Source organism: Achromobacter sp. 413638 (genome assembly GCF_043119405.1).
Classification (GTDB): domain Bacteria; phylum Pseudomonadota; class Gammaproteobacteria; order Burkholderiales; family Burkholderiaceae_B; genus Achromobacter.
The window spans coordinates 1-41,872 of record NZ_JBICCO010000062.1; the positions used below are offsets into that span (position 1 = coordinate 1).

Annotated in this window: 44 protein-coding genes and 1 pseudogene; 15 read left to right on the plus strand and 30 right to left on the minus strand. The window is 67.8% G+C overall.

Features of this window, described 5'->3' with window-relative positions:
• Positions 1 to 336, plus strand: a 336-nt coding sequence (locus ACEU5R_RS21925; RefSeq protein ID WP_392411609.1) for a methyl-accepting chemotaxis protein, incomplete at its 5' end; no start/stop codon positions are given.
• 400 nt (positions 337 to 736) lie between these two features.
• Positions 737 to 2,332, plus strand: coding sequence for a methyl-accepting chemotaxis protein (locus ACEU5R_RS21930; protein ID WP_392411612.1), 1,596 nt, complete (start codon positions 737 to 739; stop codon positions 2,330 to 2,332).
• Positions 2,333 to 2,490: 158 nt separating this feature from the next.
• Here the strand turns inward: ACEU5R_RS21930 and fliR are convergent, their stop codons facing one another.
• From fliR to fliF, 13 genes are all read right to left on the minus strand, one after another.
• The gene (fliR, locus tag ACEU5R_RS21935; protein WP_103274035.1) at positions 2,491 to 3,279 is read right to left on the minus strand and encodes a flagellar biosynthetic protein FliR; all 789 of its coding nucleotides are present in this window, start codon (positions 3,277 to 3,279) and stop codon (positions 2,491 to 2,493) included.
• Positions 3,280 to 3,302: 23 nt separating this feature from the next.
• A complete protein-coding gene (fliQ, locus tag ACEU5R_RS21940) occupies positions 3,303 to 3,572 on the minus strand; it encodes a flagellar biosynthesis protein FliQ (protein ID WP_103274036.1) in 270 nt (89 codons plus the stop codon).
• A gap of 15 nt (positions 3,573 to 3,587) precedes the next feature.
• A complete protein-coding gene (gene fliP / locus ACEU5R_RS21945; RefSeq protein WP_199771043.1) occupies positions 3,588 to 4,334 on the minus strand; it encodes a flagellar type III secretion system pore protein FliP in 747 nt (248 codons plus the stop codon).
• A 57-nt stretch (positions 4,335 to 4,391) separates the two neighbouring features.
• Positions 4,392 to 4,715 (minus strand): flagellar biosynthetic protein FliO, encoded by a 324-nt coding sequence (fliO, locus tag ACEU5R_RS21950; RefSeq protein ID WP_103276438.1) that lies wholly within the window; start codon positions 4,713 to 4,715, stop codon positions 4,392 to 4,394.
• Between the two features lie 17 nt (positions 4,716 to 4,732).
• Positions 4,733 to 5,284, minus strand: a complete 552-nt coding sequence (gene fliN / locus ACEU5R_RS21955) for a flagellar motor switch protein FliN (RefSeq protein WP_392411615.1) — start codon at positions 5,282 to 5,284, stop codon at positions 4,733 to 4,735.
• A complete protein-coding gene (gene fliM / locus ACEU5R_RS21960) occupies positions 5,277 to 6,284 on the minus strand; it encodes a flagellar motor switch protein FliM (RefSeq protein ID WP_392411618.1) in 1,008 nt (335 codons plus the stop codon). Before fliM ends, fliN begins: the two co-directional genes overlap by 8 nt.
• A 2-nt stretch (positions 6,285 to 6,286) precedes the next feature.
• The gene (fliL, locus tag ACEU5R_RS21965; RefSeq protein WP_392411621.1) at positions 6,287 to 6,916 is read right to left on the minus strand and encodes a flagellar basal body-associated protein FliL; all 630 of its coding nucleotides are present in this window, start codon (positions 6,914 to 6,916) and stop codon (positions 6,287 to 6,289) included.
• 169 nt (positions 6,917 to 7,085) lie between these two features.
• Complete coding sequence (locus tag ACEU5R_RS21970) at positions 7,086 to 8,447, minus strand: flagellar hook-length control protein FliK (RefSeq protein WP_392411624.1); 1,362 nt, start codon at positions 8,445 to 8,447, stop codon at positions 7,086 to 7,088.
• Between the two features lie 24 nt (positions 8,448 to 8,471).
• Positions 8,472 to 8,921: a flagellar export protein FliJ gene (gene fliJ / locus ACEU5R_RS21975; RefSeq protein WP_103274041.1), complete on the minus strand. Its 450-nt coding sequence runs from the start codon at positions 8,919 to 8,921 to the stop codon at positions 8,472 to 8,474.
• Positions 8,914 to 10,365, minus strand: coding sequence for a flagellar protein export ATPase FliI (gene fliI, locus ACEU5R_RS21980; RefSeq protein ID WP_103274042.1), 1,452 nt, complete (start codon positions 10,363 to 10,365; stop codon positions 8,914 to 8,916). Before fliI ends, fliJ begins: the two co-directional genes overlap by 8 nt.
• Positions 10,362 to 11,126, minus strand: coding sequence for a flagellar assembly protein FliH (fliH, locus tag ACEU5R_RS21985; protein WP_103274043.1), 765 nt, complete (start codon positions 11,124 to 11,126; stop codon positions 10,362 to 10,364). The genes fliI and fliH overlap by 4 nt, the downstream gene beginning before the upstream one ends.
• The gene (gene fliG, locus ACEU5R_RS21990) at positions 11,119 to 12,132 is read right to left on the minus strand and encodes a flagellar motor switch protein FliG (RefSeq protein ID WP_103274044.1); all 1,014 of its coding nucleotides are present in this window, start codon (positions 12,130 to 12,132) and stop codon (positions 11,119 to 11,121) included. The genes fliH and fliG overlap by 8 nt, the downstream gene beginning before the upstream one ends.
• On the minus strand, positions 12,122 to 13,780 hold the full coding sequence (fliF, locus tag ACEU5R_RS21995) for a flagellar basal-body MS-ring/collar protein FliF (protein ID WP_392411629.1): 1,659 nt from the start codon (positions 13,778 to 13,780) through the stop codon (positions 12,122 to 12,124). The genes fliG and fliF overlap by 11 nt, the downstream gene beginning before the upstream one ends.
• A gap of 344 nt (positions 13,781 to 14,124) precedes the next feature.
• Between fliF and fliE the strand changes: the two genes are divergently transcribed.
• The gene (fliE, locus tag ACEU5R_RS22000) at positions 14,125 to 14,457 is read left to right on the plus strand and encodes a flagellar hook-basal body complex protein FliE (RefSeq protein WP_103274046.1); all 333 of its coding nucleotides are present in this window, start codon (positions 14,125 to 14,127) and stop codon (positions 14,455 to 14,457) included.
• Between the two features lie 211 nt (positions 14,458 to 14,668).
• On the opposite strand, the gene ACEU5R_RS22005 is transcribed toward fliE, so the two are convergent.
• The 7 genes from ACEU5R_RS22005 to ACEU5R_RS22035 all read right to left on the minus strand — a co-directional run bounded on the left by ACEU5R_RS22005 (position 14,669) and on the right by ACEU5R_RS22035 (position 19,942).
• A complete protein-coding gene (locus ACEU5R_RS22005) occupies positions 14,669 to 15,472 on the minus strand; it encodes a flagellar brake protein (protein WP_392411631.1) in 804 nt (267 codons plus the stop codon).
• Between the two features lie 12 nt (positions 15,473 to 15,484).
• Entirely contained in the window at positions 15,485 to 15,823 is a 339-nt protein-coding gene (locus tag ACEU5R_RS22010) for an EscU/YscU/HrcU family type III secretion system export apparatus switch protein (protein ID WP_103274048.1), read from the minus strand.
• Complete coding sequence (locus tag ACEU5R_RS22015; protein WP_392411634.1) at positions 15,823 to 17,181, minus strand: flagellar hook-length control protein FliK; 1,359 nt, start codon at positions 17,179 to 17,181, stop codon at positions 15,823 to 15,825. The genes ACEU5R_RS22010 and ACEU5R_RS22015 overlap by 1 nt, the downstream gene beginning before the upstream one ends.
• The gene (locus ACEU5R_RS22020) at positions 17,178 to 17,531 is read right to left on the minus strand and encodes a flagellar protein FliT (protein ID WP_103276439.1); all 354 of its coding nucleotides are present in this window, start codon (positions 17,529 to 17,531) and stop codon (positions 17,178 to 17,180) included. Before ACEU5R_RS22020 ends, ACEU5R_RS22015 begins: the two co-directional genes overlap by 4 nt.
• 47 nt (positions 17,532 to 17,578) lie before the next feature.
• Complete coding sequence (gene fliS, locus ACEU5R_RS22025; protein ID WP_103274050.1) at positions 17,579 to 18,007, minus strand: flagellar export chaperone FliS; 429 nt, start codon at positions 18,005 to 18,007, stop codon at positions 17,579 to 17,581.
• An 18-nt stretch (positions 18,008 to 18,025) separates the two neighbouring features.
• The gene (fliD, locus tag ACEU5R_RS22030) at positions 18,026 to 19,420 is read right to left on the minus strand and encodes a flagellar filament capping protein FliD (RefSeq protein WP_103274051.1); all 1,395 of its coding nucleotides are present in this window, start codon (positions 19,418 to 19,420) and stop codon (positions 18,026 to 18,028) included.
• A gap of 144 nt (positions 19,421 to 19,564) precedes the next feature.
• Positions 19,565 to 19,942, minus strand: a complete 378-nt coding sequence (locus ACEU5R_RS22035) for a flagellar protein FlaG (protein WP_392411636.1) — start codon at positions 19,940 to 19,942, stop codon at positions 19,565 to 19,567.
• A 145-nt stretch (positions 19,943 to 20,087) separates the two neighbouring features.
• Between ACEU5R_RS22035 and ACEU5R_RS22040 the strand changes: the two genes are divergently transcribed.
• On the plus strand, positions 20,088 to 20,825 hold the full coding sequence (locus tag ACEU5R_RS22040) for an IclR family transcriptional regulator (protein ID WP_392411638.1): 738 nt from the start codon (positions 20,088 to 20,090) through the stop codon (positions 20,823 to 20,825).
• A 56-nt stretch (positions 20,826 to 20,881) separates the two neighbouring features.
• On the opposite strand, the gene ACEU5R_RS22045 is transcribed toward ACEU5R_RS22040, so the two are convergent.
• The 4 genes from ACEU5R_RS22045 to ACEU5R_RS22060 form a co-directional block, all read right to left on the minus strand.
• Positions 20,882 to 22,048, minus strand: a complete 1,167-nt coding sequence (locus ACEU5R_RS22045) for an acyl-CoA dehydrogenase family protein (RefSeq protein WP_103274054.1) — start codon at positions 22,046 to 22,048, stop codon at positions 20,882 to 20,884.
• Complete coding sequence (locus ACEU5R_RS22050) at positions 22,038 to 23,294, minus strand: CaiB/BaiF CoA transferase family protein (protein WP_392411639.1); 1,257 nt, start codon at positions 23,292 to 23,294, stop codon at positions 22,038 to 22,040. Before ACEU5R_RS22050 ends, ACEU5R_RS22045 begins: the two co-directional genes overlap by 11 nt.
• Positions 23,291 to 24,262: a Bug family tripartite tricarboxylate transporter substrate binding protein gene (locus ACEU5R_RS22055; RefSeq protein ID WP_392411640.1), complete on the minus strand. Its 972-nt coding sequence runs from the start codon at positions 24,260 to 24,262 to the stop codon at positions 23,291 to 23,293. Before ACEU5R_RS22055 ends, ACEU5R_RS22050 begins: the two co-directional genes overlap by 4 nt.
• A gap of 66 nt (positions 24,263 to 24,328) precedes the next feature.
• Entirely contained in the window at positions 24,329 to 24,754 is a 426-nt protein-coding gene (locus tag ACEU5R_RS22060; protein WP_392411642.1) for a cupin domain-containing protein, read from the minus strand.
• A gap of 163 nt (positions 24,755 to 24,917) precedes the next feature.
• Between ACEU5R_RS22060 and folC the strand changes: the two genes are divergently transcribed.
• The 4 genes from folC to purF all read left to right on the plus strand — a co-directional run bounded on the left by folC (position 24,918) and on the right by purF (position 29,200).
• Positions 24,918 to 26,228 carry a bifunctional tetrahydrofolate synthase/dihydrofolate synthase gene (folC, locus tag ACEU5R_RS22065; RefSeq protein ID WP_392411644.1) on the plus strand — a complete coding sequence of 437 codons (1,311 nt, stop codon included), beginning with the start codon at positions 24,918 to 24,920 and terminating at the stop codon, positions 26,226 to 26,228.
• A 99-nt stretch (positions 26,229 to 26,327) separates the two neighbouring features.
• Positions 26,328 to 27,161, plus strand: a complete 834-nt coding sequence (locus ACEU5R_RS22070; protein ID WP_392411646.1) for an SPOR domain-containing protein — start codon at positions 26,328 to 26,330, stop codon at positions 27,159 to 27,161.
• On the plus strand, positions 27,161 to 27,649 hold the full coding sequence (locus ACEU5R_RS22075) for a CvpA family protein (protein WP_103274060.1): 489 nt from the start codon (positions 27,161 to 27,163) through the stop codon (positions 27,647 to 27,649). Before ACEU5R_RS22070 ends, ACEU5R_RS22075 begins: the two co-directional genes overlap by 1 nt.
• A gap of 30 nt (positions 27,650 to 27,679) precedes the next feature.
• Positions 27,680 to 29,200 carry an amidophosphoribosyltransferase gene (purF, locus tag ACEU5R_RS22080; protein WP_392411648.1) on the plus strand — a complete coding sequence of 507 codons (1,521 nt, stop codon included), beginning with the start codon at positions 27,680 to 27,682 and terminating at the stop codon, positions 29,198 to 29,200.
• An 89-nt stretch (positions 29,201 to 29,289) separates the two neighbouring features.
• On the opposite strand, the gene ACEU5R_RS22085 is transcribed toward purF, so the two are convergent.
• From ACEU5R_RS22085 to map, 6 genes are all read right to left on the minus strand, one after another.
• A complete protein-coding gene (locus ACEU5R_RS22085; protein ID WP_103274062.1) occupies positions 29,290 to 29,811 on the minus strand; it encodes a M48 family metallopeptidase in 522 nt (173 codons plus the stop codon).
• Positions 29,799 to 30,404, minus strand: coding sequence for a nucleotidyltransferase family protein (locus ACEU5R_RS22090; protein WP_392411651.1), 606 nt, complete (start codon positions 30,402 to 30,404; stop codon positions 29,799 to 29,801). Before ACEU5R_RS22090 ends, ACEU5R_RS22085 begins: the two co-directional genes overlap by 13 nt.
• A 6-nt stretch (positions 30,405 to 30,410) precedes the next feature.
• Positions 30,411 to 30,893: a disulfide bond formation protein B gene (locus ACEU5R_RS22095; RefSeq protein ID WP_392411654.1), complete on the minus strand. Its 483-nt coding sequence runs from the start codon at positions 30,891 to 30,893 to the stop codon at positions 30,411 to 30,413.
• 95 nt (positions 30,894 to 30,988) lie between these two features.
• Positions 30,989 to 31,702: a MarC family protein gene (locus ACEU5R_RS22100; RefSeq protein WP_103274064.1), complete on the minus strand. Its 714-nt coding sequence runs from the start codon at positions 31,700 to 31,702 to the stop codon at positions 30,989 to 30,991.
• Between the two features lie 99 nt (positions 31,703 to 31,801).
• A complete protein-coding gene (locus ACEU5R_RS22105; RefSeq protein ID WP_392411656.1) occupies positions 31,802 to 34,408 on the minus strand; it encodes a [protein-PII] uridylyltransferase in 2,607 nt (868 codons plus the stop codon).
• A 13-nt stretch (positions 34,409 to 34,421) separates the two neighbouring features.
• On the minus strand, positions 34,422 to 35,243 hold the full coding sequence (gene map, locus ACEU5R_RS22110; protein ID WP_103274066.1) for a type I methionyl aminopeptidase: 822 nt from the start codon (positions 35,241 to 35,243) through the stop codon (positions 34,422 to 34,424).
• An 853-nt stretch (positions 35,244 to 36,096) separates the two neighbouring features.
• Between map and rpsB the strand changes: the two genes are divergently transcribed.
• The 7 genes and pseudogenes from rpsB to ACEU5R_RS22145 form a co-directional block, all read left to right on the plus strand.
• The gene (rpsB, locus tag ACEU5R_RS22115; protein WP_103274067.1) at positions 36,097 to 36,846 is read left to right on the plus strand and encodes a 30S ribosomal protein S2; all 750 of its coding nucleotides are present in this window, start codon (positions 36,097 to 36,099) and stop codon (positions 36,844 to 36,846) included.
• 172 nt (positions 36,847 to 37,018) lie between these two features.
• Positions 37,019 to 37,897 (plus strand): translation elongation factor Ts, encoded by an 879-nt coding sequence (gene tsf, locus ACEU5R_RS22120; protein WP_103274068.1) that lies wholly within the window; start codon positions 37,019 to 37,021, stop codon positions 37,895 to 37,897.
• A gap of 170 nt (positions 37,898 to 38,067) precedes the next feature.
• Positions 38,068 to 38,784 carry a UMP kinase gene (gene pyrH, locus ACEU5R_RS22125; RefSeq protein ID WP_103274069.1) on the plus strand — a complete coding sequence of 239 codons (717 nt, stop codon included), beginning with the start codon at positions 38,068 to 38,070 and terminating at the stop codon, positions 38,782 to 38,784.
• A gap of 15 nt (positions 38,785 to 38,799) precedes the next feature.
• Positions 38,800 to 39,360 (plus strand): ribosome recycling factor, encoded by a 561-nt coding sequence (frr, locus tag ACEU5R_RS22130; protein ID WP_103274070.1) that lies wholly within the window; start codon positions 38,800 to 38,802, stop codon positions 39,358 to 39,360.
• Positions 39,361 to 39,530: 170 nt separating this feature from the next.
• On the plus strand, positions 39,531 to 40,295 hold the full coding sequence (gene uppS, locus ACEU5R_RS22135; RefSeq protein ID WP_212316554.1) for a polyprenyl diphosphate synthase: 765 nt from the start codon (positions 39,531 to 39,533) through the stop codon (positions 40,293 to 40,295).
• 47 nt (positions 40,296 to 40,342) lie between these two features.
• Positions 40,343 to 41,200 (plus strand): phosphatidate cytidylyltransferase, encoded by an 858-nt coding sequence (locus tag ACEU5R_RS22140; protein ID WP_392411661.1) that lies wholly within the window; start codon positions 40,343 to 40,345, stop codon positions 41,198 to 41,200.
• Positions 41,197 to 41,853, plus strand: a pseudogene (locus ACEU5R_RS22145) (1-deoxy-D-xylulose-5-phosphate reductoisomerase); the annotation flags it as partial. The gene ACEU5R_RS22140 and the pseudogene ACEU5R_RS22145, both read left to right, overlap by 4 nt.
• Positions 41,854 to 41,872 lie beyond the last annotated feature (19 nt).

The window sequence follows — 41,872 nt, forward strand, 5'->3', positions numbered from 1 at the left end:
GGTTCGCAGCAGGTGGAGCGCGCGGGCGCGACGATGCAGGAGATCGTGGCGTCGGTCAAGCGCGTGACGGACATCATGGGCGAGATCTCGGCGGCGTCGGAAGAGCAGTCCAGCGGCATCGACCAGGTGAACCGCGCGGTGTCGCAGATGGACGAGGTGACGCAGCAGAACGCGGCGCTGGTGGAAGAGGCCGCGGCGGCCGCGGGCTCGCTGCAGGAACAGGCGCAGCGCCTGGCCGAGGCGGTGGCGGTGTTCAAGATCAACGCCGGCGAGGTCATCGAGGTGCCGGCGCACCAGCTCGGCGGCCGTGCCGCCCCGACCCTGGCGCAGCACTGAGGCAACAGCAACACCAGCGTGTTCCCGCGTCCGTGGCAACGGGCGCGGACAACGGCGGCACGTCCAGGGTCCGGGGCGCGCCGCCGTTGTCGCATTGGCGGCCCGAGTGGTTCCGCGCATGGGCAGGAACGGCATGTCGGGCGCGGGATCGCCGGGTTTCCTCAGCACAGGAAAATGACAGTAGTTTGATTCCGCGCACGTTAAGTTTTCGAAAAAGTAGCCGTTAATTGCGATAACGCCTGGAGATAGGCGGTGAAACAGGTTTCGACGTCTGAAAGCGGTGCAAGATGGCATTTCGGATTCACGGACCAGACGGGGACAGGCCTGCGCATCGCGCGGGCCCGGCGTGCTTGCCGTCATGGAATCGCTCTTCTCCGTATGAAGCAACAGGAGACTGGCTGTGCGAGTGAACCTTCCCGTCCACAATGTGGAAACCAAGCTGCGCGAGGATCAATACCTCATCTCGCGCACGGACACCAAAGGCCGGATTCTCTATGCCAATCCCGCCTTCATCGAGGTCAGCGGCTTCTCCCGCGAAGAGCTGATCGGCAAGGCGCATAACATCGTCCGTCACCCGGACATGCCGCCGCAGGCCTACGAGGATTTGTGGCGCACCTTGCAGGCGGGCGAGTCCTGGCTGGGGCTGGTCAAGAACCGCCGCAAGGACGGTGGCTTCTACTGGGTGTTGGCCAACGCCACGCCCATCGTCGAGAATGGCGAGGTGGTGGCGTATTCCTCGGTGCGGGTGCGGCCCACCGACGAGCAGATCGAGATGGCGGAGGCGCTCTATGCTCGTATCCGCGAGGGGCGCGCGCGCGGCGTGCGCATCCGACGGGGCCGGCCCGTGCGCGCCGGCTGGCGTCGCATCATCGACGTGCTGGCGTATCCGTTCCGCCCTGGCGTGCGCAGCCGCATGCTGCGTCACGCGCTGCTGTCGGCGGGCTTCGTGGCGGGCGCGGGGGTCTATGGCCTGCGGGCGAACTGGGATGCGCTGAGCACGACCGGCGCCAGCTTCGGCTGCGCACTGGTGAGCCTGGGCGTGGCGGCCGTTTTCCTGCTGGGCTGGCGCCTGTCGCGTTCGGTGACGGGCCCGGTGGTGGACGCCGCCAACATGGCGCGCCAGGTGGCCGCGGGCAATCTCACCACGCAGATCGTGGCCGAGTCCGACGACGAGATCGGCAGCCTGATGTTCTCGCTGGAAGTCATGCGCAAGAGCCTTATCGGCATCGCGCAGGACGTATATCGCGGCATCGAGGGCACCACCCAGGCGGCGGTGCACATCGCGCGCGGCAACCAGGAACTGGCCGGCCGCACCGAGGGCCAGGCGGCCTCCTTGCAGCAGACCGCGGCGAGCATGGAGCAGCTGACCTCCACCGTGCGCCAGAATGCCGACAATGCGCGTCAGGCCAATCAGCTGGCCGCCAGCAGCATGGACGTGGCCCGCCGGGGCGGCGTGGCCGTCGGCCAGGTGGTCAACACCATGCATGGCATCTCGGACAGCTCGCGCAAGATCGCCGACATCGTCAGCATCATCGAGGGCATTGCGTTCCAGACCAACATCCTGGCGCTGAACGCGGCGGTCGAGGCGGCACGCGCCGGCGAATCCGGCAAGGGCTTCGCGGTCGTGGCCGGCGAAGTGCGCAATCTGGCGCAGAAGAGCGCGCAGGCGGCCAAGGAGATCAAGGGCTTGATCGAGGACTCTGTCGACCGGGTCAACGAGGGTTCGGCCCAGGCCGAGCAGGCGGGCGCGACGATGGAGGAGATCGTGACGGCGGTGCGCCGGGTCACGGACATCATCGGCGAGATCTCGCAGGCCTCGCAGGAACAGTCCAGCGGCATTGAACAGGTCGACACGGCCGTGTCGCAGATGGATGTCATGACGGTGCAGAACACCTCGCTGGTGCAGGAGCTGGGTGGTGCGGTCATGCAGCTGGGCGAACAGTCTGGCTCGCTGCGCGAAACGATCCGCGTCTTCCGCCTGACCGGCCAGCCTTGAGTCTGAGTGATGAGCATGGCCACGCCGGCATGGCCGAGGCGGCCATGGCAGTGCAGTCCCACACTCTGCTCCAGTCTTCCCGGATCGGGGCCGCACGGATCCGGCTCCGCCGGTCCGTAGCGGCGCCCCTGGGGGAAGCGCGCCAGCGCTCGGGGGGGCTACCCTCCAGCCAGTCCGTCTACCACTCGGCTCATGGCCGAGAGGCCGGATTCGAACAGCGATTCCAGGAAGGGCCCTGCATGGGGCAGCACCACGGTGAGCACGGTGACGCCCACGATCAGGGTCACGGGAAAACCCACCGAGAACACCGACAGCTGCTGCGCGGCGCGGTTGAGGATGCCCATGGCCAGGTTGATGGTCAGCAGCGCGCAGATCAGCGGCAGCGCCAGCAGCAGGCCGGACACGAAGATGGTCTTGCCCCATTCGACCACCACGCCCCAGCCGTTCTGGTGCAGCTGGATCTGCGCGATGGGCAGGGTGTCGAAGGAGCGCACCAGCGCCGCCAGCACCAGCAGGTGTCCGTCAAGCGCCAGGAAGGTCAGCATGGCGATGACGTTGAGCATGCGCGACAGCACCGCCGTATTGGCGCCGGTGCCGGGATCGAAGAAAGACGCGAAGGACAGACCCATCTGCAGGCCGATGAACTCGCCGGCCGTCTGCACCGAGGCGAACACGATGCGCATGGTGAAGCCCAGCGCGATGCCGGTCAGCACCTGCTGCATCACCATCCAGAGTCCGGCGTAGGAGCCGGGAGCCACGGGCGGCATGGGGTCCAGCGTCGGGCCGATGGCGGCCGCCAGCACGAAGGACAAGCCGACCTTGACCTTCACCGGCACTGCGGATTCGGCGAACAGCGGCGCGGTGGCCACCAGCGCCAGGATGCGCACGAACGGCCAGATGAACTGGCCGATCCAGCCGTTGAGCTGTTCGAGGGTGAACGCGATCATGGGTGCGCCGGCGGCCGCGCCGGTCAGGACACCAGGCCGGGGATCTGCCCGATGAGCTGGCGGATGTAGTCCACCATGAGGCCGATCAGCCACGGACCCAGCAGCACCAGCACGCCGCACATGGCCAGCAGCTTGGGGATGAAGGACAGCGTCATCTCGTTGATCTGCGTGGCGGCCTGGAAAATGCTGATGACCAGGCCCACGACCAGCGTGACGAGCAGCAGCGGGCCGGCCATCGCCAACGCGATCTTCATCGCCTGGTAGGTCATGGTCATGACGGTTTCAGCGGTCATGGCGGTCCTCCGGGCTTATTGGTAGAAGCTCTGGGCCAGCGAGCCCATGAGCAGGTGCCAGCCGTCGGCCAGCACGAACAGCATCAGCTTGAACGGCAGCGACACCGTCACCGGCGGCACCATCATCATGCCCAGCGCCATCAGCACGCTGGCCACGACCAGGTCGATGATGAGGAAGGGAATGAAGATGGTGAAGCCGATCTGGAACGCGGTCTTGAGTTCGCTGGTGATGAAGGCCGGCACCAGGATCTTCAACGGCACCTGCGAGGGATCCTCCAGCGCCGGCTGCTTGGCCAGGTTGGCGAACAGCGCCAGGTCGTTCTCGCGGGTCTGGTGCAGCATGAAGGTGCGCAGCGGCCCGGCGGCGCGCTCCACGGCGGTCTCGAACTGGATCGAGCCCTCGGACAGCGGCTTGTAGGCGTCGGCGTAGATTTTGTCGAACACCGGCGACATGGTGTAGAAGGTCAGGAACAGCGCCAGCCCGATCAGCACGTGGTTGGGCGGCGACATCGCCGTGCCCATGGCGCTGCGCAGCAGGCCCAGCACGATGATGATGCGGGTGAAGCCCGTCATCATCAGCAGCGCCGCCGGCAGGAACGACAACGAGGTCATCAGCAGCATGGTCTGCATGCTGAGCGAGTACGTCTCGGAGCCGTTCGGGCCTGGCGTGGCGGTCAGGGCGGGCAGGGTGGCCTGGGCCACGACGCCGGCCGGGAACAGCGCCAGCCCCAGCAGCGCCGCGGCGCCGAGCATGGGCAGCATGCCGCGCCCGGCTCGGGAGGAGGTCATGCGTCTGAGGAAATTCATGAGGGTCGCGGGCTAGCGGCGCTTGAGCGCCTGGCCCAGCTTGGCCGCGAAGGCCGAGGCGGGCAGGGAAGCGCCTTCGGGCAGCTCGCCGGCAGGCATGGTGTGCAGGGTGGTGAGCTGGTTCGGGCTCACGCCCACCACCAGCCAGGTCTTGTCCACTTCGATGACCACGACGCTCTGGCGGGCGCCCAGCGGCAGGGCGGCGACCTGCTTGAGCAGGTTGCCGCCGCCGCGCTGCACCAGCCCGGCGCGCCGGGCCAGCCAGGCCGAGGCCAGGATGGCCGCCACCACCAGCACCAGGCCGATGATGACGCGCAGCAGGGCGGATTCGGTCATGATGGCCTGCCCGCTGGTCAACGGCGGTTGTTCAGGCGGTTGATGCGCTCGGACGGCGTGATGATGTCGGTCAGGCGGATGCCGTACTTGTCTTCCACCACCACGACTTCGCCCTGGGCGATCAGATAGCCGTTGACGAAGATGTCCATGGGCTCGCCGGCCAGGCCGTCGAGTTCCACCACCGAGCCCTGGCCCAGCTGCAGCAGGTTCTTGATGGTCAGTCGGGTGCGTCCCAGTTCGACGGTGAGCTGGACGGGCACGTCCATGATCAGGTCGATGTCGGTGCCTGCGCCCGTGGTGGTGCCGGACAGCGGCTTGAACACCGATTGGGCGGCCGGCTGCGCGGCGGGCTGGGCCGGAGCGGGGGCTGGCGCCGGCGCCGGGGCGGCAGCGGCGGCGGGCGCCGCGGCGGTCTGTTCGGCCATGGCGGCGGCCCAATCGTCCTGCGGTTCCTGCGGCTTCAGGCCGTCGGCCTGGGTGGGCGGATTGGCGCGGGATTGTTCGGCGAGCGCGTCGGCCCAGTCGTCGGCCGGGGACGAGCCAGTGCCGGGCTCGTTCTTGTCAGTCATGGTCGGGGGCCTCGTTTGAATCGGAATCGTGAGTAAACATGTTGTGCACGCGCAGGGCGTACTGGCCGTTGAAGACGCCGTAGCCGCATTCCATCAGCGGCACGCCGTCGACGCTGGCGATGATGGTCTGGGGCACATCCACCGGAAGCACGTCGCCCACCTTCAGGCGCATCAGCTCGCGGATGCTGGACGGAATGCGGGCGAATTCGGCAACCACGTCGATGTCGGCGCTGCGCACCTGGCGCGACAGCTGCTGGGCCCAGCGCTGGTCCACTTCCTCCAGCGCGGTCTCCTGCAGCGGGCGCGTCAACAGGTCGCGCACCGGCTCGATCATGGAATAGGGCAGGCAGATGTTCAGATCGCCGCCGGTGGCGCCGAACTCGATATGGAACGAGCTCACGACCACGACTTCGTTGCTGCCGGTGATGCTGGCGAACTTGGTGTGCATCTCCGAGCGCACGTACTCGAATTCGATCGGATAGACCGGATCCCAGGACTTGCCGTAGCTTTCCAGCGTCAGGTTGAGCAGGCGCTGGATGATGCGCTGTTCGGTGGTGGTGAAGTCACGGCCCTCGACGCGCGTGTGGTAGCGGCCATCGCCGCCGAACAGGCTGTCGATGACCAGGAACACCAGGTTCGGGTCATAGGTGAAGAGCGCGGTGCCACGCAGCGGCTTCATCTGAATCATGTTCAGATTGCTGGGCACGGGCAGGTTGCGCTCGAAGTCCGCGTACTTCTGGATCCTGATCGAGCCGACGGTGATGTCCGCGCTGCGACGCATGAAGTTCAGCAGCACATGGCGCATCTGGCGAGCGAAACGCTCGTTGATCAGCTCCAGCGTCTGCATGCGACGACGCACGACCCGGTCCGGGGAACTCAGGTCGTAGGCCCGAGCGCCGTCGCTGGCGCCCGCGGTTTCCTTTTTGCTGTCGCTCTCGCCGGTTACGCCGGCCAGCAGCGCATCGACTTCGTCCTGCGAAAGAAACGCCTCGTAGGCCATGCTTATTGCACCACGAACGCCGTGAACAGCACGTCGGTGACGTACTGGCCGTCAGGCAGCGGCGAGAACGGACGGTTGACGGCCTGCTTGATCGCGTTGGCCATGTCGGTCTTGCCTTGCGAGGTCTGCACGGCGGTCGGCGACTGCGACGACAGCACCATGAGGATGCGGCTGCGGACCTCGGGCATGTACTTTTCCAGGCGGGTGCGGGTCTGCTCGTCGTTGACGCGCAGCGTCAGGCCCACGTGCATGATGCGCTCGGTATCGGCGTTCTGCAGCGTGACCGTGAACGCCTCGATGGGCACGAAGATCGGCGCGGGCACTGCGACTGGCGTGGTCGGCGGGGCGACGAAGGTGGTCGGCTGCGGGGTCTGGCCCGGCGCGCCAGGCGCGCCCGGCGTGCCGGGTGCGCCAACCTGGCCCGGATTCTGGCCGACGGCGAGCGACACGTTGGCGCCATTGGGCGGCGGCTGCATGCGTTGCGTGATGAACCAGGTCGCGCCGGCGCTGGCCGCCGCGACCAGCAGCAGGACCAGGACCGCGAGCACGGGACGGAGGATGCGGCCCAGGCCGCCGGAGCGGGTGGGAAGCGTGCCGCGCGCCGGCATGGTGGAAGGTTTTGAAGTCGCCATCTTGGTGTCGATGCGTGTTTGCCGCTAATGAAAACGGACTCTCAGTGGATGAAAGCATTCTGCCCGAAATCCCGCGCCGGTTTGGGAGCGAAAAACAGGGCGAAAGCCGCGTATCTCAAGCTATTGCTGCACTGCGCGCGGCCCTGGCGGGGCCGCGCGCCAGCCGGGATTACGCGAAGGTGTCGACCAGCGCGTTGGCGTTGCGGGGCGAGGCCGAGGCGGGACGCGAGGCGTCGGCCACCACGTCGCCCGCGCCGCCCGTCAGGCTGCCGCCCTGGCGCTGCGAACCGCCGCCCTGGTTCTGGGCGAACTGCTGCTGGGCGGCCTGCTCGCCCACGCTGGTCTGGCCCAGCGAGATGCCGGCCTGCGCCAGCGCCTGTTGCAATTGCGGCAAGGCGGTTTCAATGGCCTGGCGCACCGAGGCGTGCGCCGACACGAAAGAGGCGCTGGCCACGCCGTCGGCCAGGTTCAGGCTGACGCGCAGCGGGCCCAGGTCTGGCGGATCCAGGCGCAGCTCGGCGGTCTGCACCCCGTGGCGCGCGCTGTTGCTCATCACCACCAGTTGCTGGCCTAGGTCGGCGCCCCAGTGCGTGGCGCCGACGGGCGTGGCGACCTGCAGCGCGACCGGCGGCTGACCGATGCCGGCGGGGTTGAACACGGGCAGCGGCTGCTGGCGCTGGGCCGCGACGGCCAGCGATTGCGCCAGATGGTCCTGCACGCCGGCGGCGTGCTGGGGCAGCTGGAACGTCGGCGTTGCGGCCGGCAGCGGGGCGGATTCCTCTTCCTGGCGCACGGGCTGTTGAGCCCCGGCCTGCGACGCTTGCGCGGCCTCGACGGCGGTGCGCGGCGCCGTGCGCGGCAGCGCGGCGTCGGCGCTCAGGCGCGGCGTTTCGGCCGCGGGCGCGATGCTCTTGATGTCGGCGGTCACGGCGGCGGGCTGGCTGCCGGGCTTGGCGGCGGCGGTGACCACGGGCACGGCCAACTCCGCATCGCGGGCCTCGCGGGCGGCGGCGGCCTGGGCTTGTTGCGCCGTCAGCGGCACGGGCGCGCGCGGCGTCGGCGTGACCTCGTTGGCGTTCAACGCGTTGACCAGCACGGCGGCGGTGCCGCTGGCGGCGGTGATCGCGGCCTGCGCGGCGCCACGGGCGTTCTGCACCTGTTCGGCGGCCTGGGCGGCGATTTCCAGCGCCTGCTGCGGCAGCAGGGCTTGCGGCACGGGCTGCTGCGCGGCGGCGACCGCCATCGCGCCGGCCTCGGCCTGGGCGGCCTTCTCGACGGCTTCGTCGATGGCGCCGGACGCGGCGTTCTCGGCATGGCCCTCCGGGCTGCCGCCGGTCTTGCCGGGCGCGGGTTCCTTGGCGCCATTGCCGGCGGGACGGGCGTCATTCGACTGGGTCGGACGCTGCTGGGCCAGCACTTCGGAGAAGCTGGGGCCCTTGTTGTCGGACACGGAGGACTTGGCGCCAAAGGCGTCGGCCGGTGAAACCGGCGCGGACGGGGCGATGGCGGGCAGGGGCAGGGGAGCGTTCATCTTGGGCTTCCTGTGGTATGTCGCTTAATGCATGCCGGCCTGGCGCTGGACCAGGCGGGCCGAGTATTCGTCGTTCAGGCGCTGTTCGCGGCGCGATTCGGCGACGGCTTCGGCGCGCTGTGCGCGTTGCGCCAGCGCGTCGTAGGAATTGAGCTTGCGCTTTTCCTGCTGGTAGTAGAGCCGGCCCTTGTTCAGGTTCTCGTCGGCCTGCTGCAGCACGCCCTGTTGTTGGACGATGGCATCGTCCAGCGTGCCGATGAAGCGCTGGTAATTGTGGCAGTCGCTGGCCGACATGCCGGAGGTCATGGCCTGCTGCAGCCGCTCCAGGTAATCGTGGCGGTAGTCCTGCAGCATGCCGAGCTGGCGTTCGGCATTGGTGCGTTCGGCGCTGAGGCGGCCCAGCAGGCGCGCGGCTTCGTCCGTGCTCTCCTTGGCCAGATTGATCAGCATGTCCAGGGGAAGTTGGCTAGGCATAGGTGTCCCTCAACTCGAAACTGGCCTGCAATTGGTTGACCGCGTCCTGGTAGCCGACGTTCTCGCCGATGTCCTGCTGCAGGAAGGCTTCCAGGCGCGGGTAACGGGCGATGGCGTCGTCCAGCTGCGGATCGTTGCCGGCGACGTAGGCGCCAACGGCGATCAGGTCGCGGTTGCGCTGGTAGCGCGACAGCGTCTGCTTGAAGCGGCGCACGACCGAGAACTGCTGCGGCGTGATCAGCGACGTCATGGCCCGGGAAATCGATGCTTCGATGTCGATCGCTGGGTAGTGGCCGGCTTCGGCCAGGTGGCGCGACAGCACGACGTGGCCATCGAGAATGGCGCGGGCCGAGTCGGCGATAGGATCCTGCTGATCGTCGCCTTCGGCCAGCACCGTGTAGAACGCGGTGATCGAGCCGGCCTTGCCGTTCGGACCGGGCGCGCCCATGCCCGTGCGTTCCACCAGGCTGGGCAGCTTGGCGAAGACCGAGGGCGGGTAGCCCTTGGTGGCGGGTGGCTCGCCGATGGCCAGCGCGATCTCGCGTTGCGCCATGGCGTAGCGGGTCAGCGAGTCCATGATCAGCAGCACGTCCAGGCCCTGGTCGCGGAAGTGCTCGGCCAGGCGCGTGGCGTAGGCCGCGCCCTGCAGGCGCAGCAGGGCCGACACGTCGGCCGGCGCGGCCACCACGACCGAACGGGCCAGGCCCTCGGGTCCCAGGTTGTGCTCGATGAATTCCTTCACTTCGCGGCCGCGTTCGCCGATCAGGCCGACGACGATGACGTCGGCCTTGGTGTAGCGGGCCATCATGCCCAGCAGCACGCTCTTGCCCACGCCGGAGCCGGCGAACAGGCCCATGCGCTGGCCTCGGCCGACCGTCAGCAGGCCGTTGATGGCGCGCACGCCGGTGTCCAGCACCGTGTCGATGGGCGCGCGCGACAGCGGGTTGATCGGTTGGGCCGACAGCGGCGCCAGCTCGGCGCCGGTCAGCGGGCCCAGCCCGTCCAGCGGACGGCCGGCGCCGTCCAGCACGCGCCCGAGCAGGGCATTGCCCACGGGCAGGTGGCGGCCCAGCTGGGGCTTGGCGTTGCCGTTCAGCTCGGCCTTGCTGGGCAGCGGAATCTGGCGCTGCACGGGCGGTTCGCCGGGCACCACGCGGGCGCCGGGCGGCAGGCCGGAAATATCGGCCTGCGGCATCAGGTACAGGGTGTGGCCGTCGAAGCCCACGACCTCGGCGTCGGCCCAATGGTCATGCCCGCGCGCGATCTCGATGCGGGCGGCGGCGCCCACCGGCAGGCGCAGGCCGGTGGCGTGCAGCACCAGGCCCGTGGCGCGGGTGATGCGGCCGCTGACCAGCCAGGGCTCGGTCGAGGCGGCGCGGATCGAGCCGATCTCCAGCTGGGTCTGCCAGCGGTCGATTACCGGGACGGCGGGCCGGGCGCTCATGGCGTCGCCTCTGTCTCCCGGGCCGGTTCTTCCCAGGAAGTGTTGCGGCCCAGCGAGGCCGCCACGCGACGCCAGCGCGTCTGCAGCGTGGCGTCGATGTCGCCATAGGGCGTTTCGGCGCGGCAGCCGCCGCGCGCGAGCGATTCGTCGGCCAGCACGCGCCAGTGGCCTTCCTTCAGTTCGTCGGCCAGGTGCAGGCGGATGAGTTCGATGTCCTGCGGATTGGCCCACAGCCGCATCTGGCCGCCGGCGCTGGGATTGATGTGCAGCACTTCGCGCACGGCGTGCACGACGGATTCGGGTTGTTCGGCCAGGGTGTTGCGGATTACCTGCTGGGCGATGTCCAGCGCCAGCGTCAGCAGGCTCTGGCCCATGCGCTCTTCCAGCGCGCCGATCGATGCGGCGCAGGATTCGGCCATGGCGTGCAGGCGGGCGGCCTCGTCGGCGCCCTGTTCGCGGGCCAGGGCAAGGCCCTCGGCGTAGCCGGCCTCGCGGCCTTCGGCAAAACCGGCTTCGCGCCCTTCGGCGCGGCCGGCCTCATGGCCGGCGGCGTGGCCTTGCGCGTAACCTTCCTCGCGGCCCTCGGCCACGGCCTGGGCGCGCAGCTGCGCCAGCACGACCTCGGGGTCCGGGCCGGGATCGGGTTCCGGCTCGGGCGCGGCCTCGACGGGCGGCGGCTCGTCGAACGACAGCATCTGCCAGCGCCGCCAGGCGGCGCTGCGCGAGAGCTGGGTCGTCGAGCCGGTGTCCGCGTCAGACATACGCGTCGTCTCCGGAGTTGCCCAGCACGATCTGGCCGCTCTCGGCCAGGCGGCGGGCGATCTGCAGGATCTTCTTCTGCTCGGCCTCGACCTTGGACATGCGGATCGGGCCTTGCGCTTCCAGGTCCTCGCGCAGCATCTCGGCGGCGCGGCTGGACATGTTGCGCAGGAACTTGGCGCGCAGCTCTTCCTGGGCGCCCTTGAGCGCGACCATGAGCGTGTCGTTGTCGATTTCCTTGAGGATGAGCTGGATGGCGCGGTCTTCGACGTCGAGCAGGTTGTCGAACACGAACATCTCGTCGATGATCTTCTGCGCCAGGTCGGCATCGCGCTCGCGCAGGCTGGCGACCACGGTTTCCTCTTCGGTCGAGTTCATCATGTTCAGGATCTCGGCCGCCGTGCGCACGCCGCCCATCTTGCTGCGCTTGGCGCCCTGGCCGGCCAGCACCGAATTGAGCACGTCGGTCAGTTCGGACAGCGCGGCCGGCTGCACGCCGCCGAAGGTGGCGATGCGCAGCATCACGTCGTTGCGCAGGCGGTCGGTCAAGAGCGCCAGCACGCCGGCGGCGCGGTCGCGCTCCAGGTGCACCAGGATGGTGGCGATGATCTGCGGGTGCTCGTCGCCGATCAGTTCGGCCACGGTGTGCGGATCCAGCCAGTTCAGCGCATCGATGCCGCTGCCGCCTTCGCCGGCTTCCAGGATGTCCTCGATCAGGCCGGCGGCGCGGTCGCTGCCCAGGGCCTTGGTGAGCACGGTACGGATGTAGTCGTCCGAGCCCAGCGTGACGGCCATGAACTGGTCGGCTTCCTGGCGGAACTCTTCCAGCACGACGGCCACGTCATTGCGCGTGACCTGCTTCAGGCTGGCCATGGCGGCGCCGACCTGCTGGACTTCGCGCGCGGTCAGGTACTTGAAGACCTCGGCCGCGGCGTCCTCGCCCAGCGACATCATCAGGACGGCGCTGCGGGTCATGCCGTCCATGGGTTTGGCGGAATCATTTTTCATCTTTGCTCATCCAGGTGCGCAGGACCATGGCGACGGCACGCGGATCCTTGTTCGCCATCGTGCGGGCGCGTTCCAGGTTGTCCTCGTAGCGCGTGGTTTCCTTGGCGCGGGCCATTTCCTGGGCCTCGCGCTGGGCTTCGATGCGTTCGGATTCAGCCACTTCCGGATCGACCGGCGGGTACAGGTAATCGGTGACCTGGCGACGCACCTTGCGGTACAGCCAGAAGGCCACGATCAAGCCCAGCAGCCAGGCCATGATGGTCTTGAACAGGGCGATCATTTCCGGATCGCGCCACATCGGCAGGGCGGGCGGACCGTCGTTGAACTGGCTGTTGACCAGATTGAGCGAGTCGCCGCGTCCTTCGGAATAGCCCATGGCCTCGCGGACCAGGTTGGTCAGCTTGTTCAGCTCCTCGGGCGGCAGCGGCTTGAGGTCGCCGTCCTTGTCGCGGATGTAGTTCACCACCACGGCCACCGACAGGCGCTTGAGCGCGCCGACCGGCTGCTTGACGTGGCTGATGGTGCGGTCCACTTCGTAATTGGTGGTGGCGTCGCGGCGCTCGTTCAGGCTGCCGGAGGCGGCCTGCGCGCCGGTCTGCTGCTGGGCGCCTTGCTGCTGCGGCGTCTGGCCGGGACGGGCCGGCGGCTGCTGCGGATTGGTGATGGGCGCCTGGGCGTTGCCGGGCGGCTGGTTCGACAGCGCGCCGGGCACGCCTTGCGCCGGACCGATGCCGCGCTGGGTGGCGTCGCTGGTCTGCTGGCTGCGGATCGCGCCCTGGCCGGGTTCCTGGTTGGGGCGGTAGACCTCGGAGGTTTCCTCGCGGCGCGCGAAGTCCATCTCGGCGCTGGCCTGGGCGTGCACGTTGCCGGGGCCGACCAGGGGATTCAGGATCGTCAGGATGCGTTCGACGGTGCGCTGTTCCATCTCGCGCACGAAGCGCAGCTGATCGGCGTCCATGCCGCGGCCTTCGCCCAGCGGAGCCGACAGCAGGCGGCCGTTCTGGTCGACGACGGAGACGTTTTCGGCGGTCAGTTCCGGCACGCTGGAAGCGACCAGCCAGGAGATGGCGGACACCTGGGCGTCGCTCAGGCTGCGACCGGGGTACAGGTTCAACAGCACCGAGGCCGTGGGGGCCTGGCGCTCGCGCACGAACAGCGACTGGCGCGGCATGGCCAGGTGCACGCGGGCGTGCTGCACGGTGTGCATGGATTCGATCGAGCGGGCCAGCTCGCCTTCCAGGCCGCGCTGGTAGTTGATCTGTTCGGCGAACTGGCTGGCGCCGAAACGGGCGTTGTCCATCAGCTCGAAGCCGACCGAACCGCCGCGCGGCAGGCCCTGCGATGCCAGCTGCAGCCGGGCGTCATAGACGCGGTCGGCCGGAACCAGCAGGGCGGTGCCGTTCTCGTTGTAGCGGTAGGGCACGTTCATCTGCCCCAGCGCGGTCACGATGGCGCCGCCGTCGCGGTCCTCCAGGTTCGAGAACAGAACCTTGTACTTGGGCTCGCTGGTCCACATGACCGCGGCCACGACCAGCGCGACCACGGCCGCCGCCGCGCCCAGCAGGACGGGCTTGGGCAGCGCCCGGACTTTTTCCAGCACGGGGAACTTCGCCAGCAAAGATGAGCTCAGAGTGGCCTGCTGATTCATTTGCGGCCCCCGCTGGCTGCGCGGAGCTGGGGAAAGGACTTCATGTTCGGGTAGGGCAGATTACACATGCAACGTGCTTCTGGTCTGGGGTGAGCGTGGATTATTGCCGCTGGGGGCGCAATCCCAATCGTCGAAAACAGCGGTTTTTTGGCGTTACTTATCCCCTATGTCGCCCGGGGTGGCGCAAGCCCGGACGCGGGACAGCCCGCGGCCCGCCGCGAGCGGCACCGGATCGGGGGAAATATCGGGTTTTTTGGCGGTTCTTGTCGGCTATGAGAGGCGCCGATCCCGGTTACGCTGCCTGCAGATTCGGCATTACGCCCCACCTGCAAGGAAACATGGCAATGGCGGTAACAGGTTTGTCCGGCATCGAAAGCATGCTGTCCCAGATGCGCGAGGTCGTCAGCAAGGCGGAATCCGGCCTGTCGGTCGGCGCCGCGCCGCTGGCCCAGCCCGACGGCTTCGCCGCCGAGCTGCAACGCTCGATCCGTCGTGTCACGGCCGCTCAGAACGCGGCCAGCGCCCAGGCCAAGGCCTTCGAACTGGGCGCGCCCGACGTCTCGCTCAACGACGTGATGGTCGACATGCAGAAGGCCAGCATCGGCTTCTCGACGGCGATACAGGTGCGCAACAAGCTGGTCGCCGCCTACAAGGAAATCTCGTCGATGGCCGTCTAAGGCCGCGAGACGAAAACACCGCACGAAGAGGGGCGCCAGCGAGCGCCCCTTCTGTGCTGGCGCGCATGCAGCGCCAAACACCCTGCACCCCCAAGAACACCGTTCACGGCATTAGCAAATCGCCCCAGGACCGGGGCAGCGCGGAGCCGGCTTTGCCGGTCCGCAGCTGCGCCCCCCTGGGGGGGAAGCGCGCAGCGCTTCGGGGGGGGATCTACTCCCTATTGCCTTTTTCCAGGCGCCAGACCACCTGCTGCAGCCAGTTCTCCTGGCGCGCGTCCAGGTTCAGGAAGATGGCGCCGAGGTGGCTGACCGGTGGCTCGCCCGTCAGCGACACGTGGCGCGGCGCGGGTTCGTCTGGGTCCGCTCCCGGCGCGATCATCGGCTGCCCGGATACCGGATAGACGTTGCGCACTTCCAGGTTGGCGACCAGCTTCCCGAGGTCGCCGAAATTCATCTGCACGCCTTCCAGCACCTCGCCGCGCTGGGGCAGTTCGGGCGCGGCCAGGCCCACGCGCAGGCCCACGCCATCGACCGAGATGTCGCGCACGGTGAAGGCGAGCGGCTTGGCCTGGGCCTCGGGGAGCCAGGTGGCCTCGCAGCGGTTGGCGCTGGTGATCAGCGAGGCGCGGAACATCTTGCGCCGCTGGATCCGCGCCAGGCGGTCGGGGAAGGGCGACACCAGGGCCGCGCTGCCGTCGTCGAAATGGATCACGTCGGGCCGCTGCACCCGGAAGCGGATCTGCACGCCCCCATAGGCCGTGGCGTGAAAGTGGAAGGTGGTGCCGCTGAGCAGGCCCATGCTGTCGGACTGTTCGAAGTCCGCGCCGGCGTAGTCGCGCGGACGCCAGAAGAACTGACGCGTGTGCTTGTCCGCCCCCAGGATGAGCACGGCGATCTCGCGATCGGCGGCGTCGCGCACCAGGATGTGGCTGTCGGGGTGGGTGAGCTCGAACAGCGCGGAACGCATGTCTTCCGGCCGGGTGAGCAGAAATTCCGGATCGCTGGCGTCCAACACGGTGGAGATTCCTTAGATAGATAGATCGGGCGGCGCGGCGTCGGCCGGAATCTCGCGCGATTCCAGGCGATACAGCCAGGCCAGCAATTCTGCCACCGCAACGTACAGTTGGGGAGGAATATGCGCGTCTAGGTCGACCTGCATGAGCAGGCCGACGAGTTCGCGCGACTCGTGCACGTACAGGCCGTTTTCCTCGGCGGTGCGGACGATGGTGTCGGCGAGCTGGCCGTAGCCCTTGGCGACGACGCGCGGCGCGCCGTCCGCTTCGTCGTATGACAAGGCGACGGCGGCGTTGCGGCCTGCGTTGGGCGAGGCGGCGTGGCCGTCCTCGGGGCGTTGCGGGTTTGCCATCAGAAATCAGTCGGAATGATGGGGCGCGGGTCGACCACGTTGACCGTCATGTGGCTCAGCGTCAGGCCCGCGGCCAGCAGGCGCGAACGCAGCTGGTCGGACGATTCGTCGATCAGGGCGGCGCTGTGGGGCGCGACCAGCTGCAGCACGATCTGGTCGCCGGCCAGGTTCAGCCGCGCGTCCACCAGGCCCAGTCGGGGCAGGTCGAGCTTGAGGCGGGTGGCCCAGGTCGGAACGGCCGATTCGGGATCGCCGCCGTAGGGGTCGCGCTGCACTTCCCAGTCCATCGGCGTGCCGGGCCAGGCTTCTCCGCGCCAGGCCAGCGCCTGGTTGGCCAGCACATCGAGCTGCTGGCGCACCAGCGCGTTCAGGTCCTGGTGGATGCCGTTGATCGGCGTGCCGGGCGCGGGCGCATTGGAGCCGCCGGAGGCGGGCGCGTCCGCGCCGCCGGCGCCACGGCTGGCGGGCGCTTCGGCGCGTGCGCGCGTGGCGGCGGCGCTGTGTTGCTGCTGCTGGGCGTCGGCCTGCTTGAGGTCGGCCTGCGGTTCTTTGCGCAGCTCGGATGGGTTGGCGCGGCCGAAGGCCAGATCGGCCAGGTGTGATTCGTAGAACAGGCCGCTGGTCTGCAGGGCTTCGCGCAGGGCCTGGCCCAGCGCGCGGGCGGCCGGACCCTGCGCGGCCAACGCGGCGCGGGCGGCGGCGGCCGGGGCCTGGGCGGGGGGCGCGCCCTCGGTGGCGCCGGTCTGGCCGGGCGTCTTGCCGACGGCGGTTGCCGGGTCGCCGGCGATCGCGTTCAGGACCGTCGCCACGTTGGCGGCGCTGTTCGCGGCAGCGGCCTGCGGTTGTCCGGCGGGCGTATTGGCGTGCGGAGCCGGGGGCTGGCCGCCGGGCGCCGGCTGGCCCGCGGCGGGCTGCCCGGCCGTGGCACCGGGCTGGCGGCCGGCCGATGCATCGGGGGTCCACAGTGGCGCGCGCCCTTGCACGGGCGGGGCTGCGTCGGGGTACTGCGCCAGCAGCGAGAGAATCGCGCGGGCGGTGCGGCCCAGCGTGGTGGGCGCGGAAGCGGTGGTGTCGTTGCTGGTGACCAGGCCGCGCGCGGCCAGGGCCAGCGCGGCGGCGGTCTTGGCGTCGACGATGGCGGCGCGTTCACCGCGCGCGCCGCCGGTCTGGACGCCCTGGCGGGGGTCGCGCGGCGAGCCATCGGCCTGGCCGGGTTTCTCCAGGCTGCCGGGCTGACTGACCGCATCCGGGCGCGCGCCGGAAACCTGATTGGCGGAGGCGGCGGACATCGTCGTGCCGAGCACGGCGTCCAGCCGCTGCACCAGGACGTTGCCCAGCGCGGCGGGACCTACGCTCATGTTTCAGGCGCCTGGTAGCCGTAGGCCGAGAGCAGGGTCTGCTGTCGCTTCATCCTGCCCAGCAGCTCGCCCAGGCGGGCCAACTGGGGAATCGCCAGGTCGCGGGTTAGCGCATCGTTCTCCAGGATGCGGACCAGCAGGTCGTATTTCATCGCACGACCGGCGTCGTCCAGCGGCATGGACGGTTCGCTGTTTCGCAGGCGCTCCACCAGCTCGCAGTATTGCTGCCCGTGCACCACGGCTGTATCCCAATCCCCGGCTTGGGCGGCGGTAAGCATTTCGCCGGTAATAACGGCTATCTCCTGGTAATGCTCCAGGATAGGGGAGGAGATCTGGGTAAGGGACGTCATGGAAATCTCGGGCGGGCGCTGGCTGGCTGGGTTCGTTTTGCGGGCCATCACGGCGACACGCTGCCTGCCGGCTGGTCGATGGATGTCTGCCAAGCCTCGGCCAGATCGGCCAACAGCCGGTCTGCGATGTCGAGTTGCTCGGCGTCCGACTTCAAGTTCGCCGTCAGCAGTGTGCGGACGATGTAATCATAGAGGCGCGAAAGATTGGCGGCGACATCGCCGCCAGCCTCCATGTTCAACCCGGTCTTCAAGCCTTCGTCGACAATCTTGATCGCTTTCGAGATCGCCGCGCCGCGTTCCGCGACCCGGCCTTCCTGCAGATGGATGCGAGCCTGTCCGATCGCCGCCCGTGCGCCGTTGAACAACAGGGTGATCAGCCGCTCGGGAGTGGCGCTCATCACCTGGGTTTCCAGGCCGATATCGGCATAGGATCGGACAGAGTGCGATCCTGTCGGGCGGCGGGCGGCGTAAGTCATCAGTGCATCTTCTACGGGTTACTTGGATTTGTTCATCGCCGCGAACTGTTGGCTCAGGTAGGCGCCGGTGGAGTTCATCTGGGCGACCATCTTGTCCAGCGCGATGAAGCGAGTACGCATGACCGACAGTTCGGCGTCGCTGGCGGCTTTGGCGCGGGCCTTTTGATTGCCGAGGTCGGTGATGGTCTTGTTCAGGCCGTCGGTGCGGTTCTTGAGCGAGCCGTTGCTGCCCAGCACGTCCTTGACGGCGGCGTCGAACTTCTTGGCCAGGCCGTCTTTGCCGTTGAGCAGTGTGCCCACGTCGGCTGGGTTTTCCTTGAGCGCTTTGTCCAGCTTGACGTTGTCCAGCTTGAGCTGGCGCGTCAGGGGATCGGTGGTGATGCCCAGGTCGGCCAGCGACTTGACGTTGCCCGAGCCCAGCGCGCCGCTCAGCACGCTGGAAACGGCGGACTGGATCGAACGGGTGGTGCCGTCGCCGGTCAGCGGGCTGGCCTTCTTGGTGTCGTCCGGTTCCTTGGGGTTGTACGCGGTCAGGCCCTTGATCGTGGTCTGCAGCGCGTTGTAGGTTTTGACGAAATCCTGCACCGCCTTGGTGGCGACCGAGACGTCGGCTTCCAGCTTGAGCTGGATTGGTTTGTCGGTCGGCGTGGTGTCGGTCAGGTTCAGCGTCACGCCGTCGATGACCTTGGACACGTTGTTCGAGCCGCTCTTGACCGTCAGGCCGTTGATGACGAGCTCGGCGTCCTTTGCCTTGGTCTGGGTCATGCCGCTGGTGGTGCCGTCGGCGGCGGTGCTGAAGCCCAGGATGTTCTTGAGCGACTGGTCGCCGGTGACGGTGATGTTCTTCACCGAGGCCTGCACGCCGGTGTCCTTGGCGGTCAGCATCAGGTAGTTGTTGCCGTTGCCATCGTTCAGCACCGTGGCGCGCACGCCCGCCTTGTCGTCGGCGTTGATGGCCTTGACGATGCCGTTGAGCGAGGTGTCGCCCTTCAGGTCGATGGTGCGCTTGGTGCCGTTGGTCAATTCGATCTCGAAGGTGCCGGTGTCACCGTTCTTAGCGGTCCGGTCTGCCACGGCGCCCGAGCGCAGGCCCTGTGCGATGGCCAGGTTCTTCACTTCGATCGAATATTGACCCGCAGCAGCGCCTTCACCAACGGTGGCGGTCAGGGCGTTGCCGCCGGTGACGCTGCCAGTCATGGCGGCCATGGTCTCCGGCTTGCCCAGCGTGGCGGCGGACTTTTGCACCGCTTCCAGCGCGCTTTGCAGCTGGCTGTAGGCGTTGATGCGCGCCTGATAGCTCGTCGCTCGCGTGTCGTAGCGCTGAAGGGCCTTGTCGTTGGCTGCCGCCAGATCCGTCAGGATCTTTTCCAGCGGCAGGCCGGAGACTGAACCAAGGTTAGTAATGGAGGCCATGTGAGATTCCTTCCTAGCGATATGATTCTGTCAAAGATTGGAGGTCAGCGATTGCCCGGGTAAGGGCATAAGGCTGGCTTAATTCGGTCTTTCCGCCCGCGAGGGCGGGCCTGAAGGCATTCTTTGGAAAGTATTGGGTGCGCATCAAACCGAGGTTTTGATGCCATTTCCCTGCATGTTGACGATCATTTTGGCGATCTTGATAACAGCTTCGCTCGGGATGGTCCGCAGGACCTTGCCCGATTCGGAGTCGACCACGGACACCACGATCTGATGCACGTCGGGGTCGACCTCGAACTGCAATTGGGTGGACCAGGCTTTCATCTGGTCGTTGATTTCGTCGAGTGCGCGTTCCAGCGGCAGCTTCTGCGAATCCGACTGCTCGGACGTGGCGCTGTCCGAGCCGCCGCTATGGGCTGAGGCAGCGGCAGGCGCAACAGTGACGGATGGGTCCGGGACGACGGGCGCAGGCGCTACCGCCGCGGGGGCATACGAGGCGGGGGCTAAGGGGGATACGGCCATGATCACTCCAGCGGCGGTGCGGGCGTCTCGGAGGAACGCGCTGTTATCAGGAAATTCTCAGTTACCATAACGGCACGCTCAGGGGCGAACTTTAGCGCCATCTGAAACAAGATATTTCTCACGTTCCGGGGTTGTGGACAGGGCAATGAGTGTCAAGACGGCGCTGCGCGTCATCGAAATCATCGAAACCTATGCCCGCGAGAAGCGCGCCTTGCCCCTGTCGGAGCTCGCCCGGCTGCTCGATGTGCCGGTGTCGAGCTGCCTGGCGCTGATCCGCACGCTGACCGGGCTGGGCTATCTGTATGAAACCGGACGGCGCCAGGGGTACTACCCCACGGGACGCCTGCTGGCGATGGCGCAGCGCATCGCTCATGCCGATCCGGTCCTGGACCGGGTTTATCCCAGCCTGGTGGAATTAAGGGACGCAACCAAGGAGACCGTGGTCTTCGCCAAGCTGAGCCAGGACGCGCGGGTGGTCTACCTGGACGTGCTGGATTCCCCGCACACGATCCGCTACGCGCCGGTCGCCGGCGAATTCAAGAGCATCCATGCCAATTCGCTGGGCAAGGCGCTGATTTCATTGCTGGACGAGCCGGCGCGCGCGGCGATGCTGGCTGACGTGGAAATGACCCGCTACAACGAGCGGACGCTGACGACGCCGGCGCAGGTGGAAGCGGATATCGGACTTTCGCGCCAGCGCGGCTGGTTCATGAACAACGGTGAATCCATCGCGGATGTGGGGGCGATCGCCTGGCCGCTGACCCTCTCGGGCGAGCACTACGCCATTTCGGTCGGCGGGCCGATATACCGCATCGAACCCAGGCAGGCGGAGTACGCCAGCATCCTGCGCTCGGCCTGCGCCGGGCTGGAGCGGCAGGCCTGAGGGCGACCGGCGGCGGCACGCAACCCCGCCGGACGGTCCGCCCTGTCGCGCCGCGCTCAATAGGACTTGGGCAGTCCCAGCACTTTCTCCGCGATGAAGCACAGGATCAGCTGCGGGCTGACCGGCGCGATGCGCGGAATGAAGCTCTCGCGCAGCAGCCGTTCCACGTGGTACTCCTTGGCGTAGCCCATGCCGCCCAGCGTCATGACGGCGGTCTGGCAGGCGTTGTAGCCGGCTTCGGCGGCCAGGTACTTGGCCGAGTTCGCGGCGGGGCCGCAGGGCTTGCCGGCGTCGTACAGGCTGGCCGCCTTGTATACCATCAGGTCGGCCGCTTCCAGCTGCATCCAGGCCTGGGCCAGCGGATGCTGCACGCCCTGGTTCTGGCCGATCGGGCGGCCGAACACCACGCGCTCGCCGGCATAGCGCACCGCGCGCTCCAGCGCGGCGCGGCCGATACCCACTGCCTCGGCCGCGATCAGGATGCGTTCCGGGTTCAGGCCGTGCAGGATGTACTCGAAGCCTCGGCCTTCCTCGCCGACCCGGTCGGCCACGGGGATGCGCAGCCCGTCGATGAACAGCATGTTCGAGTCCACGGCCTTGCGGCCCATTTTCTCGATCTCCCGGACTTCCACCTTGGACCGGTCCAGGTCCGTATAGAACAGCGACAGGCCCTGGGTGGGTTTGTCCACCTCCGACAGCGGGGTGGTGCGCGCCAGCAGCAGCATCTTGTGCGCTACCTGGGCCGTCGAGATCCAGATCTTGCGGCCGTGGACCACGTACTCATCGCCCTGGCGCACGGCCCGCGTGCCCAGCTTGGTGGTGTCCAGCCCGGCGTCCGGCTCGGTCACGGCGAAGCAGGCCTTTTCGCGGCCGGCGATCAGGGGCGGCAGCCAGCGGCGGCGCTGGGCGTCGTCGCCGAACACCACCACCGGATTCAGCCCGAAGATGTTCATGTGGACGGCCGACGCGCCGGCAAAGCCCGCGCCGGACGCGGCGATGGTCTGCATCATCAGCGCCGCCTCGGTCATGCCCAGGCCGGCGCCGCCGTATTCCTGCGGCATGGCGATGCCCAGCCAGCCGTCGCGGGCCAGGTCGGCGTGCAGCGGCTCGGGAAAGCCGCCTTCGCGGTCGCGCTCCAGCCAGTATTCGTCGGGATAGCGTTCACAGATGCGGGAGACGGCGGCGCGCAGCGCCTGCTGGTCGGGCGTGAATTCAAAGTCCATCTGGCGTTCCTGGGGGTTCCGGGGAATCGGGAGAAAGGGCGGCGCCGCGCGCGAACAGGGCATCGATGGCGGCCTCGTCGTAACCGGCCTCCGCCAGCAGTTCGCGGCTGTGCTGGCCCAGCGCGGGGGCGGGGCGGCGGATGGCGGTGGGCGTGGCGGCGTAGCGGCCCAGCGGCGCGGGCGTGCGCAGGCGGCCCTCGGTGGGGTGGTCCTGTTCGCGGATGAAGCCGGTGGCGGCCAGGTGCTCGTCGTCCAGCAGGTCTTCGATGGCATGCAGGCGGGCCGCCGGAATGTCGGCGCGCGCCAGGTCGGCCAGCCAGTCGTCCGTGGCGCGCTGGCGGACCACATCGGCGACGAAGGCGTAGACCTCGCCGATGTGCGCGGCGCGCGCGCCGTGGCCGCGAAAGCGCGGATCGTCGGCCAGTTCCGGCTGGCCGATCAGGGCGAAGAAGTTGCGCCAGTGCTTGTCGTTGTAGATCAGCAGGCACAGGTAGCCGTCGGCCGTGGCGTAGGGCCGGCGGTGCGGCGCGAGCAGCCTGGCGTAGCCGGCGGGGCCCAGCGGCGGGTCGAACGTGGCGCCGCCCAGGTGGTCGCCCAGCGTCATGTGCGCCATGCCCTCGAACATGGGAATCTCGACCTGCTGGCCGCGTCCGCTGGCGCGGGCATGCAGCACGGCCGACACCAGCGCGATGGCGGCATGCAGGCCGACGGCGCGATCCGCCAGCGTCAGGGGCGCGTAGCGCGGCACCTCGCCGCTCTGCCGCGCATACAGCGCCGCGATGCCGGCCTGTCCCTGGATCAGGTCGTCGTAGGCGGGCCGTCCGGCGTAGGGGCCCTGCTCGCCGAAGCCATAGGCGCCCAGGTAGACGATGCGCGGATTGCGCGCCGCCACCGCTTCATAGGACAGGCCCAGCCTGGCCATGGCCTGGGGGCGGATGTTGTAGAGCAGGGCGTCGCAGCCCTCGGCCAGCCGAAGGCAGGCCTCGCGGCCCTCGGGCGTCTTCAGGTCCAGCGCGATCGAGCGCTTGTTGCGGTTCAGGTGCAGGTGCAGATGGCCCATGCCGGGATTGCGCATGGGGCCGACCGCGCGCAGGTTGTCGCCGGCGGGGGACTCGACCTTGACCACGTCCGCGCCCAGGTCGCCCAGCACCTGGGTGGCGTAGGGGCCCATGACCACCGAGCTGAGGTCCAGGATGCGCACGCCGGCCAGCGGGCCGGCGGCGGAAGAGGCGGGTTGCGGGCTCATTGCTGCTCGATCCCGGCATCGCGGATCAGCTTGCCCCACAGGTCGCGCTGCTCGCCCACGAAGCGGGCGAAGTCCTGCGGCGTGCCCGAGAACGCGTCGAAGCCCAGCGCGGCCAGGCGCTGGCGGGTCTCGGGCCTGGCGACGACCTGGTTGATCGCCGCGTTGAGCCGGGCGACGACCTCGGGCGGCAGTCCGGCCGGGCCGAAGTAACCGTTCCAGGAGTTCAGGTCGAAATCCGGCACGCCGGATTCGGCCATCGAGGGCAGGTCGGGGACGATGGCGCTGCGCTGCGCGGTGGACACCGCCAGCGCCCGCAACTGGCCGGACTGCACGAAGGGCAGGCCGGAAGCCAGGTCGGTGAACATGAAATCCACCTGTCCGCCGACCACGTCGGTCAGGCCCTGCGGCGTGCCTTTATAGGGCACGTGCAGGATGTCGATATTGGCGCGGCGGGCCAGTGTGGCGCCGGCCACGATGCCGGTGCTGTTGCCGCTGGCGTAGGTGATGCGCCCGGGGCGCTGGCGCGCATCGGTGACCAGGTCGGCGACCGTTTTCCAGGGCCGTTTGGGGTTGGCGACCAGGATGAAGGGCAGGTTGCCGCCGCGCGCGATGGGCGTGAAGTCCTTCACGGGGTCGTAGGGCACGTTCTTCATCAGCCAGGGCGCGGCCGAGTGCGAGGTGTTGGTGGTGACGAAGATCGTGTAGCCGTCGGGGCGGGCGCGCGCCACCAGGCTGGCGGCGATGGTGGCGTTGGCGCCGGGCTTGTTCTCGACGATGACCTGCTGGCCCAGGATGGACGAGAGTTCGTTGCCGAAGATGCGCCCGACCGCGTCGGTGCCGGAACCGGCGGGGAAGGGCACGATCAGCGTGATGGGCTTGGCGGGATAGTCCGCGGCGCGGACCGCGACCGCGGGCAGCAGGGCCGCGCTGGCAAGCAGCGCGGCGCCCAGCAGGCGCGATGGTTTCATGGCTGGTCTCCTTGGTGGAATGGCGCGGGCGGCTTCTGCGGCCGCCACGGCCGGCGGGGCGCCGCGTCAGGCGGCGGGGGGCGTCGGGAAGCCGCGTATCACGCGGTCCGGCGATTCTTCATAGGGTGGGGTGTAGATCACCAGCAGCCGCGCGGGCTGGTCGCTGGTCACGGTGAAGACGTGCGGCACGTCCGGCGGGAAATAGCAGCAGTCGCCCGCCGCCATGTCGGCCCATTCGTCCGCCACCTGCGCCCGCGCGGTGCCGGACAGCAGGTAGCAGACCTGTTCGATGCCGGGATGCGCATGCGGCAGGGCGCCCTGGCCCTTTTCGATCACGCCCAGCAGCACTTCCACGTGGCGCGAGCCGACGGTGTCGGGGCCGATCAGGCGCCGGTTGAGCGTGCCGGTGTGGTTGGCCGGGTGGTAGCCGGGCACATCGGCCTCGCGCACCAGCCAGGCAGGGGTGGGTTTCGTTCTGGTGTCCAGACTCATGCGGGCTCCATGAAATTCTCATTCATGAATTTATTTTTATATATGAAAAAAATATCGGCAAGGCATTTTGCGCGCGATTCCAGGCCGTCCAAGGGGGGATTAGGGAAAACGCCGGTCTCGCGCTGATAGAATCGCGTGTTGCGTTCCTCTCTGTCGTCCGTCCATGTCTCCTGTCCAAAAGCCCGCGCCCGCCGCCACTCTGTCCGATTGGCTGCGCTATCTGGAATCCATCCATGCCACGGCCATCGACATGGGCCTGGAGCGGGTGCGCGAGGTGGCCGATCGGCTGGGGCTGGCGCTGTCCGGCGTCAAGTTCGTGGTCGGCGGCACCAACGGCAAGGGGTCCACCTGCGCCATGCTGGAGGCCATTCTGCTGGCCGCGGGCTACAAGGTCGGGCTGTACACCTCGCCCCATCTCATCGATTTCAACGAGCGCGCCCGCGTCAACGGCCAGATCGCCACCGACGAGGCGCTGATCGAGCAGTTCCAGGCGGTTGAAGCCGCCCGGGGCGACACCTCGCTGACCTATTTCGAGTTCACCACCCTGGCGATCCTGCGCCTGTTCTCGCAGTCGCGGCTGGACGCCGTGGTGCTGGAAGTGGGCCTGGGCGGCCGGCTGGACGCGGTCAATATCGTCGACGCGGACTGTTCGATCGTCACCAGCGTGGACCTGGACCACATGGACTGGCTGGGCGACACGCGCGAGAAGATCGGCTTCGAGAAGGCGCATATCTACCGGTCGGGCAAGCCCGCCATCTGCAGCGATCCGTCGCCGCCGCAGTCGTTGCTGGACCATGCCGCCGCCATCGGCGCCGACCTGTGGCTGTTCAGCCGCGATTTCAATTACTCGGGCGATCGCCAGCAATGGGCCTACGGCGGGCGCGAACAGCGCCGCAGCGCGCTGGCCTATCCCGCGCTGCGCGGCGCCAACCAGCTGCTCAACGCCTCGGCGGCGCTGGCCGCGCTGGAATCGGTGCGCGAACTGCTGCCCGTGCCGCAGCAGGCCGTGCGCATGGGGTTGTTGCAGGCTTCGCTGCCCGGCCGTTTCCAGATCCTGCCCGGCCAGCCCGCCGTCATCCTGGACGTGGCGCACAATCCCCACGCCGCCGCGGTGCTGGCGCAGAACCTGGACAACATGGGTTTCCATCCGTATACCCACGCGGTCTTCGGCATGCTGAACGACAAGGACCTGGCGGGCGTCGTCGCCAAGCTGGGCTCGCGCGTCGACCATTGGTATTGCGCCGGCCTGCCGGGCCCGCGCGGCGCCAGCGGCGAAGACCTGGCGCGGCAGGTCGGCCAGGCCCTGCCGGCCGCGCCAGCGGGCGGTGAAAATCCCAGTGTGCAGGCCTATGCCGATCCCGCCGCGGCCTTCGCGGCAGCGCGCGAACGGGCTGCCGAGAATGATAGAATCGTGGTGTTCGGGTCGTTTCTCACCGTGGCCTCGGTTTTGCAGGCCCTGGGTCGCAAGGCATAGGCAAGAGCGCGGGCAATCGGGGCTAGATTCGGTTCATCGGCAAGGTGGCGGCAAGCCGCCGCGCCGTCCGCCGAAAGGCGCCGCAAGGAATTCTCTTCCATGGGTTTTTTCAAACGCAAAGATCCTGCCGACCAGGCGCAGTCCTCCAAACGGGCGGCCGTGCCCAGCGAAGTGCAGGCGGCGGAGTTGCGCGGCCGTGCGCGGCGCAGGCTGGCAGGCGCGATCGCGCTGGTCCTGGCGGCCGTCATCGTGCTGCCCATGGTGCTCGATTCCCAGCCGGTTCCGGTTGCGGACAATATCCCCATCAAGGTGCCGGAACGCAACACGCCGTTCCAGCCCCAAGTAAGCGAGCCGCAGGTCGCGCCGCCTGTGGCGTCCGCGCAGGGCGCGGGTCAGACGCCCGGCGCCGCCGCGCCGGCGGATCCCACGGGAACCATCCCAACCCCGCCGCCGGTGGTCTCGGTGCCGCCGCCCGTGATGACGGCCCAGCCGCAAGTGCCGCCCGCCGGCACCACGCCGGCGACGTCGGCCGCGGCGCAGCCGTCCAGGCCGGACCCCAAGCCTGCCGCCAGGCCCGATCCCAAGCCCGCCGCCAAGCCGGAAACGCGTACCGACGACGGCGCCCGCGCGCTGGCGTTGCTCGAGGGCCGCAGCGCGCCTGCCGCCACGCCGCCCGCCGCAAAGCCGGCCGCGACCAAGGGCAATTTCGTATTGCAGGTCGCCGCGTACACCACGTCCGATGACGCGCAGTCGCGGCGCAGCAAGCTGCATCAGGCCGGCGTGACCAACGCCTTCGTGGAGCAGGCGAACATCGGCGGCAAGCAGCAGTACCGTTTGCGCGTGGGGCCGTTCCCCTCGCGCGAGGCGGCGCAGGCGGCCCAGGCGCGGTTGCGCACGCTGGGCTATGACAACGGCTTCATCGCCGCCCAGTAGTGACCGGTTTCGACTTCGTCGTGCTGGCCATCCTGGTGGTATCGGGTGTGCTGGGCCTGGTGCGCGGCCTGCTGAAGGAAGTGCTGTCGCTGGTGGCGTATCTGCTGGCGTTCGTGGCGGCGATCTGGTGGGGACCCACGGTCTACGCCTGGTTGGAGCCATACATTGAAACCACGCTGCTGCGCATGGGGGTTTCCTACGCGGCGGTGTTCATTATCGTGCTGCTAGGCGTGGGCCTGGTCAATATGACGCTTTCAGCCTTGATCCGCAGCACCGGACTGAGCCCGGCCGACCACGGCCTGGGCGGAATGTTCGGGCTGGCCCGTGGTCTGCTGATCGTGCTGGCGCTGGTCGCCGCCGCCGGTTATACGCCTTTGCCCCAGGAGCCCTGGTGGCGGGACGCCATGTTTTCGCATTCGGCCATCGAGGCCATCAAACATATCAAGACGTGGCTGCCGCCGTCGCTGGCGACCTGGCTGCCGTATTGATTTGCTTCACATCAACCAGGAACTCTCACCATGTGTGGAATCGTAGGGGTCATCGGGCGCGGGCCGGTCAACCAGCTGCTCTATGACAGCTTGCTGCTGTTGCAGCATCGCGGGCAGGACGCCGCGGGCATCGCAACGTCGCAAGGCAACCAGTTCAATATGTACAAGGCGCATGGCCTGGTGCGCGACGTGTTCCGCACCCGCAACATGCGTGCGCTGCCCGGCACGTCCGGCGTCGGCCAGGTACGCTATCCCACGGCGGGTTCCAGCGCCAGCGAGGAAGAGGCACAACCCTTCTACGTGAACGCCCCGTTCGGCATCATGTTCGCCCACAACGGCAACCTGACCAACTGGCGCGAGCTGCGCGAATCGCTTTACCGCGTCGACCGCCGCCACATCAACACCAATTCCGATTCCGAAGTACTGCTGAACGTGCTGGCGCACGAACTGCAATCGGCCGCCAGCGGCGTGTCGCTGGACGACGATGCGATGTTCCGCGCGGTCGCGGCGGTGCACAAGCGCGTGCGCGGCGCCTACGCCGTGGTGGCTCAGATTTCCGGCTACGGCCTGCTGGCCTTCCGCGATCCGCACGGCATCCGTCCGCTGTGCATCGGCCGCCAGGAAACGGATGAGGGCGTCGAGTGGATGGTGGCGTCCGAGTCGGTGGCGCTGGAAGGCAGCGGCTTCGCCTTCGTGCGCGACGTGGCGCCGGGCGAGGCGGTCTTCATCGACCTGGACGGCCGTTTCGTCAGCCGCCAGTGCGCCGACAATCCGCAGCTGGTGCCCTGCATTTTCGAATACGTCTACTTCGCCCGGCCGGACTCGCTGATTGACGGCGCGTCGGTCTACGGCGCGCGTCTGCGCATGGGTGAATACCTGGCCGACAAGGTCGCGCGCAACATGCGCCTGGGCGACATCGACGTGGTCATGCCGATTCCGGATTCCTCGCGTCCCGCCGCCATGCAGCTGGCCGCGCGCCTGGGCCTGGACTACCGCGAGGGCCTGATCAAGAACCGCTACGTCGGCCGCACGTTCATCATGCCGGGCCAGGCTGTGCGCCGCAAATCCGTGCGCCAGAAGCTCAACGCCATCGGCATGGAGTTCAAGGGCAAGAACGTGCTGCTGGTGGATGATTCCATCGTGCGCGGCACGACCAGCCGCGAGATCGTGGACATGGCGCGCGCCGCTGGCGCTAACAAGGTCTATTTCGCCTCGGCCGCGCCTCCGGTGCGCTTCCCCAATGTGTACGGCATCGACATGCCGACGCAGCAGGAGCTGATCGCCACCGGCCGCAGCGACGAGGAAATCGCCCGCACCATCGGCGCCGATGCCTTGGTCTACCAGGATCTGCACGACATGCAGCAGGCCGTGCGCGACGTCAATCCCGCGCTGTCGCGTTTCGAGGCGTCCTGCTTCGACGGTGAATACGTCACGGGTGACATCACCGCCGAATACCTGGCGCGCCTGGGCCAGTCGCGCGGGCAAGCCAGCGATGGCGAATCGGCCGGCGGCCTGCAGTTCAACATGGGGTACGCGGCCAACGACGCCTGAGCGTCGGGCGCTGTTGGTTGAAAAGCCGTCCCTCCCGGGACGGCTTTTTTCATTCTGGCGCGCCGGCGGTGGGGCGGGGGAGGAGTTTTTCAGCCCGCCGGCTCCCACAGCGCCTGCCGGGTCGCATCCAGGTGCGTCAGATACAGCCGCAGGTCGAACTCGTACTGGTGATACTGCGGTTCCATGCGCTGGCACAGGCCATAGAACGCCTTGTTGTGCTCTTTTTCCTTCAGGTGCGCCAGCTCGTGCACCACGATCATGCGCAGGAATTCCTCGGGCAGGTTGCGGAACAGCGTCGCCACGCGGATCTCGTGCTTGGCCTTGAGCTTGCCGCCCTGCACGCGCGATACATAGGTATGCTGGCCCAGCGCATGCTGCATGACCTGGATCTTGCTGTCATAGGCCACTTTGCTTATCGGGTCGCCGTTGCGGATGTAGGCGTTCTTCAGGTCGACCACGTAGTCATACAGCTGGCGGTCGGTGCGCACGCCATGCGGGCCTTGCGGATAACGGGCGCGCAGCGCCGGCCCCAGGCGGCCCTGGTCCATGAGCTTGCGGGCCTGGTCGAGCAGGGGGGGCGGGTAGCCGGTCAGGTATTTCAATGCGGACATGAATTCAGTTCGGGCGCGGCCGCGAGGCGCAGCCGGGGCCATTTCTCTGTATAGCGCTTGGCGCGCAGCCGTTGGGCGAAGAGCGCCGGATCGGCGAGTGCCGGGCTGGGGCGCAGGACCAAGGCATACAGGTCGGACAGCCCGTGCGGGCACAGTATGCGCAAGGCGTCGTCGCGCCCCAGCGAAACGCCAACGCAGGTCGCCGTTTCGGGCCAGGCGGCGATGCCGGCTTCCAGCGATGCGATGGGGGGCGGGACGCGCTCGCCATCGCGGCGCCACAGATGCACGCGCGCCTGATTGACCACTTCCCAGGGCGCGTCCGGCGCCGCCGCGCGCAGGCGGGCGGCCAGCCCGGTTTCACTTGCCGAGGACAGGTCGGCGGGATCGAAATAAACGAAATCCACGTCGGCGGGCGCATGGCTGCCAGCGGGCAGTCCGTGCAGGTGATTCCAGACCAGCGCCCGCACCGCGCCGGCGCCGATGCACCAGTCCAGCCCGGTCGCGCAGGCCCGCGCCGCGCGCAGCCAGCGCATCAGCGGCGCGTGGGCGCGGACCAGGGCGCGCAGCGCGTCGGCGCGGGGATCTTCAATCACTATTTGCTATGCGCGGCCGCGGCCGAAGGCGGCCCGCAGGGACAGCAGCAGCACGACCACGAACAGCGCCAGGCTCCACAGCGCGTATTCCACGCCCAGCACCGACACGACCGCGTCCATGCAGGTGGCGTAGATGCCGAACAGCCAGGGCACGGCGGCGTCCAGGCCTGCGCCGCTCATGAAGCGGTCGGCGAAGGTCTGGTCGCAGGACAGCATCTTGGCGGCCACGCTGTACTGGTACCAGGCGGCGACGACGCCCGCCAGGCCCAGCAGCGCGGCCAGCGCGCCGCAGACGCGCGTCAGGGCGCGGCCGCCGCCGAAGCCGCCAACCAGCGCCACCACGCCGATGACCAGGTAGATCAGGCGCTGCATCACGCACCAGGCGCAGGGCGGCATGTCGAACGCATGCTGGGAGATCAGGGCGACGCCGACGGCGCCGAAGCAGAACAGGGCGACCAGGCGTAGCAGGCGTTCGGAGCGGGAGGTCATGGTTTCAATGAATCTTGTAAGACGGGTTGGTGGAGCCGCGGCGCGGCACGGGGCAGGCCGGGGCCTGCGCGGGCCTTCCGGCCCGTGGCCTAGACCTAGACCTTGGGAACCGGAATTGGTTGCATGACCTGCTGCAGCACGCCGACCATCAGTTCGCGCGCGCCTTCCCAGAAGATCTGCACGCCCAGGCACAGCATGATGAAGGCCGACAGACGCATGAACACGGCGGTGCCATTGTCGCCCAGCCGGTGCAGCATCTGCGCCGCGAAGCGCAGGCAGATATACAGGGTGACGGACACCACGATGATGCCCGGGATGGAGCCGGCCAGCCGGACCAGGCTCAGCGCGTGGTTCTGGTCGCGCAGCGACACGCCGACCGTGATGGCCGCGGCGATCGAGCCGGGGCCGCAGCTGATGGGGAAGGTCAGCGGGTAGAAGGCGCGGGCCTTGGCCATTTCCGGGGTGAACGATTCGGCCAGCCGCGCCACGCGCTCGGTGTCGGCATCGGGCGAGTTGACCAGGCGCCAGGCGCTGGCGATCACCAGCATGCCGCCGCCCACGCGCACGATGGACAGCGAGATGCCGAAGAAGCTCAGCAGCACGTTGCCGGCGACCATGGCCACGACCAGCATCAGGCCAACGTTGACGGCGACCCGCTTGGACAGCACGGTGCGGGTCGAGGACGACGCGCCTTCGGTGAGCGACAGGAAGATGGGGGCGATGGCCGGCGGATTGAGAAAGGGCAGCAGGGTCGCCAGCGCGAAGAGAAAGCTTCCGCCGAACACGCGCAGGTAGTCGTAGAGCTGCATAGAGGGCCATCGCCGGAGCCAAAACCCGGATTGTATGCGTTGGCGGCCCGCGTGGCGATGCGCCGCGCGGGCCGTTATTGCTGCCGGGTCACGCTGCGATCAGGCCGCGCGCTGGCGGGCTTCCTCGCCTGCCAATGCGTCCAGGATGTCGCGCTCGAACTGCATCTGCGTGCGGGGCCGCTCCAGCGCCGCGCCGTCCACGATGAACACGTCCTCGACGCGGTCGCCCAGCGTCATGATCTTGGCCATGAGCAGGTTCACCTCGTGCCGCGCGAATACCTGCGCCAGCGCGTGCAGCAGGCCAGCGCGGTCGGTGGCGGTCACCGACAGGCGCCAGGACTTGCTGCGCTCGTCGGGCTGCAGTTCGGCCTGGGGCATGACAGGAAACACGCGTGAAACGCGCGACTGGCGCGCGCGGCCGTAGTAGCCACCCGTGTGCGCCGGCTGTTGCGCCGTGGCGGCGGGCGCCTTCAGGCGCTCGGCCAGTTCGTGTTCGACCAGTGTCGCCTGGGCGCGCAGGTCGGCGTCGCCCTCGGGCAGCAGCACGATGAAGCTGTCCAGCGCCCAGCCGTGGCGGGTGGTATGGATGCGGGCGTCCTGGATCGACAGCGACTTGGCGGCGAAATAGGCGCAGATGGCCACGAACAGATCGGGCACGTCGCGCGTGTAGACCATGATCTGCAGGCCTTCGCCCTGTTCGGTGGGGCGGGCCCGCACCACGGGCTCGGCCGGCGTCACCTGGTGATAGAGGTGGCGCGTGTGCCAGGCGATGTCCGAGGCGTCGTGGCGCAGGAAATAGGCCACGTCGAGCTGGTTCCAGAAGGCTTCGCGGGCGTCGTCGCGCAGGCCGGCGCGGCGGGTCAGGCGCGCGGCTTCTTCCTTGCGCTCGGCCAGCACGGTATGGGCGTCGGCATGGGCGCCGCCCAGCGCGGCCAGCGTCAGCCGGTACAGGTCTTCGAGCAGCTTGCCCTTCCAGGCGTTCCAGACCTTGGGGCTGGTGCCGCGGATGTCGGCCACGGTCAGCAGATACAGGGCGGTCAGGTGGCGTTCGTCCTTGACGATGGCGGCGAAGTCCTGGATCACGGCAGGATCGGACAAGTCGCGCTTTTGCGCCACGGCGGACATGAGCAGGTGTTGGCGCACCAGGAATTCGGCCAGCTCGGTGTCCTCGGCGTCCAGCCCGTGCTCATGGGCGAAGCGGCGCAGGTCGCGCGCGCCGAGTTCGGAGTGATCGCCGCCGCGGCCCTTGGCGATGTCATGGAACAGCGCCGCGACATACAGCAGCCAGTGGCGGTCCAGGCCGGCGATCAGCTGGCTGGCCAGCGGATACTCCTGGGCGTGCTCGGGCATGGTGAAACGGCGCAGGTTGCGCACCACGGCCAGGGTGTGCTGGTCCACGGTATAGGCGTGGAACAGGTCGTGCTGCATCTGGCCGACGATGCGCCGGAACACCGGCAGATAGCGCGGCAGGATGTTCAGCATGGTCATGCGGCGCAGCTCGTGCACGATGCCGCGCGGCTGCTGCAGGATCTGCAGGAACAGCTTGCGGTTGACCGGGTTGCGGCGGAACTGCGCGTCGATGCGGTGGCGCGAATGCCAGATGGCGCGCAGCGTGCGCGCCGACATGCCGGTCAGCTCGGGATGTTGCTGCATGACGAGGAAGGCGCGCAGCAGCAGGGTCGGATTGCGCTCGAAACCGTCGTCACGGATGATGTCCAGCCGGTCGCGCAGGTTGCGGAAATCGTCGTCGATGTCGCGCGCGTCGCTGTCCGGGCGCGGGAACAGCCGCTCTTCGATGTTCTGCACCAGGATGACGTTGAGCTGGGTCACCAGCCGCGCCGCCCAGTAATAGCGCTGCATCAGCAGTTCGCTGCCGCGCCGCGTGGCGGTGGCGTGGATGCGGTAGATCTCGGCCAGCGCGGGTTGCAGGTCGAACAGCACGCGGTCTTCGCGGCGGCGGGCCAGCAGGTGCAGTTCGATGCGCAGCCGCTTGAAGGCCTGCTCGGCCTTGCGCAGGTCGCGCGCCTCGGACGGCGTCAGCAGGCCGGCCTGGGCCACCTGGCGCCAGTTGTCGCCGAAGCCGGCCGCGCGCGCCATCCACAGGATGACCTGCAGGTCGCGCAGGCCGCCGGGCGATTCCTTGCAGTTCGGCTCCAGCGCGTAGGGCGTGTCCTGGTAGCGGGCGTGACGCTGCTGCATCTCGACGCGCTTGGCGCGGAAGAAGGCGCGCGGGTCCAGCCGCGCCTTGGTGGCCGCGTCGAATTTCTTCATCAGCGCGCGGCTGCCCGCCAGCCAGCGCGATTCCAGCATCGCGGTTTCCACCGTGATGTCGGCCTCGGCTTCGCGCTGGCAGTCCTCGATGGTGCGCACGCTGTGGCCGGGCTCCAGGCCCAGGTCCCAGAGGGCCGCGACCAGGCGCTCGATCGCGGCTTCATCGTCGGCCGACGGCGCTTGCGGCAGCAGGATCAGCAGATCCACGTCCGAATGCGGGTACAGCTCGCCGCGGCCATAGCCGCCCACGGCCGCCAGCGCCGCGCCCTCGGGCAGGGGGTGTTGCTTGACCAGATCGCGCAGCGCGGCGTCGACGATCCGGCGCAATTCGGACAGCAGCGTGTCGGGGCGCTCGTGCTCGCGGAACTGGGCCACCGCCGTCCGCCGGGATTCCTGGATGCGTTCGCGCAGGGCGGTGAGGGTGGCGGCGGTCATGGTGGCGGCTGCGTCAGACGGCGGGGATGACGAGGGGTTCGGTGATGAAGGCGGGCGGCTGGGGCATGCCCGGCGACAGGGTCAGCACTTCATAGCCGGTATCGGTGACGCATACAGCATGCTCCCATTGGGCCGACAGGCTGTGGTCGCGCGTCACGACCGTCCAGCCATCGGACAACTGGCGTATCTCGCGGCGGCCGGCGTTGATCATGGGCTCGATGGTGAACAGCATACCCGTCACCAATTTCACGCCCGTGCCTGGCTTGCCATAGTGCAGCACCTGCGGATCTTCATGGAAGCGCTGGCCGATGCCGTGGCCGCAGAACTCGCGCACCACGGAAAAGCCATTGGCCTCCGCGTGCTTCTGGATGGCGTGACCGATATCGCCCAACGTGGCCCCGTTTTTGACCTGCTGGATGCCTTTCCACATGCACTCGAACGTGACGTCGGTCAGCCGGCGCGACAGGATGGACTGCTCGCCCACGTGATACATCCGGCTGGTGTCGCCGAACCAGCCATCCTTGATGATGGTCACGTCGATATTGAGGGAGTCCCCGTTTTTCAGGACCTTGTCGCCCGGAACGCCATGGCAGACCTGGTGGTTGACCGAGGTGCAGATGGCGCCGGGGAAGGGCGGGTAGCCAGGCGGGGCGTAGCCCACCGTGGCGGACTTCACCTTGAGTTCGTCGGTCAGGTATTCCAGGCAGAGCCGGTCCAGCTCGCCGGTGGTGACGCCCGGCTTGACGTGGGGGGTGATGAAGTCGAGAACCTTGGCGGCGTCCTGGCAGGCCGCGCGCATCTTGTTCAGGTCGTCCGGATTGGTAATGGTGCCCATGAAGTAACTGAAGCTCTCTTGCTTGAATGTCTGCTGGAAAGAATAGTAGAATTATAGGCTTCCCTAAATTTTTGGGGAGCGATGCGCGGCGGGAAGGCCTGGTCCGACGGGACGGAAAGCCTTTCATGTGCGCAAAGCAAGTAGTGTAGTAATTAGTAAATCGGGTTTAGGTTACGGCAAAGAGCCTTCATCCGGTTTGTGCGATCTGGATTTGGTCGGTCGGCGCTCAGGCGCCCGGCAAGACGGCCCAGGCGGCGGTTTTTCCGATATCGGGATTCTTTGGCATCTGTGTCCGCAAGCGAAGGTTGTGGATGGCGGCAAGCAAAAGAACAACGACGCGGAAAGGGCGGCGGCGGGACGGCCTGGCGGGTTTCACGAGTGCGGAAAGACCGGAACGGCGAGCGCAGGCTGGAGCGGGGCATGCCCGTAAGCCCGGTCATGTTTTTGAGCGGCGATGCAGGTTCCCTGTGGACGGCGGCCTAAGTTCTTGGAAGACGGGTTTCCCGGTTTCTTGAAGAAATGCCCCGCGGTCTGATGCGTGCGCGGTAGCACAGGCGCATGAATGGAACTCGATTTCGCCACCGACGAAACAGGTCCGGGCGCGCTCCCATTTTTCGGGGGCGTCAGGCGGGCGGCAACGCAAGGCTCTTGGTCGTGATGGCCGTCTGGGTTTATCGCGGCAGAGCAGGTCGCGGGACGTCGCAAGGCGTCCTGAATGAATGCGGCAGTGATCGGCAGGTCCGGTTAAAATTTTTTCATCCCGCATGTGCGGGAAATCGCGCGCAACACCACCCAGGGTGTCGGCAAAGGCCGATGCAGGTGCGGCGCAAGAAATCAACCCTTGGAGAATAGAATGTCCCTGATGCGCGAAATGCTGGAAGCGGGTGTCCACTTTGGTCACCAGACCCGCTACTGGAACCCCAAGATGTCCCAATACATCTTCGGCCATCGCAACAAGATTCACATCATCAACCTCGAAAAGACGGTTGAGAAGTACGTCGAAGCCACCAAGTTCGTGAAGCAAGTGGCTGCCCGCGGCGGCAACATCCTGTTCGTCGGCACCAAGCGCGCCGCCCGTGAACTGGTCGCCGTCGAAGCCGCCCGTTGCGGCATGCCCTTCGTCGACGCCCGCTGGCTCGGCGGCATGCTGACCAACTTCAAGACGGTCAAGACCTCGGTCAAGCGCCTGAAGGACATGGAAGCCCTGGTCGCCGAAGGCGGCGCCGAGCGCATGATCAAGAAGGAAGGCCTGCTGTTCCAGCGCGAACTGGAAAAGCTGAACAAGTCGATCGGCGGCATCAAGGACATGAACGGCCTGCCCGACGCCATCTTCGTGATCGACGTTGGCTACCACAAGATCGCCATCGCCGAAGCCAAGACGCTGGGCATCCCGGTCGTGGGCGTGGTTGACACCAACCACTCGCCCGACGGCATCGACTACGTCATCCCCGGCAACGACGACTCGGCCAAGGCCATCGCGCTGTACGCCAAGGGCATCGCCGACGCCGTGCTGGAAGGCCGCGAGCAGAACCTGAACGGTCTGGTCGAAGAGCTGGGCGAAGGCCAGGAAGAGTTCGTCGAAGTGCAGGACAACCAGGCCTAAGCCTGCTGTCATGTCCGGCGGTTAGTGTCTGGGAGCGGCGGTCGCCGCTCCCGCCTCGCCGGCATTGCGAGGATGGGCTCCCATCTTCCAGGCCCGCTGTACGCGGGCGTCCCATCGAATCACACCGCTGCCCCGCCAAGCCGGGGCATGTCTTAGCAAATTTGGAGCAAACATGGCTGAAATTACCGCTGCCCTGGTCAAGGAACTGCGCGAAAAGACCGACGCCCCGATGATGGAGTGCAAGAAGGCTCTGACGGAAGCCGAGGGCGATCTGGCCCGCGCCGAGGAAATCCTGCGCGTCAAGCTGGGCAACAAGGCCAGCAAGGCCGCCGCCCGCGTCACCGCCGAGGGCCTGATCGGCCTGTTCATCTCCGCCGACGCCAAGAAGGGCGCCGTCATCGAAGTCAACTGCGAAACCGACTTCGTCGCCAAGAACGACGACTTCGTCGCCTTCGTGAACAAGCTGGCCGAACTGGTCGCCACGCAGAATCCGGCCGACGTGGCCGCTCTGTCGGCGCTGCCCTACGGCGACGGCACGGTCGAAACGACCCGCACCGCCCTGATCGGCAAGATCGGCGAGAACATGGCGATCCGCCGCTTCGAGCGCATCGAGACCCCCAACGCCCTGGCCAGCTACGTGCACGGCGGCCGCATCGGCGTGCTGGTCGAGTACAGCGGCTCGGAAGAAGTCGGCAAGGATCTGGCCATGCACATCGCGGCCACCAAGCCCAAGGCTCTGAACGCCGATGGCGTGAACGCCGCCGACATCGCCGCCGAGCGCTCGGTCGCCGAGCAGAAGGCCGCCGAATCGGGCAAGCCGGCTGAAATCGTCGCCAAGATGGTCGAAGGCTCGGTGCAGAAGTTCCTGAAGGAAGTGACGCTGCTGTCGCAGCCCTTCGTCAAGGATGACAAGAACACCGTCGAACAGATGCTGAAGGCCAAGGGCGCTTCGATCACCAAGTTCGTGCTGTTCGTCGTCGGCGAAGGTATCGAGAAGAAGACCAGCGATTTCGCCGCCGAGGTTGCCGCCGCCGCCGCCGGCCGCGCCTGATCGCAGGGTAGTGCTTGAAGGCCGGCGCTAGATTACAGTCTAGTCCGGCCTTTTTCTCGCCAGGCCCTTCTGTGACGTAACGTTTCCCCTGCGGGGGAGGCGTGGCGCCAGGGCAGGGCTATCATTTCTTGTCTTACACTTTCGTCGGATTGTTCTACGGGATATCACCTATGAGCAGCAGATCATACAAACGGGTTCTTCTCAAGCTTTCCGGCGAGGCGCTGATGGGCGAAGATGCTTTCGGCATCAACCGCTCCACCATCGTCCGCATGACCGATGAGATCGCCGAAGTCGCCGCCACGGGCGTCGAGCTGGCCATCGTCATCGGCGGTGGCAACATCTTCCGCGGCGTCGCGCCGGGTGCGCAGGGCATGGACCGCGCCACCGCCGACTACATGGGCATGATGGCCACCATCATGAACGCGCTTGCCCTGCAGGACGCGCTCAAGCACAAGGGTATCGACACCCGCGTACAATCGGCCCTGAATATCGACCAGGTGGTCGAGCCGTACATCCGCCCCAAGGCCTTGCGCTACCTCGAAGAAGGCAAGGTCGTCATCTTCGCCGCGGGCACCGGCAACCCCTTCTTCACGACCGATACCGCGGCCGCCCTGCGCGGCGCCGAGATCGGCGCGGAGATCGTGCTGAAGGCCACCAAGGTCGACGGCATCTACAGCGCGGATCCCAACAAGGACCCGACCGCCACGCGCTATGCCCGCATCAGCTTCGACGAGGCGATCGTGCGTCGCCTGGAAGTCATGGACGCCACCGCTTTCGCGCTGTGCCGTGACCAGAAGCTGCCGATCAAGGTGTTTTCGATCAACAAGTCCGGCGCGCTCAAGCGCGTGGTCAGCGGGGACGACGAAGGCACCCTGGTACACGTTTAAAGAAAAGGAAAAACCATGAGCGTCGCAGAAATCCGCAAATCCGCCGAAGCCAGGATGGTCAAGTCGCTTGATACGCTCAAGACCAACCTGTCCAAGATCCGCACGGGCCGCGCCCACGCCGGCATCCTGGATCATGTGCAGGTCGAGTACTACGGTTCGCCGGTGCCGATCAGCCAGGTGGCCAACCTGAACCTGGTGGACGCGCGCACCATCAGCGTGCAGCCCTACGAGAAGAGCATGGCCGCCCCGATCGAGAAGGCCATCCGCGAGTCGGACCTGGGCCTGAACCCCATGTCCATGGGCGACACCATCCGCGTGCCGATGCCGGCCCTGACCGAAGAGCGCCGCCGCGACCTGACCAAGGTCGTGCGCAGCGAAGGCGAGGATGCCAAGGTCGCCGTGCGCAACCTGCGCCGCGAAGCCAACGACGCGCTCAAGAAGCTGGTCAAGGACAAGGAAATCTCCGAGGACGACGAGCGTCGCGCCCAGGACGATGTCCAGAAGCTGACCGACCGCAACGTGAGCGACATCGACAAGATGGTCACTCAGAAAGAAGCGGAAATCATGACCGTATAATTCCGGCGCATGGCGGGACACGGGTTGGCGCTCGTGTCCCGGCGCCGGTTTTTGCTTTTTTGCGCCGCCCCGTCCGCCGTTTCGCGCCAAGCTTGGCGGCGATGGAATCACGGCGCGGATTTTCCCGTATTACGTTCTTCGCCGGTCATACGCGCGCGGCACCAGACTCCATGGCAACCAGTTCCACCCAGGCGGTTCCCGAGACCCGCGATACCCCGCAGCACGTGGCCATCATCATGGACGGCAACGGCAGGTGGGCGACGCGACGTCTGCTGCCCCGCACGGCGGGACACGCCAAGGGCGTGCAGGCCGTCCGGCGCGTGGTCGAGGCCTGCGGGCGCGCCGGCGTGCGCTACCTGACGCTGTTCGCGTTCAGCTCCGAGAACTGGCGGCGTCCCGCCGAAGAGGTCTCCCTGCTGATGCGGCTGTTCGTCCAGGCGCTGGAGCGCGAGGTCGGCAAGCTCGAAGAGCAGGGCGTGCGGCTGCACGTGATCGGCGATCTCTCGGCCTTCGAGCCGCGGCTGCAGGAACTCATTTTCGCGGCGCAGCAACGCACCGCCCACAACGACCGCCTGCACCTCACCGTGGCGGCCAATTATGGCGGACGCTGGGACATCCTGCAGGCCACGCGCGCCATGCTGGCGGCCGAACCCGATCTGGCCGCGCACCCGGAACGGATCGATGAGGCGCATCTGTCGCGCCACCTGTCGATGTCCTGGGCGCCCGAGCCGGACCTGTTCATCCGCACCGGCGGAGAACAACGCATTTCCAATTTCCTGATCTGGCAGATGGCCTACGCGGAGTTCTACTTCACGGATCGCTACTGGCCGGATTTCGGCGCCGCCGAATTGCAGGCGGCGTTCGACTGGTATCGGACCCGCGAGCGCCGCTTCGGCCGCACCAGCGCCCAAGTCAACGGCGACGACCCGAAATAGGCCGCCGAGCGCGCGTCTTTCCGGGCAGCACAAGAGGATACCGTCACATGTTGGGCCAGCGTATCGTTACCGCCGTTATTCTGTTGGCCATCCTGGCCGCCGCCATGATGAGCGCCAATCCCTGGTGGTTCGTCGCCCTGCTCGCGCTGGCCGCGGCCTGCGCCAATTGGGAATGGCTGCGGCTGACCTTGCCGCAGCCTCCATCCCCACTGATCTGCGCCGGCGTGCCGGTCCTGCTGTTCGCCGCGATGCTGGCGCTGAGCTCGGCATGGCTGGGTGGCGCGGGTCGAGGCTGGGCCGACCCTCGCTGGATCCTGGGCTATGCGGCGCCCGCCGTCGCCGCCGTCTGGCTGTTCGGCGGCGTGACCGCCGTGGTTCGCGGCCATTCCGACGCGTCCCCCGCCAGCCTGGGCTGGTCGCTGTTCTCGGTGCCCGCCGCCTTCGTGGCCTGGGCCGTGCTGGCCCAGATGTACATCGCGCGCGGCGCGGCGTTCGTGGTGTCGCTGCTGGCGCTGGTCTGGGTGGCCGACATCGCCGCCTATTTTGCCGGCCGCGCGTTCGGCAAGCGTAAACTGGCGCCGCGGGTGAGCCCCGGCAAGACCATCGCCGGCGCGGTCGCCGGCGTGCTGGGCGCGGTCGTGTGGATCGGCCTGTCCAGCCTCTGGGACGGCACATATGGTCACGCGCTGGTGGTGCGCTGGAGCTTCTGGCTGGCGCTGCCGCTGGCGGCCGCGCTGGGCGTGCTGTCCATCATCGGCGACCTGTTCGAATCGCTGCTCAAGCGGCGCGCGGGCCGCAAGGATTCCAGCGCGCTGCTGCCCGGCCATGGCGGCGTCTACGACCGTATCGACGCCATCCTGCCGGTCGCGCCGTTCGCGCTAATTTTGTCTGGAGTGTTGTCTTGACGGTTTTCCAACGCGTCGTCGTGCTGGGGTCCACCGGCTCGATCGGCGAAAGCACGCTCGATGTGATCGCCCGCCATCCCGAACGGCTGGCGGTCTATGCGCTGTCTGCGTACACGCGCATGCAGAAGCTGGCCGAGCAGGCGCTGGCCAGCCGCGCGGAAGTGGTGGTGGTGCCCGACGACGCGGCGCGCCGGCAGTTCCTGGACGCCTGGCCCGCCGGCCCGGCCTTGCCGGAGATCCGGGTGGGCGCCCAGGCGCTGGCGGATACGGCCGCCGACGCGCGTTGCGACGCGGTCATGGCCGCCATCGTCGGTGCGGCCGGCCTGCCGGCGGCGCTGGCCGCGGCCCGGGCGGGCAAACGCGTGCTGCTGGCCAACAAGGAAGCCCTGGTGGCGGCCGGTTCGCTGTTCATGCAGGCCATCCGCGACAGCGGCGCCGAATTGCTGCCCATCGACAGCGAGCACAACGCCATTTTCCAGTGCCTGCCGCATGGCGGCCAGGCCCAGGCGCCAGACGCGCCCGCGCCAGGCGTGCGCCGCCTGCTGCTGACCGCTTCGGGCGGTCCGTTCCGTGGGCGCGACCTGGACGACCTGCATGACGTGACCCCGGGGGCGGGCGGCGCCCCCCCCCCCCCCCGCCTCGGCCCCCCCATATAACACGATTACGCCCCCC

Excerpts from the sequence above, each read along its gene's own strand:
- fliS (WP_103274050.1), bottom strand. The coding sequence starts at position 18,007 with ATGACTTACGCCGCCCGCCGCCCGACAGGATCGCACTCTGTCCGATCC.
- fliG (WP_103274044.1), bottom strand. The coding sequence starts at position 12,132 with ATGAAAAATGATTCCGCCAAACCCATGGACGGCATGACCCGCAGCGCC.
- ACEU5R_RS22060 (WP_392411642.1), bottom strand. The coding sequence starts at position 24,754 with ATGAGTCTGGACACCAGAACGAAACCCACCCCTGCCTGGCTGGTGCGC.
- fliP (WP_199771043.1), bottom strand. The coding sequence starts at position 4,334 with ATGCTGCCCATGCTCGGCGCCGCGGCGCTGCTGGGGCTGGCGCTGTTC.
- folC (WP_392411644.1), top strand. The coding sequence starts at position 24,918 with ATGTCTCCTGTCCAAAAGCCCGCGCCCGCCGCCACTCTGTCCGATTGG.
- fliR (WP_103274035.1), bottom strand. The coding sequence starts at position 3,279 with ATGATCGCGTTCACCCTCGAACAGCTCAACGGCTGGATCGGCCAGTTC.
- ACEU5R_RS22055 (WP_392411640.1), bottom strand. The coding sequence starts at position 24,262 with ATGAAACCATCGCGCCTGCTGGGCGCCGCGCTGCTTGCCAGCGCGGCC.
- ACEU5R_RS22100 (WP_103274064.1), bottom strand. The coding sequence starts at position 31,702 with ATGCAGCTCTACGACTACCTGCGCGTGTTCGGCGGAAGCTTTCTCTTC.
- ACEU5R_RS22050 (WP_392411639.1), bottom strand. The coding sequence starts at position 23,294 with ATGAGCCCGCAACCCGCCTCTTCCGCCGCCGGCCCGCTGGCCGGCGTG.
- fliN (WP_392411615.1), bottom strand. The coding sequence starts at position 5,284 with ATGACTGACAAGAACGAGCCCGGCACTGGCTCGTCCCCGGCCGACGAC.
- frr (WP_103274070.1), top strand. The coding sequence starts at position 38,800 with ATGAGCGTCGCAGAAATCCGCAAATCCGCCGAAGCCAGGATGGTCAAG.
- fliO (WP_103276438.1), bottom strand. The coding sequence starts at position 4,715 with ATGACCGAATCCGCCCTGCTGCGCGTCATCATCGGCCTGGTGCTGGTG.
- ACEU5R_RS22095 (WP_392411654.1), bottom strand. The coding sequence starts at position 30,893 with ATGACCTCCCGCTCCGAACGCCTGCTACGCCTGGTCGCCCTGTTCTGC.
- fliE (WP_103274046.1), top strand. The coding sequence starts at position 14,125 with ATGGCGGTAACAGGTTTGTCCGGCATCGAAAGCATGCTGTCCCAGATG.
- fliL (WP_392411621.1), bottom strand. The coding sequence starts at position 6,916 with ATGGCGACTTCAAAACCTTCCACCATGCCGGCGCGCGGCACGCTTCCC.
- purF (WP_392411648.1), top strand. The coding sequence starts at position 27,680 with ATGTGTGGAATCGTAGGGGTCATCGGGCGCGGGCCGGTCAACCAGCTG.
- ACEU5R_RS22140 (WP_392411661.1), top strand. The coding sequence starts at position 40,343 with ATGTTGGGCCAGCGTATCGTTACCGCCGTTATTCTGTTGGCCATCCTG.
- fliI (WP_103274042.1), bottom strand. The coding sequence starts at position 10,365 with ATGAGCGCCCGGCCCGCCGTCCCGGTAATCGACCGCTGGCAGACCCAG.
- fliF (WP_392411629.1), bottom strand. The coding sequence starts at position 13,780 with ATGAATCAGCAGGCCACTCTGAGCTCATCTTTGCTGGCGAAGTTCCCC.
- fliM (WP_392411618.1), bottom strand. The coding sequence starts at position 6,284 with ATGGCCTACGAGGCGTTTCTTTCGCAGGACGAAGTCGATGCGCTGCTG.
- fliJ (WP_103274041.1), bottom strand. The coding sequence starts at position 8,921 with ATGCCTAGCCAACTTCCCCTGGACATGCTGATCAATCTGGCCAAGGAG.
- ACEU5R_RS21970 (WP_392411624.1), bottom strand. The coding sequence starts at position 8,447 with ATGAACGCTCCCCTGCCCCTGCCCGCCATCGCCCCGTCCGCGCCGGTT.
- ACEU5R_RS22035 (WP_392411636.1), bottom strand. The coding sequence starts at position 19,942 with ATGGCCGTATCCCCCTTAGCCCCCGCCTCGTATGCCCCCGCGGCGGTA.
- ACEU5R_RS22010 (WP_103274048.1), bottom strand. The coding sequence starts at position 15,823 with ATGGCAAACCCGCAACGCCCCGAGGACGGCCACGCCGCCTCGCCCAAC.
- tsf (WP_103274068.1), top strand. The coding sequence starts at position 37,019 with ATGGCTGAAATTACCGCTGCCCTGGTCAAGGAACTGCGCGAAAAGACC.
- ACEU5R_RS22015 (WP_392411634.1), bottom strand. The coding sequence starts at position 17,181 with ATGAGCGTAGGTCCCGCCGCGCTGGGCAACGTCCTGGTGCAGCGGCTG.
- ACEU5R_RS22040 (WP_392411638.1), top strand. The coding sequence starts at position 20,088 with ATGAGTGTCAAGACGGCGCTGCGCGTCATCGAAATCATCGAAACCTAT.
- fliD (WP_103274051.1), bottom strand. The coding sequence starts at position 19,420 with ATGGCCTCCATTACTAACCTTGGTTCAGTCTCCGGCCTGCCGCTGGAA.
- ACEU5R_RS22070 (WP_392411646.1), top strand. The coding sequence starts at position 26,328 with ATGGGTTTTTTCAAACGCAAAGATCCTGCCGACCAGGCGCAGTCCTCC.
- rpsB (WP_103274067.1), top strand. The coding sequence starts at position 36,097 with ATGTCCCTGATGCGCGAAATGCTGGAAGCGGGTGTCCACTTTGGTCAC.
- uppS (WP_212316554.1), top strand. The coding sequence starts at position 39,531 with ATGGCAACCAGTTCCACCCAGGCGGTTCCCGAGACCCGCGATACCCCG.
- ACEU5R_RS22105 (WP_392411656.1), bottom strand. The coding sequence starts at position 34,408 with ATGACCGCCGCCACCCTCACCGCCCTGCGCGAACGCATCCAGGAATCC.
- ACEU5R_RS22020 (WP_103276439.1), bottom strand. The coding sequence starts at position 17,531 with ATGACGTCCCTTACCCAGATCTCCTCCCCTATCCTGGAGCATTACCAG.
- pyrH (WP_103274069.1), top strand. The coding sequence starts at position 38,068 with ATGAGCAGCAGATCATACAAACGGGTTCTTCTCAAGCTTTCCGGCGAG.
- ACEU5R_RS22085 (WP_103274062.1), bottom strand. The coding sequence starts at position 29,811 with ATGTCCGCATTGAAATACCTGACCGGCTACCCGCCCCCCCTGCTCGAC.
- ACEU5R_RS22045 (WP_103274054.1), bottom strand. The coding sequence starts at position 22,048 with ATGGACTTTGAATTCACGCCCGACCAGCAGGCGCTGCGCGCCGCCGTC.
- fliQ (WP_103274036.1), bottom strand. The coding sequence starts at position 3,572 with ATGACCGCTGAAACCGTCATGACCATGACCTACCAGGCGATGAAGATC.
- map (WP_103274066.1), bottom strand. The coding sequence starts at position 35,243 with ATGGGCACCATTACCAATCCGGACGACCTGAACAAGATGCGCGCGGCC.
- fliH (WP_103274043.1), bottom strand. The coding sequence starts at position 11,126 with ATGTCTGACGCGGACACCGGCTCGACGACCCAGCTCTCGCGCAGCGCC.